The sequence below is a fragment of the Rhabdaerophilum sp. SD176 genome (genome assembly GCF_030143245.1).
In the GTDB taxonomy this organism is placed as follows: Bacteria; Pseudomonadota; Alphaproteobacteria; order Rhizobiales; family Beijerinckiaceae; genus Rhabdaerophilum.
Genome location: NZ_JARJNS010000003.1, coordinates 451,105 through 506,083, shown reverse-complemented (window position 1 = coordinate 506,083; position 54,979 = coordinate 451,105). Strand labels below are relative to the sequence as shown.

General features: G+C 61.1%; 56 protein-coding genes, 2 tRNA genes and 2 pseudogenes (2 of these 60 running past the window's edge). 31 read left to right on the top strand and 29 right to left on the bottom strand.

The genetic code is table 11. The features are described 5' to 3' along the window. The 4 genes from P0652_RS09170 to P0652_RS09155 all read right to left on the bottom strand — a co-directional run. Positions 1–488, bottom strand: the 5' portion of a protein-coding gene (locus P0652_RS09170) for a carbohydrate ABC transporter permease (protein ID WP_284178474.1). The gene continues 349 nt to the left of window position 1, outside the view; the window shows 488 of its 837 coding nt (coding positions 1–488); it begins with the start codon at positions 486–488; its stop codon lies off the left edge, out of view. A 5-nt stretch (positions 489–493) separates the two neighbouring features. After that, positions 494–1,390 carry a carbohydrate ABC transporter permease gene (locus P0652_RS09165; protein ID WP_284178473.1) on the bottom strand — a complete coding sequence of 299 codons (897 nt, stop codon included), beginning with the start codon at positions 1,388–1,390 and terminating at the stop codon, positions 494–496. A 115-nt stretch (positions 1,391–1,505) separates the two neighbouring features. Next, positions 1,506–2,858, bottom strand: a complete 1,353-nt coding sequence (locus tag P0652_RS09160; RefSeq protein ID WP_284178472.1) for an extracellular solute-binding protein — start codon at positions 2,856–2,858, stop codon at positions 1,506–1,508. Positions 2,859–2,909: 51 nt separating this feature from the next. Further along, on the bottom strand, positions 2,910–4,001 hold the full coding sequence (locus tag P0652_RS09155) for an ABC transporter ATP-binding protein (protein WP_284178471.1): 1,092 nt from the start codon (positions 3,999–4,001) through the stop codon (positions 2,910–2,912). Positions 4,002–4,197: 196 nt separating this feature from the next. Between P0652_RS09155 and P0652_RS09150 the strand changes: the two genes are divergently transcribed. Then, positions 4,198–5,208, top strand: a complete 1,011-nt coding sequence (locus P0652_RS09150) for a LacI family DNA-binding transcriptional regulator (protein WP_284178470.1) — start codon at positions 4,198–4,200, stop codon at positions 5,206–5,208. Between the two features lie 32 nt (positions 5,209–5,240). Here the strand turns inward: P0652_RS09150 and P0652_RS09145 are convergent, their stop codons facing one another. Then, on the bottom strand, positions 5,241–5,558 hold the full coding sequence (locus P0652_RS09145) for an NIPSNAP family protein (protein WP_284178469.1): 318 nt from the start codon (positions 5,556–5,558) through the stop codon (positions 5,241–5,243). A gap of 64 nt (positions 5,559–5,622) precedes the next feature. Further along, entirely contained in the window at positions 5,623–5,949 is a 327-nt protein-coding gene (locus P0652_RS09140) for a hypothetical protein (RefSeq protein WP_284178468.1), read from the bottom strand. A 240-nt stretch (positions 5,950–6,189) separates the two neighbouring features. Here P0652_RS09140 and P0652_RS09135 point away from each other — a divergent pair, with 240 nt between their 5' ends. Genes P0652_RS09135 through P0652_RS09120 form a run of 4 tightly spaced genes read left to right on the top strand, consistent with a single transcriptional unit; the run spans position 6,190 to position 9,063 of the window. After that, positions 6,190–7,143, top strand: coding sequence for an NAD(P)/FAD-dependent oxidoreductase (locus tag P0652_RS09135; protein WP_284178467.1), 954 nt, complete (start codon positions 6,190–6,192; stop codon positions 7,141–7,143). After that, complete coding sequence (locus P0652_RS09130) at positions 7,133–8,044, top strand: methyltransferase family protein (protein ID WP_284178466.1); 912 nt, start codon at positions 7,133–7,135, stop codon at positions 8,042–8,044. Before P0652_RS09135 ends, P0652_RS09130 begins: the two co-directional genes overlap by 11 nt. A gap of 14 nt (positions 8,045–8,058) precedes the next feature. After that, positions 8,059–8,454: a DUF4149 domain-containing protein gene (locus P0652_RS09125; protein ID WP_284178465.1), complete on the top strand. Its 396-nt coding sequence runs from the start codon at positions 8,059–8,061 to the stop codon at positions 8,452–8,454. A 51-nt stretch (positions 8,455–8,505) separates the two neighbouring features. Then, complete coding sequence (locus tag P0652_RS09120) at positions 8,506–9,063, top strand: CIA30 family protein (protein ID WP_284178464.1); 558 nt, start codon at positions 8,506–8,508, stop codon at positions 9,061–9,063. A 111-nt stretch (positions 9,064–9,174) separates the two neighbouring features. Here the strand turns inward: P0652_RS09120 and P0652_RS09115 are convergent, their stop codons facing one another. The 3 genes and pseudogenes from P0652_RS09115 to P0652_RS09105 form a co-directional block, all read right to left on the bottom strand. Next, positions 9,175–9,441, bottom strand: coding sequence for a hypothetical protein (locus P0652_RS09115; RefSeq protein WP_284178592.1), 267 nt, complete (start codon positions 9,439–9,441; stop codon positions 9,175–9,177). A 375-nt stretch (positions 9,442–9,816) separates the two neighbouring features. After that, positions 9,817–10,104 carry an addiction module antidote protein gene (locus P0652_RS09110; protein ID WP_284178463.1) on the bottom strand — a complete coding sequence of 96 codons (288 nt, stop codon included), beginning with the start codon at positions 10,102–10,104 and terminating at the stop codon, positions 9,817–9,819. Position 10,105: 1 nt separating this feature from the next. Beyond that, positions 10,106–10,402 (bottom strand): annotated as a pseudogene (locus P0652_RS09105) (type II toxin-antitoxin system RelE/ParE family toxin). 201 nt (positions 10,403–10,603) lie between these two features. On the opposite strand from P0652_RS09105, the gene P0652_RS09100 reads away from it, so the two are divergent. Beyond that, positions 10,604–11,359: a hypothetical protein gene (locus tag P0652_RS09100; protein WP_284178462.1), complete on the top strand. Its 756-nt coding sequence runs from the start codon at positions 10,604–10,606 to the stop codon at positions 11,357–11,359. A 105-nt stretch (positions 11,360–11,464) separates the two neighbouring features. On the opposite strand, the gene P0652_RS09095 is transcribed toward P0652_RS09100, so the two are convergent. Both P0652_RS09095 and P0652_RS09090 read right to left on the bottom strand, forming a co-directional pair. Then, positions 11,465–11,881 carry a type II toxin-antitoxin system VapC family toxin gene (locus P0652_RS09095; protein WP_349774975.1) on the bottom strand — a complete coding sequence of 139 codons (417 nt, stop codon included), beginning with the start codon at positions 11,879–11,881 and terminating at the stop codon, positions 11,465–11,467. Beyond that, positions 11,869–12,114: a type II toxin-antitoxin system VapB family antitoxin gene (locus P0652_RS09090; protein WP_284178461.1), complete on the bottom strand. Its 246-nt coding sequence runs from the start codon at positions 12,112–12,114 to the stop codon at positions 11,869–11,871. The genes P0652_RS09095 and P0652_RS09090 overlap by 13 nt, the downstream gene beginning before the upstream one ends. A gap of 113 nt (positions 12,115–12,227) precedes the next feature. Between P0652_RS09090 and P0652_RS09085 the strand changes: the two genes are divergently transcribed. The 7 genes from P0652_RS09085 (at position 12,228) to P0652_RS09055 (ending at position 17,468) form a co-directional block, all read left to right on the top strand. After that, a complete protein-coding gene (locus P0652_RS09085) occupies positions 12,228–12,530 on the top strand; it encodes a type II toxin-antitoxin system TacA family antitoxin (protein ID WP_284178460.1) in 303 nt (100 codons plus the stop codon). A gap of 3 nt (positions 12,531–12,533) precedes the next feature. After that, the gene (locus tag P0652_RS09080) at positions 12,534–13,043 is read left to right on the top strand and encodes a GNAT family N-acetyltransferase (RefSeq protein WP_284178459.1); all 510 of its coding nucleotides are present in this window, start codon (positions 12,534–12,536) and stop codon (positions 13,041–13,043) included. 256 nt (positions 13,044–13,299) lie between these two features. Then, positions 13,300–14,310, top strand: a complete 1,011-nt coding sequence (locus tag P0652_RS09075) for a DUF3137 domain-containing protein (protein WP_284178458.1) — start codon at positions 13,300–13,302, stop codon at positions 14,308–14,310. 126 nt (positions 14,311–14,436) lie between these two features. After that, complete coding sequence (locus P0652_RS09070) at positions 14,437–15,450, top strand: ABC transporter substrate-binding protein (RefSeq protein ID WP_284178457.1); 1,014 nt, start codon at positions 14,437–14,439, stop codon at positions 15,448–15,450. Between the two features lie 237 nt (positions 15,451–15,687). Next, the gene (locus P0652_RS09065) at positions 15,688–16,329 is read left to right on the top strand and encodes an ABC transporter permease (protein ID WP_284178456.1); all 642 of its coding nucleotides are present in this window, start codon (positions 15,688–15,690) and stop codon (positions 16,327–16,329) included. 474 nt (positions 16,330–16,803) lie between these two features. Continuing rightward, positions 16,804–17,049 (top strand): type II toxin-antitoxin system Phd/YefM family antitoxin, encoded by a 246-nt coding sequence (locus P0652_RS09060; protein WP_284178455.1) that lies wholly within the window; start codon positions 16,804–16,806, stop codon positions 17,047–17,049. A gap of 2 nt (positions 17,050–17,051) precedes the next feature. Then, the gene (locus P0652_RS09055; RefSeq protein WP_284178454.1) at positions 17,052–17,468 is read left to right on the top strand and encodes a type II toxin-antitoxin system VapC family toxin; all 417 of its coding nucleotides are present in this window, start codon (positions 17,052–17,054) and stop codon (positions 17,466–17,468) included. A 438-nt stretch (positions 17,469–17,906) separates the two neighbouring features. Here P0652_RS09055 and P0652_RS09050 read toward each other — a convergent pair. After that, a pseudogene (locus P0652_RS09050) lies at positions 17,907–19,122 on the bottom strand (IS3 family transposase). Here P0652_RS09050 and P0652_RS09045 point away from each other — a divergent pair. Beyond that, positions 19,105–19,815: a hydroxymethylglutaryl-CoA lyase-like TIM-barrel protein gene (locus P0652_RS09045; RefSeq protein ID WP_284178453.1), complete on the top strand. Its 711-nt coding sequence runs from the start codon at positions 19,105–19,107 to the stop codon at positions 19,813–19,815. The pseudogene P0652_RS09050 and the gene P0652_RS09045 overlap by 18 nt on opposite strands. Next, positions 19,812–21,005 carry a CaiB/BaiF CoA transferase family protein gene (locus tag P0652_RS09040; RefSeq protein WP_284178452.1) on the top strand — a complete coding sequence of 398 codons (1,194 nt, stop codon included), beginning with the start codon at positions 19,812–19,814 and terminating at the stop codon, positions 21,003–21,005. The genes P0652_RS09045 and P0652_RS09040 overlap by 4 nt, the downstream gene beginning before the upstream one ends. Positions 21,006–21,140: 135 nt before the next feature. On the opposite strand, the gene P0652_RS09035 is transcribed toward P0652_RS09040, so the two are convergent. From P0652_RS09035 to P0652_RS09015, 5 genes are all read right to left on the bottom strand, one after another. After that, entirely contained in the window at positions 21,141–22,913 is a 1,773-nt protein-coding gene (locus P0652_RS09035) for a glycoside hydrolase family 2 protein (protein WP_284178451.1), read from the bottom strand. Further along, complete coding sequence (locus tag P0652_RS09030; protein WP_284178450.1) at positions 22,910–24,076, bottom strand: prenyltransferase/squalene oxidase repeat-containing protein; 1,167 nt, start codon at positions 24,074–24,076, stop codon at positions 22,910–22,912. Before P0652_RS09030 ends, P0652_RS09035 begins: the two co-directional genes overlap by 4 nt. 4 nt (positions 24,077–24,080) lie before the next feature. Beyond that, positions 24,081–24,914: a carbohydrate ABC transporter permease gene (locus P0652_RS09025; RefSeq protein WP_284178449.1), complete on the bottom strand. Its 834-nt coding sequence runs from the start codon at positions 24,912–24,914 to the stop codon at positions 24,081–24,083. An 8-nt stretch (positions 24,915–24,922) separates the two neighbouring features. Continuing rightward, a complete protein-coding gene (locus P0652_RS09020) occupies positions 24,923–25,813 on the bottom strand; it encodes a carbohydrate ABC transporter permease (RefSeq protein WP_284178448.1) in 891 nt (296 codons plus the stop codon). Between the two features lie 64 nt (positions 25,814–25,877). Continuing rightward, positions 25,878–27,158, bottom strand: coding sequence for an ABC transporter substrate-binding protein (locus P0652_RS09015; protein ID WP_284178447.1), 1,281 nt, complete (start codon positions 27,156–27,158; stop codon positions 25,878–25,880). Positions 27,159–27,276: 118 nt separating this feature from the next. Here P0652_RS09015 and P0652_RS09010 point away from each other — a divergent pair, with 118 nt between their 5' ends. Next, entirely contained in the window at positions 27,277–28,299 is a 1,023-nt protein-coding gene (locus P0652_RS09010; RefSeq protein WP_284178446.1) for a LacI family DNA-binding transcriptional regulator, read from the top strand. Positions 28,300–28,709: 410 nt separating this feature from the next. Here P0652_RS09010 and P0652_RS09005 read toward each other — a convergent pair whose 3' ends face one another. Together P0652_RS09005 and P0652_RS09000 are read right to left on the bottom strand one after the other, a co-directional pair. Then, positions 28,710–29,666, bottom strand: a complete 957-nt coding sequence (locus tag P0652_RS09005) for a Bug family tripartite tricarboxylate transporter substrate binding protein (protein WP_284178585.1) — start codon at positions 29,664–29,666, stop codon at positions 28,710–28,712. A 43-nt stretch (positions 29,667–29,709) separates the two neighbouring features. Continuing rightward, positions 29,710–30,819 (bottom strand): 4-oxalomesaconate tautomerase, encoded by a 1,110-nt coding sequence (locus tag P0652_RS09000; protein ID WP_284178445.1) that lies wholly within the window; start codon positions 30,817–30,819, stop codon positions 29,710–29,712. Between the two features lie 130 nt (positions 30,820–30,949). On the opposite strand from P0652_RS09000, the gene P0652_RS08995 reads away from it, so the two are divergent. From P0652_RS08995 to P0652_RS08980, 4 genes are all read left to right on the top strand, one after another. Then, the gene (locus P0652_RS08995) at positions 30,950–31,852 is read left to right on the top strand and encodes a LysR family transcriptional regulator (protein ID WP_284178444.1); all 903 of its coding nucleotides are present in this window, start codon (positions 30,950–30,952) and stop codon (positions 31,850–31,852) included. A gap of 577 nt (positions 31,853–32,429) precedes the next feature. After that, on the top strand, positions 32,430–34,430 hold the full coding sequence (locus P0652_RS08990) for a putative bifunctional diguanylate cyclase/phosphodiesterase (protein WP_284178443.1): 2,001 nt from the start codon (positions 32,430–32,432) through the stop codon (positions 34,428–34,430). Positions 34,431–34,471: 41 nt separating this feature from the next. Beyond that, complete coding sequence (locus P0652_RS08985; protein WP_284178442.1) at positions 34,472–35,476, top strand: aspartate carbamoyltransferase; 1,005 nt, start codon at positions 34,472–34,474, stop codon at positions 35,474–35,476. Continuing rightward, positions 35,464–36,363, top strand: a complete 900-nt coding sequence (locus tag P0652_RS08980; RefSeq protein ID WP_284178441.1) for an EamA family transporter — start codon at positions 35,464–35,466, stop codon at positions 36,361–36,363. The genes P0652_RS08985 and P0652_RS08980 overlap by 13 nt, the downstream gene beginning before the upstream one ends. 233 nt (positions 36,364–36,596) lie before the next feature. Here the strand turns inward: P0652_RS08980 and P0652_RS08975 are convergent, their stop codons facing one another. Beyond that, positions 36,597–37,121 carry a MarR family winged helix-turn-helix transcriptional regulator gene (locus tag P0652_RS08975; RefSeq protein WP_284178440.1) on the bottom strand — a complete coding sequence of 175 codons (525 nt, stop codon included), beginning with the start codon at positions 37,119–37,121 and terminating at the stop codon, positions 36,597–36,599. Between the two features lie 129 nt (positions 37,122–37,250). On the opposite strand from P0652_RS08975, the gene P0652_RS08970 reads away from it, so the two are divergent. Together P0652_RS08970 and P0652_RS08965 are read left to right on the top strand one after the other, a co-directional pair. Next, complete coding sequence (locus P0652_RS08970; protein ID WP_284178439.1) at positions 37,251–38,333, top strand: Bug family tripartite tricarboxylate transporter substrate binding protein; 1,083 nt, start codon at positions 37,251–37,253, stop codon at positions 38,331–38,333. Between the two features lie 9 nt (positions 38,334–38,342). Beyond that, entirely contained in the window at positions 38,343–39,854 is a 1,512-nt protein-coding gene (locus P0652_RS08965; protein WP_284178438.1) for a sulfatase-like hydrolase/transferase, read from the top strand. A 278-nt stretch (positions 39,855–40,132) separates the two neighbouring features. Here the strand turns inward: P0652_RS08965 and P0652_RS08960 are convergent, their stop codons facing one another. Further along, complete coding sequence (locus P0652_RS08960; protein ID WP_284178437.1) at positions 40,133–41,329, bottom strand: tetratricopeptide repeat protein; 1,197 nt, start codon at positions 41,327–41,329, stop codon at positions 40,133–40,135. Positions 41,330–41,670: 341 nt separating this feature from the next. On the opposite strand from P0652_RS08960, the gene P0652_RS08955 reads away from it, so the two are divergent. Together P0652_RS08955 and P0652_RS08950 are read left to right on the top strand one after the other, a co-directional pair. Then, positions 41,671–42,837 (top strand): AAA family ATPase, encoded by a 1,167-nt coding sequence (locus P0652_RS08955; protein ID WP_284178436.1) that lies wholly within the window; start codon positions 41,671–41,673, stop codon positions 42,835–42,837. A gap of 143 nt (positions 42,838–42,980) precedes the next feature. Continuing rightward, positions 42,981–43,754 carry a hypothetical protein gene (locus P0652_RS08950; protein ID WP_284178435.1) on the top strand — a complete coding sequence of 258 codons (774 nt, stop codon included), beginning with the start codon at positions 42,981–42,983 and terminating at the stop codon, positions 43,752–43,754. Between the two features lie 173 nt (positions 43,755–43,927). Here the strand turns inward: P0652_RS08950 and P0652_RS08945 are convergent, their stop codons facing one another. Next, positions 43,928–44,896, bottom strand: a complete 969-nt coding sequence (locus P0652_RS08945; RefSeq protein WP_284178434.1) for a hypothetical protein — start codon at positions 44,894–44,896, stop codon at positions 43,928–43,930. Between the two features lie 462 nt (positions 44,897–45,358). Beyond that, positions 45,359–45,433: transfer RNA gene (locus tag P0652_RS08940), tRNA-Gln, on the bottom strand. 204 nt (positions 45,434–45,637) lie between these two features. Between P0652_RS08940 and P0652_RS08935 the strand changes: the two genes are divergently transcribed. Then, positions 45,638–45,714, top strand: a tRNA-Pro gene (locus P0652_RS08935). A 75-nt stretch (positions 45,715–45,789) separates the two neighbouring features. On the opposite strand, the gene P0652_RS08930 is transcribed toward P0652_RS08935, so the two are convergent. Further along, positions 45,790–46,971: an AGE family epimerase/isomerase gene (locus tag P0652_RS08930; protein ID WP_284178433.1), complete on the bottom strand. Its 1,182-nt coding sequence runs from the start codon at positions 46,969–46,971 to the stop codon at positions 45,790–45,792. Positions 46,972–47,144: 173 nt separating this feature from the next. Here P0652_RS08930 and folP point away from each other — a divergent pair, with 173 nt between their 5' ends. Genes folP through folK form a run of 3 tightly spaced genes read left to right on the top strand, consistent with a single transcriptional unit; the run spans position 47,145 to position 48,947 of the window. Next, entirely contained in the window at positions 47,145–48,041 is an 897-nt protein-coding gene (gene folP, locus P0652_RS08925; protein ID WP_284178432.1) for a dihydropteroate synthase, read from the top strand. Beyond that, positions 48,038–48,424 (top strand): dihydroneopterin aldolase, encoded by a 387-nt coding sequence (gene folB / locus P0652_RS08920; protein ID WP_284178431.1) that lies wholly within the window; start codon positions 48,038–48,040, stop codon positions 48,422–48,424. Before folP ends, folB begins: the two co-directional genes overlap by 4 nt. Before the next feature lies 1 nt (position 48,425). After that, a complete protein-coding gene (gene folK, locus P0652_RS08915; protein WP_284178430.1) occupies positions 48,426–48,947 on the top strand; it encodes a 2-amino-4-hydroxy-6-hydroxymethyldihydropteridine diphosphokinase in 522 nt (173 codons plus the stop codon). 7 nt (positions 48,948–48,954) lie between these two features. On the opposite strand, the gene P0652_RS08910 is transcribed toward folK, so the two are convergent. Next, positions 48,955–49,533 (bottom strand): biotin transporter BioY, encoded by a 579-nt coding sequence (locus P0652_RS08910; protein ID WP_284178429.1) that lies wholly within the window; start codon positions 49,531–49,533, stop codon positions 48,955–48,957. A gap of 201 nt (positions 49,534–49,734) precedes the next feature. Between P0652_RS08910 and P0652_RS08905 the strand changes: the two genes are divergently transcribed. Next, positions 49,735–50,649 (top strand): MBL fold metallo-hydrolase, encoded by a 915-nt coding sequence (locus P0652_RS08905; RefSeq protein WP_502947500.1) that lies wholly within the window; start codon positions 49,735–49,737, stop codon positions 50,647–50,649. 21 nt (positions 50,650–50,670) lie between these two features. On the opposite strand, the gene P0652_RS08900 is transcribed toward P0652_RS08905, so the two are convergent. Genes P0652_RS08900 through P0652_RS08890 form a run of 3 tightly spaced genes read right to left on the bottom strand, consistent with a single transcriptional unit; the run spans position 50,671 to position 53,802 of the window. Continuing rightward, the gene (locus tag P0652_RS08900) at positions 50,671–51,441 is read right to left on the bottom strand and encodes a DUF1499 domain-containing protein (RefSeq protein WP_284178427.1); all 771 of its coding nucleotides are present in this window, start codon (positions 51,439–51,441) and stop codon (positions 50,671–50,673) included. A 9-nt stretch (positions 51,442–51,450) separates the two neighbouring features. Further along, the gene (locus P0652_RS08895) at positions 51,451–52,575 is read right to left on the bottom strand and encodes a M48 family metallopeptidase (RefSeq protein ID WP_284178426.1); all 1,125 of its coding nucleotides are present in this window, start codon (positions 52,573–52,575) and stop codon (positions 51,451–51,453) included. Between the two features lie 3 nt (positions 52,576–52,578). Continuing rightward, positions 52,579–53,802 (bottom strand): DUF898 family protein, encoded by a 1,224-nt coding sequence (locus P0652_RS08890; RefSeq protein WP_284178425.1) that lies wholly within the window; start codon positions 53,800–53,802, stop codon positions 52,579–52,581. Positions 53,803–53,969: 167 nt separating this feature from the next. Between P0652_RS08890 and P0652_RS08885 the strand changes: the two genes are divergently transcribed. After that, on the top strand, positions 53,970–54,449 hold the full coding sequence (locus tag P0652_RS08885; RefSeq protein ID WP_284178424.1) for a MarR family winged helix-turn-helix transcriptional regulator: 480 nt from the start codon (positions 53,970–53,972) through the stop codon (positions 54,447–54,449). A 116-nt stretch (positions 54,450–54,565) separates the two neighbouring features. Further along, on the top strand, positions 54,566–54,802 hold the full coding sequence (locus tag P0652_RS08880) for a hypothetical protein (RefSeq protein WP_284178423.1): 237 nt from the start codon (positions 54,566–54,568) through the stop codon (positions 54,800–54,802). 123 nt (positions 54,803–54,925) lie between these two features. Here P0652_RS08880 and P0652_RS08875 read toward each other — a convergent pair whose 3' ends face one another. After that, a protein-coding gene (locus P0652_RS08875; protein WP_284178422.1) for a L,D-transpeptidase crosses the window boundary here: on the bottom strand, positions 54,926–54,979 show its 3' end. Its footprint extends 570 nt past the window's final position; only the last 54 of its 624 coding nucleotides appear in the window; its start codon lies off the right edge, out of view — the gene reads right to left on this strand; it ends in the stop codon at positions 54,926–54,928.

Below are 54,979 nucleotides of genomic sequence, written 5' to 3'. Positions count from 1 at the left end.
AAGCTCTGGAGGATCCAGATCACAAAAGGCAGGTTGATCGCGGTGTAGACGAGGATCACGCCCGAGAGCGAATTGGAAAGCCCGAATTCGTAGGTCCAGATCATGAAGACCGGCACGGTCAGCACCGCTGGCGGGACCATCCGCATCAGCAGGGTGCCGCCCGAGACGACATCGCGCCCGAAGAAGCGGAACCGCACGATCGCATAGGCGGCCATGCAGCCGAAAACGAGCGTCAGGAAGGTCGAGACCGTGGCGACGATCAGCGAATTGGTAAGGTAGCGCGCATTCTGGCTGTCGCCGAGCACGGCCCGGTAATTTTCCAGCGTCGGCATGAAAATGAGGCTGAAACTGCCCGAGAAGATCTCCGGCTTGGTTTTCAGCGAGGTGGCGATCATGACGAGGATCGGCCCGAGCGAGAGCATCGCGAGGAGGATGATCACGGCATAGGAGAACGGCGTGGCGCGGCGGGTCGTGGCGGTGCCGGACATGGGGGTCACTCCTTCCCGGCGCGGCGTTCGCGCAGGCTGCGGGCCAGCACGAGCAGCAAGGTCAGCATCAGGACGATCAGCAGGAGCAGGTTCGACAGGGCCGAGGCCCGGCCGAGCTGCTGGCTCACGAAGGCTGTCTTGTAGATGTGAAGGGACAGGATCTCGGTGGAGAGCCCGGGGCCACCCTCGGTGAGGATGTAGATGACCTCCAGCACCTTGAAGGCGTCGATCAGCCGCAGCAAAGCCGCCACCGCGATGACCGGGGCGATGAGCGGCAGCTTGATGTAGAGCGTTGTCTGCCAGCGCGTGGCGCCGTCGATCCGCGCGGCCTCGATAGCGGAGGCGGGCAGCCCCTGCAACGCAGCCAGCGCAAGGATGAAGATGAAGGGCGTCCATTGCCAGACATCGGCGATGATCACCGAGATCAGGGCCATGTCGGGCGAGGAAAGCCAGGGAATGCCGGGCAGGCCGAGCGCCTTGAGAGCCTGGCTCAGCGGGCCGAACTGCTCGTTGTAGAGAAAACGCCAGATCAGCCCGACGACGATCGGGGCGATCATCATCGGCAGGATGAAGATCGTGCGGAACAGGCTGGTGCCACGCAGGTCCCGGTCAAGAACAAGCGCGAGCGCGACGCCGAGCACCACTTCCAGGATCACCACGGCCACGGCAAAGGCCATGGACACGCCGACCGAGATCCAGAAGGAATCATCGGCGAGCAGCCAGCGGTAATTCTCGAGCCCGACGAAGCGTGCCGATTCCGGCGGAGTGCCGATCGACCATTCGTGGAAGGACAGCCAGACCGAACGCAGCATCGGATAGACGAGCCCGACCAACGCCACGGCCGCGGCCGGAGCGAGGAAGAAATAGGGCGAGGCGCGGTTGAGGCCGTGACGGCTCGGCATGGTTCGATCCCGCAAGAGAAACGAGGGAGGCCCGGCAGGGCCCGGTTTCAGCCGGCACAGCCGACACCTCCCTCAGGCTGGGGCGCCCGACGCAGGCGCCCCGGAGGAAGCCGGGCTATTTCGGCGCATTGGGACCGTAATAGCCACCCTTCTCCATGATGGCGCGGACCTTGGGCACGATATCGTCCAGCGCCTGTTTCGGATCCTTCTTGCCGGTCACGATCTCGCCCAAAGCCACGCCGAAGACGGGCGCATTGAGTTCGTTCCATTCGTTGATGATCGGCCGCCAGTCGGGATCGGCATGTTTGAGCGCGGTGGCGAAGGTCACGTAGTGCTTGAACTTCTGCTGGAGTTCGAGATCGTTATAGGTCGAGAAGCGCGAGGGCGAGCCCCCCGCCGCCGCGATCAGCCGGTCCGCCTTTTTCGAGGTCAGCCACTGCATCAACATGAAGGCCGCCTCGCCATTGGCGGCATTCCTCGGAATGGCGATGCCGAAGCCACCGGTCTGCGAGCCGCGCCGGATATCCTCGGGGTGATAGGCCCAGGCCACCTTGCCGGCGACCTTGGATTTCGCCGGATCGTTCATTTCCCCCGCCACAGCGATGGAATCGAGGAACATCGCGGCATTGCCCTGCATGAAGGCGTTCTTCATCTCGTCAAAGCCGAAAGCGGCACCGCCGGCCGGGCCGGTCTCGATGATCTTCTTCAGCAGGCTTGCCGAGCGGATGCCGGCGGCATTGTTGAAGGTCGGCTGCCACTGGTCATCGAAGATGCGGCCGCCCATCGGCGCCATGTGCAGGAGCCAGGCATGGACAACCTGATGCCCTGTCTGCCCGCGCGAGGCGAGCGCGCCCATGCCCTTCATCGTTTCGGGAATGCGCGCGAGCAGCGGTTCGAGCTGGGCATAGGTCTCCGGCACTTTCCAGCCGTTCTGGGCGAAGAGATCGGCCCGGTAGGCCAGAGCCGAGGTTTCGGCACCGAACGGCATGCCGATCAGCTTCGCCGAGGGGCCAGCGAGATAGCCCTTCCGGCCCCCGACCAGCCCGATATTCTCGACATAGCCGGGGATGAGATCACCAAAATCGTAATCCGGCACGGCGAGCGCGGCATCCTTGAACATCGGCCCGACTTCGCGGATCAAGCCCTTGTTGGCGTATTCGGATTTCCAGAACACGACATAGGCCAGGAGGTCGTAATCACCCTTGCCGGGTTTCGACATCTCCAGCAGCTGCTTGTCGCGCATGCGGAGATACTGGAGCGTATCCACCTCGACCTTGATGCCGGTTTCGGCGGTGAATTGCGGCAGGATCTTCGTGACCGCGTCGAAATGCGGATGCGCGGGGAAATTCACCACAAGGCTGGTGCCCTTGAACCGCGCATAGGGATTGGCGCTGCCGGCCGAGGGCCAGAGTGCCGTGGTGAAGGCGGCCGCAGCGCCGGTCTTCAGAAGTCCGCGTCTTGTCTGCATGGGGTTTCCTTCCTTGGATTGTCTGGTGCCCTCTTGGCGGGGCCCGTGAGGTTACCGGATGGCCGCTTCCGTCTCCGGGTCGAAAAGGTGGAGGCTGTCGGGGTCAAACCAGAAGGGCTGCTCGCCCTCGCCGGCAAGGCGCTGCTCGGAATTGACCTCGACAATGACACGTTCGCCGCCGCACCGCGTTACCAGCACGGACTGTGCGCCGACATATTCGGCCAGCTCGATATGGAGGGTCAGCGCTGGCGCACCTTCCGGCCCAAGGCCCTGCCGCAAGGCGGAGGGCCGGATGCCGGCGATGATGTCGCGCCCGGCATAGGAAGCAAGCGCCGCCATGCGGGAATGCGGGACCGGCAGGGTGTAATCCCGCCCGAGGAGCATGGGCTGGCCATGCTGCGAATCCAGCCGGACCGGCAGGAAATTCATCGGCGGCGCGCCGATGAAGCCGGCGACGAAGAGATTGGCCGGTGCGCGGTAGAGATCCTCGGGCCGGCCCTGTTGCTGCACCTTGCCGGCATGCATGACGACGATCCGGTCTGCCAAAGTCATCGCCTCGATCTGGTCATGCGTGACATAGATCATGTTCTTCTCGACGCGCTTGCGCATCAATGCCAGCTCGGCCCGCATCTGGTTGCGCAGCTTGGCATCGAGGTTCGAGAGCGGCTCGTCGAACAGGAAGACGCCGGCATCGCGCACAAGCGCACGGCCCATCGCCACGCGCTGGCGCTGGCCGCCGGAAAGCGCGGCGGGTTTCCGGTCCAGCAGATGGCCGATGGAGAGCATGTCCGCGACTCGCCGGATGCGGGCATCGATCTCGGCCTTCGGGTAGCGCGCGAGCCGGAGCGCGAAAGACATGTTCCGCGCCACATCCATATGCGGGTAGAGCGCATAATCCTGGAAGACCATGGCGATGTCGCGGTCTTTCGGCTCCAGCCGGCTGACCTCGCGCTCGCCGATCCAGATCTCGCCTTGGCTGGCCTCCTCGAGGCCGGCGATCATCCGGAGGGTGGTGGATTTGCCGCAGCCGGAGGGGCCGACAAGCACCGTGAATTCCTTGTCCGCAAGGTCGAGATCGAGCCCGGCAATCACCGCGACATCGCCGAAATGCTTCTGCAGATCCCGGATGCGGATATGCGGCATCGGTTCCTCTCCCCGGCGGGCCTTTGCCCGTCCTGATCGCGGGCCTTGCGCCCGTCTCTTGCCTGCCGGATCGGCGCTGCTTCCATGCAGACCAGCCCGGATGACATATGTTATCGATAACATCGTATGCCGGATTCCCGCTTCTTGACAAGCCCTCTGCTTTGGCCACCCATCGGACCAGGTTCGGAGCATGACAATGCGGATGCAGGACATTGCGCGGCGGCTGGGCATTTCGGCCATGACCGTTTCCCGCGCGCTGAAATCCGATGCGTCGGTCGCCCCGGCAACGCGGGCGGCGGTGCTGAAAGCGATCGAGGAACTGGGCTATGTGCCCAACCAGATTGCCGGCTCGCTCTCGTCGAGCCGGTCGGGTTTCGCCGCCATCCTCGTGCCTTCGCTCAACAATCCGCATTTCAGCGAGACGGTACTGGCACTCGGCAATGCCCTCCATGACCGCAACATGCAGTTGCTGATCGGCAATACAGACTATGACCGCCACAGGGAGGCCGAGCTGGTGCGCGCCTTCCTTGCACGCAAGCCCGAGGCGATCATCCTGACCAGTGACGGCCATGACCCCCGTATCCTGCCGATGCTGAGCAAGGCAAAAATCCCCGTGATCGAAATCTGGGACCTTCCGGCCCGGCCCATCCAGCATGTTGTCGGCTTCTCGAACCAGCTGGCGATGCGCGGGCTGATCGCGTCGCTGATCGGCGAGGGGTATTCGCGGATCACCTATCTTGGCGAGGCGGATGATGCCGAAACGCGCGGCGCTTCCCGCCGGCTCGGCTATTGCGAGGCGATGGCGGCAGCCGGCCTCGCGCCGCGCCTCTGCTCGATCGGGCGCCCTCCGGCCACGATGTCCGACGGCGAGCGCGGCCTCGATACCGTTCTCGGCGCCTATCCCGATACCGAGCTGGTGGCCTGCGTGTCCGACCCGCTCGCCTTCGGCGTGATTGCCGCCTGCCAGCGGCGGGGCTGGGCCGTGCCGGGCCGGATGGCCGTATCGGGCTTCGGCGATTTCGAGATCGCGCGGATCGCTGTACCGGCGATCACCACGGTCCAGATCGATGCGGGCCAGATCGGCCGCGAAGCCGGAGCGATCATCGGCGAGGCTTTCAAGACCCGGCGGGATGCCATGCCGACGGCGATCAGCCGGCTGGTTCCCGCCCTGCCCTGCCTGCGCGCGAGCACGGCAAGGCCCGGATGAGCCGGGCAGGCAGGGCCGGGTTTCGGCCCGGGCTATTGCATCGGCGAGAAGAAGGTCGGCCGGACGATGGCATTCTCCATTTTCTCGATATAGGCGCCGGTCTTGGGGATAAAGGCCAGCCAATCCGGATCGGCATAAAGCCGCTCGCGGCGCGCCTCCCGATCGGCATGGTTCTCGTAGCGCCACATCATCATCACCTGATTGAGGGCGCCGATCTCGGTGTAGAACCAGCCGACGGACGGGCCGAGGAAGCGGCAGTGAATCTCGAAGCCTTCCGCGTGATAGAGCTTCAGATAGTCATGCAGCTTGCCGGGCCTGATCGTGTAGGTCCGGATCTCGAAAACAGCCATGATGCGGATTCCTGACAGGGGATTCGCGCGCCTCGGCTGGCGCGCGTCTCTGGATCGGGCAGCCTCAGCGGGTGCGACGGGCCCGGATTCGGACGGGCACCAGATGGCCGGATGGCAGCACCGGCGGCAAGCGGCGACCCGGGCGATCCCCGTCATCGTCGCGCGGCATCAGCATGATCGCACCGCCCATGGCCACCGAAGCAAACGTCACGACCGACCCCATGGTCAGAAGGCCCATGGGGACGAGCCATTCCCCGGACGCGGCCAGCATCGTCCGGATCTGCGCGACATCAAGCGCAAGGATACCGATCACAAAAGCAATGCCGAGCAGGGCGCCGACAAGACCGTTGACGATCAGAAGACGGAACAGCCTGTGCGTGTTCGATGCCATGCTTTGCCTCGGTGCTCGGGTCAGGACGGCTGCAATCGAACAACAGCTTTCCGAGGCACGCAAGTCAAATCGACGAAAACAAACCGCAGGCAAACCAGCAGCCCGGGTGAGCCGCCTCCCGTGGCCTTTCTCGGACAAGGCAGCCACACGCCGAGACCTCACCAGACCGGTTGCCGCATCCCCTTGTCCTTGCCGATGCGCTGTCCATGTCCCACCCGATACATCAGGAAGCCCACCGCATTGGAACATCCAATCGTCATTATCGGATCCGGCATGGCGGGGCTCGCCTGCGCACGCCAGCTTGCCGCCGCCGGGCCTCGACCGCTGGTTCTGGACAAGGGGCGCGGTGTCGGCGGACGCATGGCAACCCGTCGGGTCGAGATTGCCGGCCATGCCTGCGGCTTCGATCATGGCGCGCAGTATTTCACAATCCGTGATCCGGAATTCCGCGCAGCGCTGTCCCCCGTGGCGGACGCGATCGCGCCATGGGACGAAGGCGGGAGCGAGCCCCGTTTCGTCGGGCGGCCGGGCATGTCCGGCCTTCAGAAGGCGATGGCCGAGGGGATCGATCTTCGCCAGGGGATCGAGGTTCTGGCCCTCGGCCGCGAGGGATCGGCCTGGCGGCTCGAGACCGGCGGCGGGCCGATCCTCGCGCGCCATCTCGTGATGACGATGCCGGCCCCGCAGGCGGCGCGCCTGCTCGGCAGGGATCACCCGCTGACCGCGCGCCTCGATTCCGTCCGGATAGCCCCCTGTCTTGCCCTGATGGCAGCCTTTCCGGCAGAAGCACCCCGGCCTTTCCCCCACCGATCCTCGGAAACAGAACCGCTAAGCTGGATCGCGCAGGACAGTTCGAAGCCCGGCCGCCATGCCGGCCTGACCTGCTGGGTTGCCCAGGCCGGCCCGGACTGGAGCGCAGCGAATCTCGAGGAGAGTCCCGACAGCCTCGCCCGCCTCATGCTGCCGCTGCTGGCCAAAGCGATCGGCGCGGACCCCGAAAGGGCGCTCCATGCTTCGGCCCATCGCTGGCGCTATGCCCGCGTGACCGCGCCGCTGGGCGAGCCGTATCTCGGCGACGATGACAGCACGTTATGGCTCGGTGGCGACTGGTGCCTCGGCGCGCGGGTCGAAGCGGCCTGGCAGAGCGGAACCGCGCTTGCGCAGGCGCTGATGAGGCATCTCCATGCCGGTTGAGCGTCGGCGCATCACAGACGGGCTGGTGGCCCCGCGCCTGGCAGACCCCCGGTTCGCCGGGCTACTCCGCCTCATCCGGGGCGCGTTGACGCCGCCGCCCGGCCGCAGGCGGATCCTGCTGGCCCTTTCCTTCGGCCTCATCTGCCACGTCACCTTCGGGATGGCGGTCCTTGCCATGATGGTCGCCATGTTCTTCGGCATGAGCGAAAGCCTCGGCCGCGTGCCACAGCCCTGGGCGTGGCTCGCCAATCTGGCGCTGATCCTCCAGTTCCCGCTCGCCCATTCGCTACTCCTCACGCCTCAAGGTGGCCGGTTGCTCGCGCGGCTGGTGCCGGGGCCGCATGGCCAGACGCTGGCGAGCACCACCTACGCCCTCATCGCTTCAACCCAGTTGCTGATGCTGTTTGCCTTCTGGACACCCTCCGGGATCATCTGGTGGCGCGCAGAGGGATGGGCATTCTGGGCCATCACCCTTGCCTATGGCTTAGCCTGGCTGCTTCTCCTGAAAGCCAGTTTCGATGCCGGGGCGGAGGTGCAATCCGGGGCGTTGGGTTGGATGTCCCTGCTCGCGAAAATCCGTCCTGTCTTCCCCGACATGCCGGTATCGGGGCTGTTCCGCTTCATCCGGCAGCCGATCTATGTCGCTTTCGCGCTCACCCTCTGGACCGTGCCGGTCTGGACACCCGATCAGCTGCTGCTCGCGCTCTGCTACACGGCCTATTGCCTGTTCGCGCCACGGCTGAAAGAGCGCCGGTTTGCCGCGCGCTATGGCACGCGGTTCGACGCGTATCGCGCGCAGGTCCCCTATGCGTTGCCCCGGTGGCCCCTACCGCGCGGCAAGGATCGGCACGTTCCGACCAAGACCGCTGCGGAAGCCTCGCCTGCTGCCCGCGAGCGCTGATCTGGAGATTGTTCATGGTGACCCTCGCCCTCCTGACCACCGCTTTGCTCTTCGGCGGCATGGTTCTCTATGCCTTCGGGTTTGCCGCCTTCCTCTTTACGGCCCTGCCGCCGGATGTGGCCGGCCCGACAATCCGGCGGGCCTTCCCGCATTTCTATCTTTTCGTTATGGCTGGTTCGGCGCTGGCTGCCGCCTTGCTGGCGAGCCATGACGGGACCGGCGCCGCCTTGCTGGCCCTGATCGCGATCACCACCCTGCCGACACGGCAGGTGTTGATGCCTGCCATCAACCGTGCCACCGATCACAAACAGAAGGCACGTTTCCAGATCCTGCACGGGCTTTCCGTTTTCATCACGCTGGCCCATATCGGAATGGCCGGCTATGTGCTCGCCCGGTTCCTGAACGGCTGAACGCCGGGTCGGGGGCCCGGAAGGACCATGTGCCCCCATGAGGATCACGCCATGCTCTTGCGATCTGCCTGCCGCCTCGCCGCTCTGCTCGGCCTTGCGACCCTCGCCTCCCCTGCCGAGGCCCAGCCGATGATCGAGACCTTCACCGGCGCCCCCGAGACGCGCTGGCGTTTTTTCACCGACACCGTGATGGGCGGGGTCTCGAAAGGACAGCTTGATTTTGTCTCCGAAGGCGGGCGTGTCCATGCCCGGATGACGGGCAAGGTCAGCACGGCGAACAGGGGCGGCTTTATCCAGATCCGGATGGATCTCGCCAACCCGCCGCCGGCCGATATCCAGGGCGTGAAGCTGGTCGTGCGCGGCAACCGGCAGCGCTATTTCATCCATCTCCGGACATCGGGCACGCTTTTGCCCTGGCAATATTATCAGGCGGGTTTCGAGGCTGGCGCCAGCTGGAAAGAGGTTCGCCTGCCCCTTGGCAGTTTCAAGCCCTCCGGCGCCATGCTGGCCGCAACCGCTCGGGCCACAAGCCTCACCTCGATCGGCATCGTTGCCTATGGCCGCGATCACGAGGCCGAGATCGAAATCCGCGAGGTTTCCTTTTATTGAGAAGGGATTGTCGTTCCGGCAATGGTCGCGCCGGGGCTTCCGAGCCATCCCCTCGGTGCCGAACCCATAGGCTGCCAATGATCTTCTCCCGCCAAACTGGACCTTTTTTGGTTAGAGTTTTCCTTGCCATTTTTCCTTGGGCTGGCAGCAGCGGAAGTCGATGAAGGCAAGCAAGTTTTCGCTTGCGCAGACCTCCGGTTCGGACACGCCGAAGGCAATCATGCTCAAGTGAAGGGCTGACGACCTGGCCGCGGCGGAAATCGGCCGCGAGGCCGGGATCAGCCAAGCGACCTCCTTCACCTCGAAGAAGAAAGACGACGGCCTGCTGCCGACAGAGCCGCTCGTCCTCGCCGGATCACGGCCCGTCGTCGCCCGCAAGCTCCGCTACTATGCCGATCGGGAGTTTGCGGGTCTTGTTCGAATGGAAAACTGACTGAATGGAAGCAGCGACGAGATTCGCAACGGAGGCTTCACGAGCATGACCGAAGTGACTGTCGTTCTGTCGAAAGAGGCGATTCCCCGAAATTTCGATCAGGGAGCCGATTATTAGGTCGCTGCCGATCTGCTTGAACCCGCAGCTATCGCCGGTTTGCGTGAAACCGGGATCGCGATCACCGTCCTGTCTTCATCACCAGCCGACTATGACGGAATTCTCGAGGTGATCCGGATGGCCATGCTGCACAATGCCGGCTGGTCGAGGATCTCCGTGGTACGGTAGGCTCTCAGGCTCGCTAAAGTGCAATCCGACAACAATCAGGCGTGAGGCTTCACGGTCAGCTCGACGCCCAGGGCCTTCATCACGGCAATCGTGGTTTTCAGGGTCGGATTGCCGTTCTCGCTGAAGGACCGGTAGAGCTGTTCTCTCGAAAGCCCGGTCTGGTTCGCGATCTGCGTCATCCCCTTGGCGCGCGCCACAACACCCAGAGCGTGGGCGATATAGCCAACATCCCCAGTCTTGAACGCCTTTTCCATGAAGACGGCAATCGCCTTATCCGACGAGAGATCCTCGGCAGGGTCAAAAGTCGTCAGTTTTTCGCCCATCTCACTCGCTCCATTCGTCCAGAAGACGCTTGGCCGTCCGGATATCCCGCGCTTGTGTGCTTTTGTCGCCGCCACAAAGCAGAATGATGATTGTGTTGCCCCGCCGCTAAAAATAAACCCGGCATCCCGGGCCATAATGAATCCGAAGCTCGCTGATCCCGTCGCCAACCGGCTCGACATCACCGGCTTGCCCGAAGGCCAGCCGGTCAGGGCGTGAGGCAATTGCCGCCCTGGCCCGGATATCCCGCAGCCCGAGACGCCATTTGCGGAAGGACTCTGTCTGCTTCAGTTCAATCATTTGTCGTCTTTAAACTACAATCTTGGTGGGGTCAAACTGGGATCGGAAAGCTGGGTCCGGCCCTCAGGCTCGCTACAGCGCAACCTGACCAGCGCGCTTCGCCTTCGTGGCCGGGATGGCCGCCTTGCCTTGCCGCTCAGGGATTGCTAGGTGCATCCCCTATTGCACTCTCTTCTGTTTCCGCTCCGGATCCATTGACGAATGACGTTTCGCGCCGTCGGACTGTTTGCAGCCGTTCTTTGTCTCGCCGGGTGTTCGGATAGCGACGATTCCAGGGCCTGCAGCCCTGTCGATCCTGTTCAGATCAACCTCGGCGGAAACCGCTACGCGATACCGGCCAGCTACCAGCCACACTTCAAGCACGTAGATGGTCGTGACAAGACCTTCTATGTGTTCTTGCAAAACTATTATCAGGAGGGAAAGCGCCTGAAGTACCGGTATTGCAAGCGGGACGGCCATCAGGACGTCGACGGAATTCGGATCCACCTGGAGCGCGAGACCAGCAGGAAAAACGATGGCTATGACACCCGCGATGCCATCATCAAACGCCTTTCGCCACAGCTTCCGGAGTTGGAAAGCGTCACGATGATCACAATCGACAACATCCCCTCATCCAATGAATGGATGAATGAGGGACGTTTTGTCGAGGGAATGACGCTTTCGGAGAGCGGACGATATCACTATCGAAGCAGCCCTGTGCGCACCGGCAGGACCTGCGATCAGGATCTGATTTCGGTTTATCCTACCAATTTTGGCGGGAAAATCCGGGCAACATGCATGTCGGCGGTCGTCCAACCCCATACGATTTGGTGGAGGCTCTATATCGGCGCCGACGGTCTCGGGAAACCACACGGAAGTCTCACGGTGGACATCAAGGACAGAGCCCCCGAAGAATGGGATCCCATTCTCCAGGACGTCAAAAGCTTCATCGACTCGATACGCGAGGAAGGACGTTAAGTGAAGGCGCGATCTGTCCGGATGCTCCAGCCGGGCCTTTCAATCATCCGGGTCCCCTGCATCGGGACGGATAACAAGCTGTTTGGTGCGCCACCTTCGGGCAGGTCAGTAGGGTACCGTCGGCAAATCCGTCTTTGCAAAATCCCGCCCTTTGAAGAGGATCGGCACCTGATACGCCCTGGCGCAGGCATAGGAGAGGCAATCTGCAAGGTTAAGCTGGGCCGGATGCCCCCTGCCCTTGCCGTAACGCTCGAAGGCCTCGACCGACAGCCGGCTGACCTCATCGGTGATCGTCATGACCTCGATTCGCGCTTCGTGCAGAACAGCGTCAAAGTCAGCTTGCACAGCATGAGGCATTCGCCCCTGACGCGTTGCGAGCACCATGGAAGCTTCAAGTCGGACCAGTGGCGATGTGAATTTCGCCTTGGCACCCTCGATCGCCCGGGCAAATCGCTCCGCTTCTTCCTCCTGGCAAAGGATGGCCACGAACACGGAGGTATCGATAAACATCAGCGGGTCCACATCGCGTCGCGCTCGGCTTCACTGACAGGGCGCGCGTCTGGCCCCGCCTGAGCGTTTGCCCGCTCGGCGATTTTTGCGAGGCGGGTCGCCAGGGGAATAGCCTCACGCTCGCGCGCCAATTCATGCTCCAGGGCCTCGATGACTGCTGCCGTGATGCTTGTCTTGCGCCGCGCCGCGAGTTCGCGCGCAAGCTCCCGCGCGCGGGGATCACGGATGTTGAGAGGAGCAGCCATCGGAAACTGCCTTTGCAATTTTGTCATTGCGCAAAGCATATCATGTAAAGGTATGAGAGGCTAGATTGATTTTTCCGGCCAATGGCCGTACATAGAGACGGAGGAGAACAGTCATGGCTCAATCTGCAACATCGTCGTCCCGGGGCCGGGTGCGCAGCGCGCGCCTCGAGACACGCATCACGCTCGACCAGAAAAATCTCATTGAACGCGCCGCTGCCCTCCAAAGCCGGTCCGTCACGGATTTTGTCCTCTCGAGCGTCCAGGAAGCAGCACGCCGGACCATCGAGGAACATCAGCGTCTCGATCTCTCTGTCAGGGACAGCGCAGCCTTTGTCGAGGCGCTTCTCAATCCGCAGCCCGTCAACGATCGCCTGCGCGACACGGTCAACCGCTATCGCCAGAAGACCGGCAACTGAGACGTGACGACCTCTGGAGACGATTTTCGCATCGAACCACTTGGTGCAGGACATAACCGGTCTTCATTCAATTGCGGTGCCGAGCCGCTGGACCGCTATTTGCGGATGCAGGCAGGGCAGGACGCGCGGAAGAACCTTGCCGCTCCGTTCGTGCTCGTCCTCTTCGATGGCACTGTCGCGGGCTATTACACCCTCTCAGCGACGGCGATCAGCCTCACAGAGCTCCCCGAGCCAACGGCAAAGAAGCTGCCGCGATATCCCCTCCTGCCCGCAACCCTGCTGGGCCGGCTCGCGGTGGACCGGCGCCATCGGGGCAAGGGATATGGAAGGTTCCTGCTGGCGGATGCGCTGTTCCGCTCCTGCCGCAGCGAAATCGCCTCTTTTGCCGTGATCGTCGATGCCAAGGACGAAAACGCGCGCCGCTTCTATCAGCGCGAGAGCTTCCTGCCTTTCCCCGACCAGCCTATGAAGCTGTTCCTGCCCATGGCGGATATTGCGCAACTGTTCCGGTGAACCGCCCCCGGATTGCCGGACGTCATGAGAAGCTCCTCAGTGTCGGCTTTCGGCGTTTGCGCATCTGGCCTTGATAGAGCGAGACGCCGGCGCGGGATGGCCTATCGCCAGACGTCGATGGCGCTAACCTCCATTCGGTGGTGACCGGCGGAGATCCGGGGCGGGCCCGGCATGCAATGGAAACGCGGCCATGGCTGGATGAAATCCCCGGGGCAGGGCACAATCCCCATCCCGGTGAAGGAGGATCGTATTCCTGATGGCCATACCGGATGATCATGCCTCGCGGCGGGCCTTTGCCACGCTGGTCGAGCGGGAAATCCTGCCGCGCCTCGCCATCCTTGAACAGGAACGGCAAGGCGAGCTGGCGCGACGGCGGTTCCGGCGTGGCCTTGTCGGCACGATTGCGGCCGGGTTGGCCTTGCTTGCCTTGCTGGCGATCGACGACACGATGCTGGCCGCAATCCTCTGTGCGTTTGTCGCGTTCGGCGCCTTGACGGCGTTCGTGCTGGTCAGCAGCATCAGCGAGGAAGCGTTCCAGGATCGGGTCAGGGCAGAGATCTGCCCGCCCATCGCCGCCTTCCTCGGTTTGCGATTCGACCTCGCCGCCGAGGAACGACCGGATCTCGCGCCCTTCACGCGGTCGGCGCTGCTGCCGGACCATGACCAGGAAGCGTTCCGGAACGGGCTGTCCGGTCTTTATCGCGGCCTCTCGGTTTCCGCCTGCGATCTCTGGCTGACCCGTCGCGAGCAGGAGGAGAACAGCGATGGCAAGACGCGCTGGACAAAGCGGCTGGTTTTCCAGGGCGTCATCGCCACGCTGTCGCTGGACCGGCCCGCGCCGGGGCGCATTGTTATCCGGGGCGATGGGGGATCCGTGATCAATGCCATGTCCGGATTTTTCGACAAGCACTTCAAGGGATTGATGCCCGTGACGATTGACCACCCCGCCTTCGAATCCGCGTTCGAGGTCCGGGCTGATCATCCCGAAGCCGCCCGGGCCTATATCAGCGGTGCGTTCCTTGATGCCCTGCTGGCCTTCGCCCGTCCCGAAGACGGAAAACCGCCTGCTCTTGCGGCCGCCTTTGTCGAGGATCGATTCCTGCTGGCAGTTTCCGGCACCTCGATCGTGGCTCAACTGCCGCTGGGCGCCTCGATGCTCGATTGCGCCCCCCGACTGGAGGACATGCGCCAGCGCATGCACCTGCCGATCCGACTGGTCGATACGTTTCTGGGACCGGAGGGTCGTTTCGGAGATGGCATCGCCTGACCCGGGCCCCGCCGACACGATCACTCGGGCAAGCAGGTTCTCGTATTCACCGGCCGCTCACCTCTTGGTGAGAGCCACGATGACGAATGGCCAATCGAGGAAGACAGCACTAGGATTGAGCTGGACATGACGAAGGAGGGGACGGTGAGAGTTCTGACACGCTTGGGCATCGGGCTCACATCGCTGTGGCTGGCCCTTTCGGCGGCTTCGGCCTGCGAGCTGGACAGGCCCATCAGGCTCGCCGGCCTCGATTACGATTCCGCCGCCTTCCACACCACCATGGCGCGCACGATTCTCGAGAAGGGCTTCGGTTGCAAGACCGAGCGCGTGCCGGGCGCCACCATTCCGCTCGTGAATGGCCTGGCCCGCGGCGATGTCGACATCACCATGGAAATCTGGCTCGCCAATCCGGTCCAGCCCTGGATCGATGCCGAACGTGACAGGAAGGTCGTCCGCCTCGGCACCACCTTCCCGGATGCAACGGAGGGCTGGTACGTGCCCCGGGCGCTGGTCGAAGGGCCCAATGCGAAAGCGCCGACTCTCCGGAACGTGTCCGATCTCGTCGCGCACAAGGCGCTTTTCCCTGATCCGGACAACCCGTCGAAAGGCCTGTTCTACAATTGCGTGCCGGGATGGCAGTGCGAATTGGTCAACACCAAGAAGCTCACCGCCTACGGCCTCGAGGCGCATTTTACGAATGTGCGTCCCGGCGCGAGCGAGGCCTTGGTGGCCGCCATCGATTCCGGCCTGAAGCGGGGCCGCCCGGTGCTGTTCTACCATTGGTCCCCGAGCTGGCTGGTCGGTGCCCATGACCTCGTGAAGCTCGAGGAGCCCGGCTTCGACCGCGAGATCTGGGCGAAGATGCTGGCCGAGGCCCGGCCGGACCGGGCTACGGCCTATCCGGTCTCGGAGGTCGTGATCGGCGCCAATGCACGCTTTGTCGATGCCGCGCCAAAGATTGCGACCTTCCTGCGCGCCTATCGTTCGAGTTCGGCCGAAACCTCCGCCGCGCTGGCGGCCGGCAGGGCCGCCGGCATTTCCGTGGAGCAGGCCGCCTTGCGTTACATGAAGGAAAAACCCGAAACATGGCGTCGGTGGGTGCCGGCGGAAATCGCCAGCCGCGTCGCGAACGCGCTGTAGGGGGCCTGAAAGCTGGACGGTGGAGATCTGGGCGCGGTCCTGCGCCAGCTCGTCAATCGAGGCGTCGAGCGCCTCCTGCAGGTCAATCCGGACGGCGTGGAGGCCTTCGGGCGGGCTCTGGCTGCGCCCGTGCGCGGGCTCGAATGGAGCTTGATGCTTCCGCCAGCCTGGATAACCGGTCTTGCGATTGGCGCCCTTGGCTGGAGGTTGGGGCGTTCCGGCCGGTTCGGCCTCGCGATGGCGTCCCTGCCCGCCGGTCTCTGGCTGCTCGGCCTCTGGTCGGAGGCCATGCGTTCGCTGGCCCTTGTCAGCGTTGCCGTATCCGCCGCCGTGATGATTGGCCTGCCCCTGGGCATTGCGGGCGCACGCTATCCACGCTTCGGACAGGTCGCGCGCATTCTCTATGACCTGATGCAGACTGTGCCGAGCTTTGTCTATCTCATCCCGGCCGCCATGCTGCTCGGCCTTGGCACCGCACCGGCGCTGTTCGCCACGATCATCGTTGCGGTACCGCCGGTCGCCCGGATGACAGATCTCGGCCTCCGCTCCGTGCGGATCGAGGATCGCGATGCAGCGCGATCCCTCGGACTGTCGAATTTCCTCATGCTCTGGCTGGTCGAGCTGCCACTGGCACGCCCCGCGATCATGGCGGGCATCAACCAGTCCGTCATGGGTGCCCTCGGCATGGTCGTGATCGCCTCCATGATCGGGGCACGGGGTATCGGCGAGACCGTGCTGATTGGCCTCCAGCGCGCAGATGCAGGACAGGGCGCGGTTGGCGGCCTCGGGATCGTCCTGCTCGCGATTCTCGTCGATCGGTTGAGCCAGGCTGCCGGCCGGCCGCGCTGGGTCACGGCAGCCGGAACGCGCGAACGCTGAACCCGCAGCGCTTCATGTTCCCGCTCTTTCCATGCGGCCGGAACAGCCTTCACGCTGGATCGGCCCGAGGGGCAAGGTCAGGTCGGCAGGGCGACACGTTGATCGAAATATTCGATGGGGCGCAAAACCGCATCGGGAACATAGAGGTCTATGGAGAAATCTCGACCGTCTATGCAGGTTGGTCTTTATTTGCTTGGGCGCTGGTAAACACGCGTTGATGGAAAAAATCTTTCGAAAGGCCCGCTTTAGCAACGGCTGGCCTTACTGCGTCAAACGGGACACTCATGGAACGTTTGCTCTGGTCCATCCTGAGGGCCTGGCGTGATTTGGCGAAAGGCCAACGCTGTGCCCTCATGTTTGCGGGCAAAAGCTCCGGTACGATGTCAATCGGGAGATTGCCGGCCCTCATGAGACAGGTTGCCGCCGATCATCGAAAGTAGTATAGACCATACTAGTCCATTTATGGGGTTCGTGATGTGGTCAGTCGCTGAAGCCAAGGCTCAACTCTCCGAGGTCCTGCGCAAGGCACGCGGTGGATCGCCCCAGGTGATCGGCACGCAGGATCCTTGCGTTGTCGTTTCCCTCGAGACCTATCAGAACCGGCTCGCCGAAGCCGATCACGACGGCAAATGGCTGATCGATATGTCTTCACGGCTCGGTCTTGATATCCCCCTGCCCTCGCGGCGGGAGGATCGTGCTGATCCGGGGTTTGGCGAGTGAGCATGGACGGACCTTACCTGCTCGACACCAACGTCGTATCGGAACTCGCCCGGAAGAGCCCGGATCCGGGTGTCATCGCATTCATCGCAGAACAGCCCAGGCTTCAGGTCAGCACGATCCTGTTCCACGAGCTGACCTATGGCCTCGAGACAGCCAACCCGGAGCAGAAGCCGCGTCTGACGATCTTTGTCGCTGGTCTTCGGGAACGCTTCGGAAAATCCGCAATCCCGGTTGACCTTGAGATCGCGGAAACCGCAGGGCGCCTCCGAGCCTTCGAGAAAGCCAACGGGCGCATCCTCACCGTCGCCGATTCCATGATGGCGGCCACCGCCGTCGTTCGGGATCTTGCGCTCGTCAGCCGCAACCTGAAGGACTTCGAGACCCTAGGCCTGAAACTCTCCAATCCGTTCAGAGGCTGACCACCCCAACGATCTGGCCCTCGGGCGCGCTGCAGCGCAACCTGACCGCAGCGCAGCACGCCCGTCACCCGACGCTTGCGATCTTGCAGAGAGCCGCCGGATGCTTGCGGGGAGGAAGGCTCAAGCGGCTCTTTCGCCGCATCGTCATGCTCTTGCTGTACGCTGTCTCGACATCATAAAATCTAAGCCTGAGCTTCTTTATGGAGCCCCGCATGACGCCCTTGTCCGTTTTTCTCACCGCGGGCCTTCTGGTTCTTGGCGCAGGCGCTGCTTCGGCCCGGTCATCCCTGTCTGTGGATCAGGCGATTGGCGCCCAAATGATCGGCCAGTCGTCCGATTGGGCATCCGCCATCGGCAGTGCCGTGGGCATGGGCACAAAAATGCTGGGCAGCGGGGCCATCGGGTGATCGGCCCCCACTGAGTGGTCCAGTTGGAATGTTAGTGCATTGACGGCCTCAACGCCAGCGCGGGCGGCGAAGCTGGATGGGTTTGCGCAGCCGCCCGCGCAGCCATGGCTGGCACGAAGACCTCCGGCGCAGGGGGCTTGTAGCCCAACGAACCGTGTGGGCGCACGGTGTTGTAGTGGCGCCGCCAGTTCTCAATGACGATCTTGGCCTCGGCGAGCGAGTAGAAGATCTCACCATCGAGCAATTCATCCCTGAGCCGAGCATTGAAGCTCTCGATAAATTCCAAAGGAATTGCGCGAAGCGTGGTTTTCCCATGGCGATCCTGGCGTAATGTAGGCCGTCTTGGCCCCGACTGCCGTGATCCACTTCTGAACGGCTTTGGCGACGAACTCGGGCCCATTGTCTGAACGAATGTGGCCAGGGACGCCCCGCAGGATGAAGAGATCGGACAGGACATCGATCACGTCGATCGATTTCAATCGCCGGTCAACGCGGATCGCCAGGCATTCGTGGGTGAACTCGTCGATGATGTTGAGCATCCGGTATTTCTTCCCCTCATGGGTGCGATCCTCGACGAAGTCGTAGCTCCAGACATGGTTTGGGTATTCCGCACGCAGTCGGATGCAGGAACCATCGGCCAACCAAAGCCGGCCTTTCTTCGGCTGCTTCGCTGGAACCTTGAACCCTTCGCGCCGCCAAAGGCGTTCAACCCGCTTGTCGTTGATGACCCAGCCGGCTGTCGAACGCAGAAGTTCGGCGATCTTCCGATAGCCGTAGCGACCATATCGCCGGACCAACACAGTCATGTCGTCGATCAGCGCCTTTTCGTCATCAGGCCCCTTGGGGCGCCGGCGCTGTGTCGAGCGATGCTGCCCGAGCACCCGGCAGACCCGCCGCCAAGAGAGCGTCTTTTTGCAGCTTCAGTTCGGATCGAACATGATCAATGCAGGCGCGACGCCGCGCAGGGCTCAGAAGTTTCCCGAGGCTGCTTCCTTCAGGATCATCTTGTCGAGCGTGAGATCGGAGACGGCGCGTCGCAACCGGGCATTTTCCGCCTCGAGATCCTTCATCCGCTTGACCTGATCACTCTTCAGCCCGCCGAACTCCTGCCGCCAGCGGCAATACGTGACCTCCGTCACGCCAATATCGCGAACGGCATCGGCGACGGATTTGCCCTGCGAAACCAGGACATCGACCTGTCGCAGCTTCGCGACGATCTCTTCGGGCTTGTGACGCTTTCTCGGCATGAACAGGATCCTCCTCGTGGCCACAAGACATACTTCAAGGTGGACCAATTCATTGGGGGTGGATCATTCACTCGCAAGAACCTCAATCGGGACCGGCCCGGCCAGATCGCGGCTATGCGCGAGCATATTGCGGCCCACAAAGCCGCTGGCGTTCCGGTGACGCGCCTCACCGTGATGGCCGCCTTTGGTTGCAATTATCAGGGTGATGTGCCGCCCTCCGCCGTGGTCGAAGCGGTCGCTGATGGGTTTACGATCGCGAACGAAGCGGGGCTCGCATTCGAGAAAGTCTCCATTGCTGATTCCATGGGCTGGGCGACGCCGCAGCGCATCAGCCGCGTGATCGGCGCGTTGCGCGAGACATGGCCCGAACTGCCGATTTCGCTCCACCTCCACGACACGCGCGGGCTTGGCATCGCCTCGGCTTATGAGGGTTTGCGGCTCGGGGTTCGCTATTTCGATGCAGCCGTTGCTGGCCTCGGCGGTTGTCCCTTCGCCGGCCATCCGGGCGCGCCGGGAAACATCGCCACTGAAGAGCTCGTGCTGATGTGCGAGGAAATGGGTATCGCAACGGGCATTGATCTCGATGCACTCATGGAGGCAGGTCGTCTCGCCGAGCGTATCGTCGGGCGGCAATTGCCGAGCGCGGCCCTGCGCTCCGGCACGATCGACACCTTCCGGAAGCGCGCGGCATGAGCAAGGCAGCGAAACCCCTGGCTGGTCTGCGCGTGCTCGATTTCGGGCACACGATCATGGGCCCCTGTGCCGGGCATGTGATGGCCGATCTTGGCGCTGACGTCATCAAGATCGAGTCGGTGGAGGGCGATCCCACGCGACGGTTGCCCGGTTTTGCCTCCGGCTTCTTCGCGACCTTCAATCGCAACAAGCGCTCGGTCGCTGTTGATCTCAAGAGCGAGGCGGGGCGTGCGATTGTGCATCGGCTCGTCAAGGATGCAGATGTCGTGCTTGAGAATTTTGGGCCGGGCACGATCGAACGCCTTGATTGCGGCTGGGAGACGCTCTCAGCTGTCAATCCGCGCCTGATCTTCCTCACGATGAAGGGATTTCTCGCCGGCCCTTACGAGCATCGCGGCGCGCTCGATGAGGTCGTGCAGATGCAATCGGGCCTCGCCTATATGACAGGCCCGCCGGGCCGGCCCCTGCGTGCGGGCGCGCCAATTGTCGATATTCTCGGCGGCGTGTTTGGCGTGGTTGCTGCGCTTGCCGCCTTGCGTGAGCGCGATGTCACCGGGCGCGGGCAACGCGTGAGTTCGTCGCTTTTCGAGAGTGCGGTGTTCCTCTTGGCCTCGATGATGGCGGGGTCGGCCGTGACCGGCCAGCCGATGCCGCCGATGCCCGCGCGCAAGAGCGCGTGGGGCGTTTATGACGTGTTCAATGCGCGCGGCGGTCAGGTCTTCATCGGCATCACCAATGATCCGCAATGGCACCGCTTCTGTGACGCCTTCGGCTTCAAGGACTGGCGTGATGCGCCGCATATGCAGGGCAATGCCAGGCGCTGCGATGCGCGCGAATGGCTGCTGCCGGAGCTGCAGCAACGCCTCGACCCGTTCGACATGGGCGATATTCTCGAGCGCTGCGAAGCCGCGAACATCCCCTTCGCGCGCGTCGGGCGGCCGGATGAACTCGCGGCTGATCCGCATCTCGCGGCGGGCGGTCTTCTCAATGTCGCTTTGGGTGCACTTGGCGGTGGCGTTGAGGTGGGATTGCCGGCGCTCCCGCTGGAATTCGGCGATGATCGAGTGCGTCCCGGCCTCGAGACGCAGCCGCCGCGCCTTGGCGAACATACGCGTGCGATCCTTGCGGCCTCCGGCTATTCGGCGCAGGAGATCGAGGCTTTTGCGACGGCTGGCGTGATCGCGAGGTAGCTTAGCCCCTGCAGAATGCGGCGCAGCCCGTCTCCTACAAGGGCTTTGTGGGATCGAGCGCATGGACGGTCGAGTTCTCCTTTTAGATCCCGATAATTCGGTTCTCCGAAAACCTGCTCTGTCGCTGCCTTGTCCCTACTTGTCGCGGTAACAGTCAGTCAGGACCTCGAAGGCCAGTTTCTTCGTTGTCTTGTCCGAACCAATGAGCCCTTTGCGGTTATAGCCGCGCTGGAACCCGGTCTGTCTGCGTTCGGTGCGGAAATCATAGAGCAACCAGGCCGCAAGCCCGGCGATATAGGGCGTCGCCAAGATGCGTCGAAACTGCTCACGATAAAATTCCGCCTGCCAATCCTCTGTGAAGAGCACCCGACCCGCTCCGCGATTACCCGTCACGGCATCCGCGCCCGTCTCGCTGACAATGACAGGCTTGCCGGGGTTGGAATTGGCCAGAAGCCGGTCCAGCCCGGAGAAGTCAGCCTCATACCAGCCGAAATATTCGTTCAGGCCGATGATATCGAGGTGATCCGCAAGCCGGTCCTCGATGGTGAAGTGCTCGCGATTGATAAGGCAAGCCGCTGACGTCAACCGGGATGGATCAAGCCGTTTCGCCGTTGCTGCGAGATCCCCCATGAAGGCAAGGCGGGCATCGGTATCGGCGTTCTCATTGCCGACTCCCCAGATGATGACGCTGGCCCGATTCATATCCCGGAGGATAAGTTCGCAAAGCTGGTTGCGCGCGTCGGCGAGCGTTGCCGGATTGGAAAAATCGATCGCCCAATAGACCGGGATCTCCGCCCAGAGCAGCAATCCTTCTTCATCGGCAATGCGCGCTGCCAGCTCATGGTGCGGGTAATGCGCCAGGCGCAGAAAATTGCAGCCCAGTTCCTTGGCGTGTCGGAAGCGTCGGCGGATATCTGCCTCGGTGGAGACCTTGCCGTGTTCCAGATCGTCCTCGTGCACACAGATGCCCTTGAGCCAGATCGGCTCGCCGTTCAGCAGGATTTCGGTGCCGCGTGTCTCGATTGTTCGAAAGCCGATCCGCTCGATGACGATGTCGCCTGCGAAGGCAACGCGCACCTCGTAGAGTTTCGGCTCGGCCGGCGACCAGCGCGTGACTGAGACAGGGACGGTGACCTCTCCCTTGCCGCTTTCCACCCGCATGCTGGCACGCAGGTCGAGTTCTGCGATTTCCAATTCAGCCATACCGGAAACAGGCTCCGATGCGGACAAACGGAAATGCACGGCAGCACCGTCGGGAGTAAGCGACGCGCTCGCGTTGCGGATAAACACCTGCGGCAGGCGCAACAAAGCAACTTCGCGATAAAGCCCGCCATAATTGAACCAGTCGATATGGTGCATCGGCACACGGTCATGCCGTCGGCGGTTCTCGACATAGACCTGCAGTCGATTGCGACCGGGCTTGAGATGGGCGCTCGCCTCGACGCAGAACGGCGTGGATCCGCCTTGATGCCCCCCCAAATAGGCACCGTTCAGAAAGACGAGGGCTGCATAATTCGCCGCCCCAAAGCTCAGGAAAACGCGCTCGGCCGCCTCGCCCGGTTCCCAATTCAGCCACCGCGTGTACCAGGCTGCGCCCTCGAAATGGAACCATTCCGGCTTCAGCACATTCCAGCACGAGGGCACATGGACGCATTCGCCGGCTTCGATCTCATAGTCGCGTGGCGTCGCCCATTGCGATGGCGGAGTCTCGTCAAGCTCGTACCAGCGTTGCCGCAATCCCTCATCGAAAAGGTCGAGCGTCATGTGCCATTCGCCATCAAGCGAGTGCGCCTTGCGGCCCGAGAGGGCGACCAGCGTTTCGGCTGTTGCCAGGCGGCGCGAGAAGGGGCGAGCGTAGTCCTCGTCGTGCAGATGCGCGAAGGGATCATCGGCCTCATGCGCGGTCATGCCTTCGGGCTCCACCGGGAGACACGATAACCGATACCGATCATTCGCCGGAAGTTCCAGGTCCAACGCCCGGGCCAAAGCACATCGGCGATCATGGCAATCGCAATCCAACGGAACCAGGTGGCGAAGGTGTTGGAAGCGCCTTGCGGTTCTTCGTAGCCCTTCACCCACCCATCTTGCCGGCGCGTGCCCTCGCGGACATCGCAAAAGCCTCCATCTGCGTTCTGGAAGGCCAGAAGTTCCGGCAGCAGGGCGGCAAGCCAGGCCTCGATATCATGGCGGCGATAGGCGAGCAGTCGCCAGCCATGGACGAGCAGGTCGACCGCATCCACGTCGATGCAGGCGCTATCGATCCGCGGCGGCAGTGAGAGGCAATAGTCCACCGCACGATCCTGCCCTTCGAGCACACGCCCCTCGTGATACCAGAGATGGAAATTGTGCATGGAGCCGGCAAAGGCATGCAGCAGCTGGATATCGTCCGAAAGCTGGCCGACGCCCCAGAACCCGGTCGTCGGTTCGCGCAGGCGGTCATGCCAGTCGAAGAGTTGATCGAGTGCCCGATCCACAGCCGGTCGATAGTTCTCGCCGTCCGCCTGCCCGTCACCATGCTGGCGCAGCAGGAGCAGGAAGCTCGCGAGATTGACGATGTTGTTCCCTTCCTGCCAGGGGTCGCGCAGATCACGCAGGCTCAGCCAATGGCCGAGCGTTTTCTCGTCGAGATAGTCCTTCACAAAATCGAGGATCGGCCGACGCTCCGGCGCAAGTGCCTCGATCGCCCCGAGTGCGTAATTCGTGACGTGGAAATCGATGTAGCGCCAGGTTTCGTTGATATCCGACTTTTTAAAGACATCGGCTTCTCGCATGCCAACCATACGGAAGCGCCCATCGGGATGACGGCTCAGCTCCAGCCATTGGACGAGCTTCGTCCGTTCGTCCGCGGACCAATCGGCAAGGCCGCCAAGCAGGTCGAGGCACATGATGCCGTTATAGGTTCCCGGCAGGAGCACGCCGGGCCAGCGGGATGCCTCATGCATCGCGCTGATGCGCATGCAGCCTTTCGGCATGCCCGAGGCTTGCATCGACTTCAGCCAGCCGATCGTGGCCTCTCGCGCGGTTTCGATGCCGATAGCGAGTTTCTCATGGTTGTCAAATGACCTGAGCATCGGTCTACCCCTTCACGGCTCCGGCCGCCATGCCTTCCATCACGCGCTTCTGCGCCAGGAGGAACAGCGCAGCCACCGGCAATGTGGTCAGCACGGCCAGTGCCATGATGCCCTGAAAGTTGGAGCCGAGTTCGCTATTCATGGACAGCAGCGCCACCGGCAGCGTGTAGGTATCGGGCGAACGCGAGATGACCATGATCGGGAACCACTGCGACCAGTTGAGCAGGAATGTGATGAGCGAAACGGTTGCGGTGATCGGCATGGCCATAGGCAGCACGACCTTGGTCAGGATTTGCCACTCGCTCGCGCCATCGATCACCGCCGCCTCGATGACCTCATTCGGGATTTTGCGGAAGAACTGCTCGAAAAGGAAGAATTGCAGCGGTCCGAGCGCGAGAAACAGGATGATGCCGGCATACGAGCCGAGCAGCCCCAGCTTGAACATCACCAGGTAAACCGGGATCACCAGCAGCATGTAGGGATACATGATCGTGATGAGAAAGCCGTAGCGTATCAGGCCGAAGCCCGGCGCTTTTGGCCGCCGCGTCAGCGCGTAGGCGCCGAGTGCCGTCACGATGACGCTCAGCAAAGTCGATAATGTGGTGATGGTAAGCGAGTTGAAGACATAGGTTGAGAGATTCACACCTCCAATCCTGCCGATCTCCGAAAAGATCTGGAAGCTGAAGGTCTCGGGCCAGGGCCGCAGCGGCGCAGACATGATCGCACGCGTCGGCCGGAAAGCAGACACGAGCATCCACCAGTAGGGGTAGAGGAAAAGCAGGCTTGTGCCGATCGCGACGGTGTAGGCGGCTGCCTGCAACAATCGGTTGGCGCGCATGCCGTCTGTCATCGCCCTGGCTCCCGATCTCCGATTCTGTAGGCTGTCAGCGACAAGCCGATCACGATGGCGAAGAGGATCGTGGCCATGGCGGTCGCCTCGCCATAGCGGGCCTGATCAAAGAGCTGATAGGCGTAATAGCTGACAAAATTCGTCTGGTCGTTCGGGCCGCCCTTTGTCATCACCACCACGACGGTGAACGTCTTCAGAAACTGGATCAGCGCGTATACGGTGTTGATTACGAGCGCCGGCCTCAATTGCGGCAGGATCACATACCGCCAGCGCTGCCATGTCGTGGCGCCATCGATCTGGGCGGCCTCTTCCAAGGCGCGATCCCGGATGGAGAGATTGGCGAGGAAGATGATCATGTAGAAGCCCGCATGGTGCCAGAGCTCGGCGATCAAGATCGAAAGCAACGCCGTATCCACGCTCGAAAGCCCGCCGAAAGCCGGCAAGCCCAACAGCTCGAGGGCAGCGTTCAGCGCGCCGAAAGACCGGTCATAGAGCCAGCGCCAGACCACATAGCCCGCAACATCCGGCGTGATAACAGGCAGGAAGATGGCGAGCCGGAAAAAGAGGTTGCCACGCTTCAGGAGCGTTGAATCGAGCAGGATCGCAAAGCCAAGCGCAAAAGCCAGGTTCGCGATCACCGACAGCACGGTGTAGAGCAACGTGCGCCACAGCGAGGCGAGAAAAATCGAGTCAGAGAGAACGGCCAGATAATTGGCAAAACCAACATAAGTAGGGTTGGGCCGCAGCGCCGTGGCAGACGCGGTAAACGAGACCTGGATCGAGAGCAGGATTGGCCAGATGCCGAGCAGGATTGTCAGCGCCGCGAACGGGGCGACAAGAAGATAGAACACCCTGTCACGGGACAGATTTCCGAGAAGTTCCGTCATTGACCCGCATCCCGATTGAACGACCGCCTACCGATCAGGGCCGGCGGTCGCAATGGCATGTTGCTCAGCCCTTCAGCTTGGTAGCAAGGTCGCGCATTTCCTTCGCTGTCTCGGCGATAAAGGCCTTCCAGTCCGCCGGCGGATTGGCGATGCCGGACAGCAGCTTGCGGTGGAAAGCTGCTTCGAGCTCCGGATAGAAGGCGTGGATCGATTCCGGAAAGTCATAGGCCACAAGCCGGTGTTCCGCCTTGGCGAAATACTGCGAGCGGGGCGAGAGCTTCGAAACATCGAGATCCTTGCGGACGCCAGCGCCGATATTCTCAAGCGAAGCCTGCTGTGCGGCCTTGGAGAGCATGAAGGCGGCAAATTCCTGAGCCAGTGCTTTGTTGGGCGAGTTTTCCGGCACGGCGACGCCACGCATGCCACCGATCACGACAGCATTCGGACGATCCGCCGCGAATTTCGGCCACGGACCGGAAACGAAATCTCCGTTGAGCACCTGTGCGCCGTCCCACTTGCGCACGTTCCAGTCGCCGACGCGGAACATGCCGCCGCGCCCCCCCTCGATCACCTGATACATTTCGGCGAAGGAGTGATTGATTGTATCGGGCGAGACGAATTTGTAGCTCGAATAGGTCTTCAGGAACTCTTCAAGCACCTGCGCATGGGCAGGCTGGTCGATGGTGATCTTGCCCTCGGGATCGATCAGCGTATGGCGGAGACCCGAGCCAAACATGAACAGGTCGAGCATGTGGATGAGGTCGCGCGGCTTGGCAGCCTGCAGCGCCAGGCCGAAGGTGTCGGCCTTTCCGTTGCCATCGGGGTCGTTGTCGCGGAAGGCAGCGGCAAGCGTCTTTACCTCTTCCCAGGTGTCCGGGAACTTGCCGCCATTCTTCTCGAGCCAGCTCTTGCGCAGCCCGAAGGCCATCTGCACCCGCTGGATCGGGATGATGATCTGACGACCCTTGAAGGTCGCAACCCTCATATCGTCCGCCGAGAGGAAGGCCTTGTCCGAAATCTTTCCGGTCAATTCCTTCAGATCCATCACCTTGTTCGTCTGGTTCTGTATGCGGATGACGCGCTCGTAGTTGTTGAAAATCAGGTCCGGCGCCGTGTCGGTATTCAACGCACTGATCACGCGGCCAAACCATTGGTCCGTGGGGAAACTCTGCGAACGCACGGTGACGCCGGGTTTCTGCTTGGCAAATTCCGCCGAGAGCGCCTCAAACCACTTGATCCCGTTATCCCCGAGATCATGCCAAACGGTGAGTTGCTGGGCCTTTGCTGGCAGGGTGGACACGGCTGCCGCGAAGGTCGCGCATGCGATTATGCGTAAAATGCCCATTTTTTCCTCCCAAGGGCTGACAATTTGCCGGTAAGCCGGTTCTTGACTTTCAGGGAAAACAAGGGAAAACGTTTTCCTTGTGGCAACCCTATCATTGGCGAGAAAAACTTCAAGCGACATGGTGCGGCGAACGGTCCAGTCGAGTTCCATCAAGGATGTCGCTGCGCTTGCCGGGGTTTCGATCGCCACGGTTTCACGTGTCGTGAATGGTGTGGCGAACAAGGCATCGGCCGACACCATCGAGCGTGTGCGCAAGGCCATCGCGACTCTCGACTATCGAACCACCAGTGCGGGGCGCGATCTGAGGCAACGCACCAGCCGGCTTGTCGCCGTTCTTGCTTCCAATCTGGCCAATCCGGTGATGGCGGCGATTGCCGCTTCAGCCGAAGTTGCGATCCGGGGCGCCGGCCTCGTCATGGTTCTGTGCGACACGCACGACCAGCCGGAGCTTCAGGATGAGTTCCTGCGCGAGATGCTTGCACAACAGGCGCGCGCGATCGTGCTCCTTGGCGCCGTTGATAGCCCGGCGTTGCGACGTCTTCAGGACCCGGCAACGCCGGTCGTGTTCGTCAATCGTCAGGATCCGACGGGACGCGAGAGCACGTTCATCGGCATTGACAATCGTCGGGCAGGGGAAGATGTCGCCGCCTGGGCCATGGCGCGCGGCCTGCGAAAGGCAGCGCTGATCCATGCGCCGATCACCTCCTCGGCGACGCGCGATCGTGTCTCTGGAATCCTCACGGGCTTCGCCGCGGCAGGGGCGCCCTTGCCAAAGTCTTGGGTGCTGTCACCGGATGCCGTGGACCACCTCAATATCGGCTTTGAATCTGCAAGGCGGCTCATCGGCGACCGGCATGTCCCGGATCTCGTGATTGGAACGAGTGACCTTATTGCGTTTGGCGCGGCAAGGGCCTGGCGGGAAGCAGGACCGGAGGTCCCCACGCCGCGCATGATCGGCTTCGATGACTCCCCAATCAACGAATGGCTTGCGCCCGAACTCAGTTCCGTCCGCATCCCCTACGACGCCTATGGTGCTGCAATCGTCGAGGCGCTCCTGTTTCCAAAACCGACCAATCAGATCGTGCTAGATCACAGGATTGTCGAACGACCTGCGCGGCTGGGCATCCACTCTGCGAGCTAGGATCAAGTACCTGCCGTTTCTCGCCGTGCAAGCTAAGCCAAGCTCCAGCTGCAACTGCAGATTTCCCGGCACCATCATTGCCAAAACAGGTCGACGCTGGACCGTCGCACAGAATTGGCATGTTTCCGTTTCTGGAGGGAGTTTTCCGGAGAAATGATGTTGAATCGCACCCGAATGGTTTGATATCTACGTGGCGCACCACATCGCTTGTTAAGTTGCGAACCGCTGTCAGGCTGGCCATGGGCCGGGCGTTAAATGTGCCCGGAAAGCAATAGACCGGAATGGGGCCGGAAGCGCAATGGCGGGTTTCGGCGCCAGCATAGCGAAAGCGGACATCATCGAAGCCCGGCATTAGGTCACAACCGAGGCCCGCCCCTGAAGGAGCGATGCCTCGTCAGGCCCGGCAGTTATCAATCATGTTTCAGCCCGGCAGTGGCGATGAGTTCGCCCCAACGCTTGTGCTCATTGGCCATCATCGTCCCGAATTCTTCGGGTGAATTGCCAATTGGCGTTGCGCCATCTTTTGCGAGGCGATCCATGAGGAGCGGAGATTTCAGAGCTTCCAATGTTGCTGCCCGAAGCCGTTCGATAATCGGTTTTGGCGTACCCGTAGGAACAACGAACCCATACCAGGCGCCGGCTTCGTAATCCGGCCAGCCCAGTTCGGCCACCGCAGGAATCTCGGGCGCTATCGGCGAGCGCTTCTTCGAGGTCTCGGCAAGGGCCCGAAGCAAGCCACCTTGGATCTGCCCCAGCACCGAGGGGAAGGTGGTGACCATGAAATCCGTCTTGGCCGAGATGAGGTCGCTGATGGCCGGCCCGGCACCGCGGTAGGGAATGTGGATTGCGTTCAATCCCGAAGCTCTTTCCAGCAGCATTGTCGCAAGATGGCTCGCGGAACCGTTGCCGGCCGAACCGTAATTGAGCTTCCCGGTATTGGCCCTGCCAAACGCAATCAGTTCCTGAAGGGTCTTGAATTTCGAATCTTTGGGCACAACGACGACCAGCGGCGCAGAGGCCAGCAGCGTAACCGGGTCGAACGCCTTGAGCGTATCCACTTTCATCGACTTGAAGAGATGGGGATTGACAACCATCGGGCCCTGATTGGCCATAAGAACCGTGTAGCCGTCCTTCTCGGCGAAGGCCGCCTGTTGTGTCGCGATATTGCCCCCCGCAGCGCCGTTGTTCTCGACAATCATCGTCTGGCCGATTGCCTCTCCGATTCCCTGTGCAACGGCACGGGCGATCGTGTCTGTGCCACCGCCAGCAGCGTAGGGCACGATCAGCTTGATGGGCTTGGACGGATACTGCTGCTGAGCACGGGCTGAGGCGAGGCCAAGAGTGGAAGCGGCAAGGCCAAGGGTCATTTGGCGGCGATTGATGATCACGGTTTTCTCCCTAATCTTGTTGTCAGGCGGATTTGGCGAAGGGTGTGGCAACGTCCTGCAGAGCCGTTTCTGGCAACCGGACAAAGACGGAGCCGTCGAAGATTTTTCGGGCTGTGCGGATAAGCGAAGCCTCGATTGGGCCATCCGCGCACCGTTGGTTGAGGGTCAGCTCTATGGATCCTGCCGGGTGTTCGATGCGGATTGGAGTTCCAACTCCAGCATGAGGAACAAGGGCATTGGCGATGGTGCCGGCGGTCGCGCAGGCCGTGGCAATGCCTACCGCACCTGTGACAGCAAGTGCCTTATGCGTGGCATGCGGCATGAAATAACGTACGGCCAGGGTTCCGCCTTTGACTGGTGCTGAAATCAGAACCGGCTTCGGAACCACGAGCGAGCGCACATCGCCCAGACCCATTCGAAGGCCAGCCTGGATGCGGAGAGCCTCAAGGCGCGCCATGAAATCGCGATCCGCATCAAGGTCAGCCGGGCTCTCCTGTCCGGTCTTTCCGAGATCTTCGGCACGAACGATCATCAGCGGCATGGCAGCATCGATCAAGGTGCAAGAGACCCCGCCGATCACGTCAATGGCCGCGCCCGATGGCAACAGTTTGCCTGTCTTTGCGCCTGCAGAATCCAGAAATGTAAGTCGGATGGGTGCAGCAGCATCGGGCACCCCGTCGATACGGCAATCACCCTCATAGGTGACACGGCCTCCAGGGGTCTGGATCAGGGCTTCGATCCGCTTGCCGGTATTTACATTGAAAATACGAACGTATGTTTCGCCAGAGGAGGCCTGCACAAGTCCCTTCTCAATGGCGAAAGGGCCCACACCGCTAAGCATATTGCCACAATTTGGCGAGGTATCGACCCGGCGTCCCGCTACCGTCACCTGCGCGAAGAGATAATCGACATCGGCATTGGGGCGGTTCGAGCGCGAGACTATCGCCACCTTGCTCGTGAGCGGACTGCCGCCGCCGATGCCATCGATTTGCAAATCATGGCCCGCGCCCATCGCGGAAATGAGAGCCGCGTCCCGTGTGTCGCGATCGGCAGGCAGATCACCGGCGAGAAAGAATGGGCCACGCGATGTACCACCACGCATCAGCATGCAGGGGATCTGCCGGGTCTCCATCTGTCACTCCTGCGTGGGAGACAAATTTTATTGCAGGATAAGCATCAATTTCGATGATTTATCCAGAATTCAGAACGTAGCGCAGCCGTTAGCGCTTGTTAAATGCAAAAATTGACGATATTATTCCAATATGCGGATCAATTGCGAATTGCTCGACCTCAGGGCCTTTCTGGCGGTGCTGGACAGCGGAAGCTTCCACCGGGCTGCCGAACAGCTGAATCTGTCACAACCGGCGCTTAGCCGGCGCATCAAGCAGCTTGAGACAGTGATCGGTGCGCCCCTCCTTGAGCGAACCACAAGGCGCATTGCCCCTACAGCGGCCGGACGCGATCTGCAGCCTCTCCTCATCCGCCTGCTCGACGAGCTGGAGACTTCCGTCCTTTCGATGAACTCCACCGGAAAACTACAGCATGGGCAGGTAACGATCGCCTGCGTGCCGACAGCAGCCTTCTATTTTCTGCCGCAGGTCATCAAGAAGTTCCACGCGCTGCATCAGCATATCCGGATTCGGATACTGGATCTTTCGGCCAGCGAGGGCCTCCGGAGCGTTGCAACCGGCGAAAGCGAGTTCGGAATCAGCATGCTGGGCTCAGCCGACCCCGATCTGACGTTCACACCGTTGATGGAGGATCCGTTTGTGCTGGCCTGCCGCCGCGATCATCCCCTCGCGGGAAGGCATGATGTTCAGTGGCGTGATCTTGCGGATCATCTGCTGATCGGTGTCAGCCGTCACTCGGGCAACCGGACGATCCTCGACAATGCGCTTGCCAATCTCGATGTGCGTCTCAACTGGTTCTATGAAGTGCATCATCTCTCGACATCCCTCGGCCTTGTTGAGGAAGGGGTTGGAATATCAGTTCTGCCTCGGCTCGCGACTCCCAGGGATGGGCATCCGACCATTGTGACGAAGCCGATCAACAATCCGACAGTTGTCAGAACCATTGGCATCGTAGAGCGGCGCAATGGACGCTTGTCTCCTGCTGCAACGAGGTTCCGCGATATCTTGCGTGAAAGCTGGCCAAGGGGTGCATGACAGAGCGGTTTCGTTAAGCTTGCACCACATCAACGAGCCAGGTTGCCGCGATCTCGGCTGGCCAGCATGTTCAGGCTGCTGCTTGATTGGTGTTTTCTCTGTGTTTCGCTCAAGTTGGCTGCGCCGGGGCGCAACCGCCTGTGGAGTGCCCGCTTTTCTGGCTTGGCCCGAAACGATGTGAGCGGCCGTTTGGGGAGGCGGATGCTGTCGCCTCACCTTGGCTTGACGAATGCCCCCTAAGCCAGAGCGGTCTCCTGAAACCGGCCAGTCTCTTTCCGGCCCCGTTCCCGGCGGAGCGTCGCAATCGAATAGTGCCTTTTCCCCAAAAGACACTCTGGCCATATGAATGACGGGGATGGGGCCGATGGCGGACAGACCGGTTATGGGGCGTTAAGGCCGAATAGGTGTCGATAAACCGCAGCATTTTTTGCGGCCTTGACCAGCACCATTTTGGGTTCTTCTCGCAGCCCCCTGTCCAGCAACACAGCGGCCAGGCTGAAACTTATCATTTTCTTAAATTGATCATGCATTTGATATCGTAATTTTTTCAATTCTCGTAACGATGAGGGCCCCTTAAATGGTTCACGTCAAGCGCGAGTGCTTGCAGAGGGTAGGTAAGCAAGTGGGGCAAGTTCGCATTCAAGAGGATGACGCTGCGTCAATCCATCGAGAATTGATTGATGCGCTGTACGGTACTCCCGGGCCTATAATCATCGGAGCAACTACCGTCGCGGTCGTCATGGGCGGGGCTGGCATAATTTCTGGTCACGATAAAAATTTTTATGTGTTCGCGGCAATAATGACGGCAATCGGTGCCATTCGGCTTTATTCTCACTACCTATATAGATTATCTAAAACATACAATTTTCAAACTATAAGAATTCATAATTTTGAATACATGGCAATGTTTGGCGCATGGACCACTGCGGCGACCATCGGCTCATTTGGTGCCTATGCGATCGCGTATTATGAATCTCAACCGGTATCCGTGCTGGCCATAGCGCAAACGATCGGCTATCTGGCGGGCCTTTCGGGGCGGAACACCTCCCGACCCGTTATAACACGTGTTCAAACGTTGGCTGTCTCGCTGCCCTTCGTTTTTGTGCTGATTGCGACCGGCAAGCCTACGTACATCCTTATTGGGTTGACAGTGTTGTTGACTGTCATTCTGACGTTCTCAAGCGCCACTGTCATATATAAAGTCTTTGTCTCGCGTCAAAAGACACTTTTAGAACTTGTGAAGATGGTCAATCTCGATCCCTTGACTAATCTATTCAATCGTCGTGGCTTTGTTATCGAGCTAAAACGTCTTTCGGATTCGGATAACAAATACACACTGCTATCACTCGATATCGATAATTTCAAAAACATCAACGATACATATGGGCATGATGTTGGCGATGCCCTGATATGCTCGTTGAGTGCAGATATTGCGGAACTGATTGGCCGATCTGGCGTAGCGGCGCGCATGGGCGGGGACGAATTCATGATCGCGACCGCGGGTCACGCCCAGTCTGCCAGCCAGTTGGCAACAAGACTCCTCCACCTCGCACAAGTTCAACGGCTCGTGGCCAATCGCACCTTGACTGTAACGGTCAGCATCGGAATTGTTGAAGCCGAGGGAGGTCTCCCGTCTGAAGAAGCCATGAAGCGCGTCGATATCGCGCTCTACAAGGCAAAATCGGATGGGCGGAACCGCTGTGTCAGTTACTCACCCGCTCTGAGCAAGGCCTATAATGACCAGGTGGCGCTGGAAGCGGAAATGCGCGAAGGCATCCGGCAAGGCCAGTTTTGGTTGGCCTATCAGCCGATCTACAACCCGAGATCTGGGACGGTGACCCATGTCGAAGCCTTGATGCGTTGGGCGCACCCAACCCGCGGATCGGTAAGTCCCGCAGAATTTATTCCGGTTGCCGAGAGAACCGGATTGATCAAGGTGCTCGGCGCCTGGGCGCTAGAGGAGGCGGCGCGCACGGCTGCTTCCTTCGAGCGCTCGGTGAAAATTAGCGTCAACGTATCTCCGTTCCAGTTCGACCAAGATCACGATATCGCCGCTATCATCAGTGCGGCGCTGGCGAAATCAGGACTGCCCGCCAATCGCTTTATTATCGAGGTGACAGAGTCAACAATCGTCGGTGAACAAACATTTATTGTTGATACACTCAAGAAGCTTCGAGGCATGGGCGTCAGAATTGCGCTCGATGATTTTGGCACTGGTTTTTCATCATTGAGTTATTTGGCATGGCTTCCGATCAATATCTTGAAGATCGATAAGTCATTTTGCCGCGAAATTGAAACATCACAAAGGGCAAGGGCTTTGATGAGTGCAATTACGCAGCTGGCCCATGACCTCGATCTCATGATTATCGTCGAAGGTATTGAAACCGATGAGCAATTGGCGGTTATTCAGCAATACAGCGTTCATGGCATTCAAGGGTACGTATATGCGAAGCCAATGAGTGATATTGCACTCCGCGATGTCATTGACGTAAGGATCAATAAAAAGCAGAAGGCGCAAAAACAAGCTGTGGTCGATCAGACCGAATCCTCAGCCAAGAAATCGTCGGGTATCGCGTAATTTGGTCGGCGAAAAAGCATGCCGTAGATTTTGGGTTTGAAATGTCTAGGCCTAATTATCCTAGCGGAAAAGACCTGCTGAGTGCGGAGGCCGTCTCACAGGCTGACCTCGGTGATGTTTTAGAAAGAGCCGACAGGCACTGGATAGAATTAAATCTGGCCGATGAAAGTGCCGAAAGTCAATTTGTCAATGTTGTCCGGCGCCGACCCAAAATGGTTGCAACGCTGTTTGACCAGCGGAGTACACGGACAAGGCTCGGATTCCAGGTTGCTGCGGGCAGACTGGGGCACCAATCAATTGACGTATTTGATCCGGATCGTAGTCGGATGGGCCATGCAACTGGGGAAACCATCGAGGATCACATCAAGACAGTGGAGGCCTACAGCGACCTTATCATCGTCCGCTCTCACCTGGAGGATCTCCCGTATAAAGTCGCGCGGCTAAGCTATCTCCCCATCATCAATGCTGGTAACGGGTCTGACGAACATCCAACACAGGCGATGATAGATATTTACGCCATCTACAAAATGCGGGGTGATCTTTCCAAGCTTTCGATCGCCCTTTCCTGCGATACAAAGGCTCGTTTTGCCGTCTCGTTTGTCAAGATGCTGCGTCTTTGGCCGCCTCAACGATTCACGCTTTGCTGCCTGCCGGGAATTGCAATCAATCCTGCCGTCCGGGAGGCCATGGAACGCCTGCACAGTCTAGGCACGCTTGTCTCGGTTGTGCATAATGTTGTGGAAACGTTGGATCACGATGTTTTGAGCATCCAGATGCAGGACATGAGCAAATTTTCTAACGCATCTCTTGGGTATGACGCGGTAGATAAAGAGCAAGAGACGGAGCCGTTCACCATCACAGCCAAGAAAATTCTAGAACATAACTCAAACACTTTGATTTTGAATCCGCTGCCGAGGTTTTCGGAACTGGATACCTCATGCGATTCTCTTCCAAACGCAGGCTATTTCCAGCAAGTAAAGCTATCGACACCCATTCGTATGGCTATACTTGAAAGAATGTTATCAGGAACTCCATGGACCGGATAAATAACAATTTCGCTAAGTTTTTGATGTGGATGTTCCTATATCTTTCTGCGTATATTGCAGTAGCATTGTCGATACGGCACCTGTCGGAATTCTTTAACATCATCGAAATTGTGGCAATTCGATCGGCAGGATCTCTCTTGGTGGCCGGGGTTGTTCTGGCCAAGAGTGGGATTTCACTGAATTCGAAGTTTAGCTTTCATGAAGTGACAAGGAGCGCATTGCATATTGTCGGATCATTGGCTTTCGTTTGGAGTCTGGTAAACATGCCAGTAGCGCTCGTATCAACAATTGAATTTGTTGGTCCGATATTTGCGGCGTTGGTAGGAATTTTTGTTTTTAAGAACAAAATGGAGACATACCCCCGTATAGGATTGGCTTTAATGTTTTTTGGTATCGTAATCACGCTCGCGCTTAACAATACAAGTGATTACGGATATATTTTGTTAGTTGCTTTGAGCGCTGTATGCATATTGACAGTCACAAACTTGATGTTGGCCGATCTCGCAAAAACGGAGTCTTCTTCAGCAATAATTTTTAAGATGCACCTTGTTCAATTACCAATATATGTCATTCTTTTGTTTTTTATTTATCCGGATTGGTTTCAATCGGTGCGGAATGTCTCACAGAATGCGACTTTTTCAACCTGGATTGGCATTGCGATAGCATGCTTTGCGCTGATTGCTGCGGGCTACGTGACGCAGGCTTCATTGGCCAGCGCTTCGCGGTATGGCAGTCCATTGCAGCTCTGTGCAGCTGACGTTCTTCGGCTCCCGATGATGGCTGGCGTCGGGTATGTTGCCTTCTCTGAAACCATAGGTTTAACGCTTCTTCTCCCTGGGATCCTCATCATGATCGGGTCCATCATGACGAGCTTGCCGTCGCGATAGGTGGAGGGCGGGTGTGCCACCCCGGCCTCATATTAGTGCGGCTCAGCGTGAGCGTCGTTTTTCCACCACGTCCCGCTTGTCGGTATAATTGACGATCCTTTATCGGCACGCGGGTGGGGTTAACATGCCGCTTGAATCGCCCACAGTTTTCTCGACCCAATGAATGTCCAATGTCGGTGTGTCTCCTCGATACCGTGAATGTCCGGAATGGCGGCGCAAACCAGCCATATTCCTTATGCTGAGTGCCCTGGCCTCGAGCCCTGCTCCTCGGGCCACGCATCAAGGCACGCGTTGAGGGCATGAACAATCCGATACACAGCCTCGCGATCCGGCTCCGATAAGGCTGATAGAAGACGCGCCTGACGTGCCTGCATGACGGGCAAAGCCTGCTGATAGACCTCGCTGCCCTGGGCCGTGGCTTGAGCAGCAACCATCCGCCGGTCTTCATCATCCCGTTCGACTTTGACGAGCCCCTTTTCAACAAGTCCCTGCACAGCACGCGTGATGAGGGCACGATCCATTCCCGTGCGATCAACGATTTCATGCAGCGTGATGCCGCGTTTTGCGCAGATAAAGACAAGGCATCGCCATTCCGGGAGCCGCAGGCCGGTTGTCACGTCAACGATGCGCATCGCCTGCCGATTTAGCCGGTTGGTCAATCGGATCAGCCCGAAGGTCAGAAACCTTTCGAGGACATAATCTTCCGGTGGGCCTGAAGATCCGAGCCATTCGGGTGTCGTCTTCGCGGAACCATCCATCCGGTTGCTCCTCACGTCTGTGCGATTTCGCGATTGCATCTGTTTAATTGACAGGTCAATCGAAATTTGGCAGCTTTTGCATTTCATTGAGCGATCAACAAAATAAGATCTGCCAAGTCGGGAGGCAACATGACGGCGATTCTGCGAGTTCAGGTTTCACGCCAGTCCCTGCAAGGTCATTGCCCGCCTCTAAAACGGCTGGCATGTCTTTGCCGCGCATCGCGTCCCCATGTCCGCACACGGCCGACAGCCGTCGCGTTTGCGTCGTTGATATTTGCGATGTTGCTCGCGTCACTTCTGCCCGCAATGGCGCAAACCTGGCCGAATGCCCGGCCCATCCGCATCGTTGTGCCGTTTCCTGCCGGGGGTGCCGTCGATGTCACGGCAAGGCTCGTTGGTGATTCGCTCTCGCGCGAACTCAATCAATCCGTCATTGTCGAGAATATCGGTGGCGCCGGTGGCAATGTCGGGGCAGCAACGGTCGCAAAGAGTGATGGTGACGGATATACTATCCTGATCTCGGGTGATCCGATTGCGAGTGCGCCGCATGTCTCGAAAGCAAGTTTTGATCCGCTCAAGGATTTTTCGCCCATCATTCAGCTGACCCGGCAACCGATTGTGTTTGCTGCGCATCCCTCTCTCGGCGTCAAGACATTCGGCGAACTTGTCTCCAAGGTGCGTGAGCAACCGGGCATGCCGTTCGCGACAGCCGGCGCCGGCACAAGCCATCATCTTCTGGGAGAATGGCTTTCGAAGCGTGCAGGCATGAAACTTGTTCACGTGCCATATCGCGGTGGCGGCGCGGCCATCAATGACCTTGCGGCCGGCCACATCAAGCTGGGCTCGCTCGGAGCAACCCCTATTCTTCCCTACGTGAAGGCGGGGACACTCACGGCGATCGCGCAGTCTGGGGCTGTCCGCTCTCAGGCTCTTCCCGAGCTTCCGACCCTGGTAGAACTTGGCTTTTCAGACATCGTTCTCGAACAATGGATGGCGGCCTTCGCGCCAGCCAGCACGCCGCCGGACATCGTTGCACGTCTGAATCGCGCGGTGGATCGAGCGCTAGCGGATCCGGGATTGCGCCAAAAACTTGCGGACCAGGCGTTGGACCCTGTTGGCGGGACTCCGGAGGCGCTTGCTCGGCAATTGGCTGTCGATTTTGAGAAATACGGCCGACTTGTCCGGGAAGCGGGCCTTCAAGCAAAGAACTGAACTGAAACCGTGAAACCTAACATTCTCTTCATCACATCTGACCAGCAGCGTGGGGATTGCTACGGGTTTCGAGGCCGAAGAGTTTCCACTCCGCATCTTGATCTGCTCGCAGCGGAAGGCACAAGTCTTGAAACAGTCATCACCCCCTGCGTCGTCTGTCAGCCGGCACGGGCTTCGATCCTCACCGGACTCCTGCCACGCACGCATGGCGTGCATGACAACGGAATTGATCTGGATCCGTCGATTGGTGAACGCGGATTTGCCGGCTCGCTTTCCAGGGCCGGCTATTCAACCGCCAAGATAGGAAAGGCGCATTTCGCGACCTATCACACATTTGCGGATACAGGCACGGTTGAAAGTGTGTCCGGCTCGCGTCACGTGCCACCGGACTGGCGCGGCCCGTACATGGGGTTCGACCATGTCGAATTGATGATTGTCGGACACAATTGGTGGCTGCCGGAGAGGCCCCCTGGGGGGCTCCATTACGAGAATTGGTACTATGGCGACGGCCGCGGCGATCTGAAGAACAAGCTTCTTTGGGAATCATCGCAAGATCACAAGGGCGCGCCGCAGACCTGGTCGTCAAAGTTGCCCGTCGCGTGGCACAACTCCACCTGGACAGCAGACCGTGCCATCGACTTCATCCGTCAAGATCACAACAAGCCGTTCTGCCTGTGGGTTTCCTTCCCGGATCCGCACCACCCTTTTGATGCCCCGGAACCCTGGGCCTCCCTGCATCGACCCGAGCATGTCGATCTGCCGCCGTACCGTCGCCGGAACCTGGAAGGGCGCCCGTGGTGGCACAAGGCTGCCTTGGAATCCGAGATTCCGGCCGAACATCGCGAAATTCGCCAAAAATATTCAAGAATTGCAGAGCTTTCTGACGAACACTTGCGAGAAATAACGGCAAATACATACGGCCAGATTTCTCTGATCGATCATTCCGTCGGGAGGATCCTTACAGCGTTGGAAGCGGCCGGTCTGGAGAAAAATACCTATATCGTCTTTACGTCCGACCATGGCGATTGGCTGGGTGATCACGGGCTCGTCCTCAAGGGCCCCATGCCATTCGAAGGTCTCCTCAATGTTCGCGCAATCGTGAAGGGCCCGGATATCCCGTTCGGGCAAGTGATCCATGAGCCCGTGTCGACGCTGGACCTGGGAGCGACCTTCATGGATTGGGCAGGGGCAGAAAGCCTGATGCCAATCCACGGGCGGTCGATCCGCAATGTCATCGCAGGAAGCGAAGAACGCTCGCATGCATTGAGCGAATGGGAATTGTTGCCGGGGCGCGTCGGTGTCGGTCTCAGCCTGCGGACGGTTCGGACCAAGCATGCCAAGCTGACCATCGAGCTCAAGACGATGACAGGTGAGATGTATGATCTCCAAGCCGACCCGCATGAAGTGAACAATATCTACGACCAGGCGGAGTATTCCGAGCTGCAGTCGGTGTTGACCCGTCTTCTCCTATCAAGGCCGAACGATATACGCCCCAATTCCGTTCCTGTTGGGCTAGCCTGACCCTCGCCAGGCTCCGGCCGGTGCAGTTGGCCACGAAGCCATTCAGCGCTCGGAATGTGACCGACCGGCTTCACGCAACGCTCGAATTGAATTGGCTTGGGAGAATGGCGGCTTCTGGTGTTCACCTGATGCCTGGTGAGCGGCCAATTGGCGGGCGAAGCCGCCGAAGACGGCCACGGAGATGCCAACCCTAGAGCCTGCGTCGATTGCGCAGCAGGAATTCATGGTCAGTGTCGCTAAGCTCGCGAGGTCGGATTGCCCCAGCAGGCAACCCGGCCTTAGGCACATTTTGCGGCAAGGCATTTCCGGAAGGCCGCCTTCAGCTTGGGCGTGATCTTTTCTGGAATGTTTTTCCCATCCCAGTAGCCGCCCTTGACCAACCGATTCAGGAGCCAGAGATAGGAACGCGGGTTGGCATTATAGCCGGCCACCAACGCATTGACCGCCTCATCAATGCGGTTTTTTCGCTGGAAATAGATCACCGTTGTGCTGTGCACATTCATGTAGCCCGGGGCCTTTTTGATAACACGTTCGAGCTCAGCCAGCCCCTCCTCTTCTTTTCCGGCATAGAGCAGATATTCGCCAAGCTCATGCTGCAACTGGATGAGGTAGGGCGCCATGTCATAGGCAGCACGAATGGCGCCAACCGCTTCATCCATGCGGCCGGGCTGCCGTCGGAAATGCTGCGCCAGCTGGCGATGGCGGAACGGCGTGGCCTCTGTGGCGATCGCAGCACGGAGATCCGTCTCCACCGCATCGAGCGATGCGCTGTTCCATCGCGCATTCGCACGGCCCTCGAACGCGGCCGCCCGGAAGCTTGCCGGTTTGCCATTTTGCCCGATGAGATTGCCTGTTTCCACCTCGGCCGGTGGCATGGCCAAAATCGTTTCGTAATCCTCCACGGCCCGGTCGGGGCGGCCCATGCGGATCAAGATTTCACCGCGATGCAGCAGGGCCAGGCTGTACTTCGGATCGACGCGCAATGCGTGATCATAAGCTTCAAGGGCTGCAACGGGGTTTCCCAACTCGGCCCTAATCGCTCCCATCATGTCCCAGGCACGTGCGCTCGTCGGATCAGCTTTGATGGCTTCTTGCGCAAAATGCACCATGCCATCGCCATCCTTGAGCTCCATCGCCGCCCAGGCACGGCTGACGAAAATGTCGGCCGAGGAACTGTCCAGCGCCAGCGCCGCATCATAGTTTTCGATCGCCTCGGCAATCCGGTTGGTGCGATGATAGCCACGGCCAAGGATGTAGAGCAGACCGGCCCGGGTCTTGGCGTCAATTCCATCGGCAGCCAGCAGGCGCGAGCAGACCGGGATCACGTTTATTGGTTCCGCTGCCAGACTGGCATTGTCGCAGCGGACTTCCGAAGCCTGCGCCCTCCCGGCGGATGCAAAAAAAGCGATCAACAGGCCCAGCAAAATTGAGCCATTCAATGGTTTGGCTTGCCTCAAGCTCTCCTCCTGCGGCACTTTGTGGAGGGAGGCAGTATCTTGCAGATCATAAATATTCCGACTTTTATTGCTTTCCGTCGGGAGTTAAGCTGATGTGTTGGTTAAGGATTGGATTGAAATAACGCTTCTTTTTCCGCTGAGCATCAAGTTTTTGGTATCAATCGATCACGGTGGTGTGCCGAACGCCCTAGGAACGAGGCCGTAAGCATGATTTTGACTCCAGACCTTTTGGTGCAATCCATATCGGATGTTTCTTGTCGGCTGGACGAATGCCCTGCAATGATTTTTTCGGCTCTGTTGTCAGAACCGGCATCGAGACGGGCTAGACGATACCCCTAACGGCCGGCATTTTGGATGCGATGATCCTGACGCTCGCCATCGCAAACTATCGGTCCCTGCGCGATCTCGTGATCCCGCTTAGCCACTTGACCCTGATCACTGGCGCCAATGGCACCGGCAAGTCGAGCGTGTACAGGTCCTTGCGGCTTCTCGCGCAAACAGCACAGGGCGGCATCATTCCAACGCTTGCCCTCGAGGGCGGCCTGCCCTCCACGCTTTGGGCCGGTCCTGAAAAGTTCGGCCGGAAGGTTCTCTCGGGAGACTACGCTGTTGAAGGGACGGTACGTTCGAAGTCAGTGCAGTTGCGGCTGGGATTCGCGACAGCGGATTTCGGATATCTGATTGACCTCGGACTACCTCCGCCAATCCCGAGATCTGCATTCCACCTCGATCCAGAGATCAAGCGCGAGGTTCTTTTTGCCGGGGAGCAGGCCAGGCCGAGTTCCATGCTGGTCGACCGGCATGGGCCCGCGATTCGGGTCCGGAACGAGGCCGGCAAATGGCAAGATCTCCCGATCCGACTGGCGCCCTTCGAAAGCCTCATGACGCATTGTGCGGATCCGAGGAGCACGCCTGAATTGCTCGGTTTGCGTGAGCGTATTCGGGCCTGGCGCTTCTACGATCACTTCCGAACGGATGCCGGCTCGCCCGCGCGTCAGGTGCAAATCGGGACGAGAACGCCGGTTCTCTCCCACGATGGCGCGGATCTTGCCGCTGCAATCCAGACGATTTTCGAGATTGGCGATCGGGATCGGTTCGCCGCAGCGATCGACGACGCGTTTCCAGGCTCGACGATCGAAATCTCAAGCGAGCGCGGGCACTTTGCCTTGGAGATGCATCAGCATGGATTGCTCCGCCCGCTCGGGCCAGCGGAACTGTCTGACGGGACCTTGAGATATCTGCTCCTTGCCACCGCTTTGATGTCGCCGCGGCCTCCCGAACTTCTGATCTTGAACGAGCCGGAGACGAGCCTTCATCCAGAACTCTTGCCGGCGCTTGCACGCCTGATCATCGATGCCGCCCTTCGCTCGCAGGTCCTTGTCGTCTCGCACGCCAAAGCCCTGATCTCCGGGCTTCAGGCGGAGGCGAGCTGCTCGGCGATCGAACTCAAGAAGAGGTTCGGCGAAACCCATATCCGGGGTTGTGCGCCGCTTGACGGGCCGGCATGGACATGGCCGGAGCGATAGGATCGAAAGTCTTGGCGCCACTTGGCATCCACGGCATGATGGACTTGATGTAGGTATGCTTCTGGCATCCGCCTGTCGTTGGAGGCTGCGAACCGGCACGTTGCTTCCACAATTCGGACAAGGAACCGCGGGTCGAAAGAGCGATGACCGAAAGATGGCTTGAAACGTTTGGCCCGGATTCGGATGCGCTTTTTGAAGTGCTTCTGCCGATCGTTTCAGCCGACATGCTCCAAGAGATTGCCGCCGCGGATTATGGCCGGGACATCGAGCAACACCTTGCTCCTCTGCTCCAGTTTCGAGATCACCGGATTGTTCCCATCCTGAATTGGCATCCACTGGAAGTTCTTGAGCTGATCCAATGGTCGGAACCAGAACAACCGGAATGGAAGCCCGGCTTGGCAGGTATAAGGGGGCACTATCTTCGAGTCTTCGTATGTGCACTACTGCTCCGGGCGTATGAAAGGCCTGAGAACCAAAAACTCTCGCTCAGCTTCAACGAAACCGCCATTCGGCTCGTCGACAGTCTAAGGGCAATCGATGGACCAATTGTACAGGAAGGCGTTCGCTTTTTGGCCTGGTGCGTCTGCACGCTTGCTCGCCTAGACCAGCACGCGGCTGAGGGTCCATTTCTGGCGTTGGCATTGTTGTCCCTGGTCGCGCCTTCCGATCGTTACGCCGATGACGACGTCATTTCTCTATGCCAATGGATCGACAAACAAGTCTCCGCCCTTTTGCAAAACCAGCAACATTGGACCTCACATCAAGGGAAGTGGCTACTCTCCACCGAGCCTTACGATCAAAGCCATGGCCGTTGGACCGAACTGGGACGACATCTCTATCAGTGGGCAGAAGCTGGGTCGCCAAGCGACCGAACGGTTTGGGTAGCGCTTGTTGGCAGGGTATTGGCGGAAAATTGAGTCCGACCAAAAAAGCAGGCTAGCGTTACGAGATCAGATTCGTTGTCGGCACTGCTTCTATGGCCTCGAGTTTCCTGTAGGCCAACGAATGACTGGTTTTGAGCAAAGCATCGTACAGCTACAGCGACCGCTCCGGCGGCGCAATCCAACCTTAGCTCCTTGGCAATCTCAAGCTAAACATTGGTTTTTCCCTGCATCTGTCCGCGTTGACAGTGCGCTGCCATGGCCGCACAGACGGCAGCGCAACCCCGACCAGCTTCGCCGCCCGCGCTGGCGTCGAGGCCGTCAATGCACTGACGTTGAAATTGGACTACTTGGTGGGGGCCGATCAAGAGAAAGCTCGAAATCCGGGGTGACTTGCCGTAGTTGCAGGAAATGCGTGTCAGAAGCTGGCGATAGCGGACAAAGTTATGTTCATTGAGGGCTGAGGTGTGTTGCGACCCGGCCATGCGCTGGAAAAGATGAGCAACTCCTCGCACTTGCGCTGCGGTTTTTGCTCCCCAGGTGCCTGTCCCGATCAGATCCTCAACCAGCTGATCAATGGAAATCCCGGTTTCGTCAGAAAAATCAGGATCAGTCGTGACCGTGTCGGCCGGCACAGGGATGACAACATTCCTGGGAAGTTCCGTTACGGTTGCGATAGGTGGTGCCGTCAGGGGTGGAGACAAAGTCATCGGAGAAACCGCGGCACCTTCCTCCGTGAGGTCAATCAGAATGTTGTCGCTCGCAATCAGGTCACCCATCTGATGGGCCGGACGGGTCCAGGCATGCTCACAACCATCAAAACAGACCTTTGGCTCGCCTTTCGTGACGGGCTCCTCGGGCGCATTCAGCGCCTTCGTATAAAGATTGTCAGCCTCGCATTCGATCTCGGCACGCCGCTTGGCGAGGCCGGCACAGATCGATCGCACCGCTTCATCACCAAAACTTCCCTCCTCCATGCATGCGCGATCAAGCAAAGCCAGATCGGGCACATTGGCGACACCAGACCCTGGACGATAGGCTTCACGAGCATAGCCATGTTTGAGGCGATGGAGGACCTTGGCGGTTTCAAATTCCGTCAGTTTCGGCCGATCAAGCTTGCGGATCGCGGCCGCTGGATCCTCGACCACATCCCCTTCCTCCGCGGCAATCCGGTTCAACGCCGCATAAATCCGGGCCTGACTTTGCCTCTCTCTGAGGAGTTGATCGGCTTTGTGGTCACCCCGGGCGCGCGCGGCGAGACCGCACGTCTGTCATCTTCTACCCGCTGCCGGGTTGCAAGATGGAGGCTCGCAAGATGGGCCTGTAGCTGCTGGCGGGCGGAACCAATAGGATAAAGCTGCATGACGTCCTCCGAGGCAGCCGTTATCGCGATCGCCAGCGAGATTGCCCGGGACGGTTCACGCTCGTTGAGACTGAACGCAACAACTGTCGTGCCGTCCAGACAACTCAGACGCCGCCGCCACCAGTACATGGCTCCGCGACGATAAAAATGAGAACATAATGGCAACTTTATGGCTCCTTGTGTACAGGAGCGCGTACAGTCGGGTGTACAGGAGCTCGAAAATCACGAAGATTCTCGAGCATTTTCCCAACAATATCAGTGACTTGACGGGAAAATCTGGCTGGGGCGCCAGGATTCGAACCTGGGCATGGCGGAATCAAAATCCACTGCCTTACCGCTTGGCTACGCCCCAAGACCTGAGGGCATCCGTTTAGCCGCTTCGCATCCGGTCAGCAACAGCGGATTTTCCGGGTCCGGGTGCCATTCTTGCCGCATGGGCCGCCGGCGAGGGGAAAAACACGGCCGGTCAAAAATTCCTGCCGTGCCTTCCTTTTTCCCGCCATGCACCCTTGCCCTGCCGACGAGAGAGTTCTATACGGGCGCCTCCGCTGGTCTTCGGAGTGTAGCGCAGCCTGGTAGCGCACCTCGTTCGGGACGAGGGGGTCGCAGGTTCGAATCCTGCCACTCCGACCAGCCGGTTTCCCGCTTCCCGCACCATCTTTCAGGGTTTCGGCCGCGAAAGCGGTCCTCCGGAACCTGATACTGTCCTCACGCCCCGTAATAGCGCCGGGCGTCCTGCGCGACGAGAAAGACCTGGAAGAGCCCGCTGGCCGGCACGGTGTCGATCGATACCTCGCCTGAAGCATTGAACTTCTCGTACCAGCCGCCCCGGAACGGTCCGGACAGATAGGTCGAGATTAGGGCCTCGATCATCGGATCGGCGGCTTCATCGGCCCGGTCAATCCCGGCTTCGGCCTGCGCCAGCCATGCGCGGATCAAGGCCGATTGCGAGGCAAGGCTTCGGGTGCCGGAGACGACTTCCTGATGGGTATTGATTGCATCGATCAGGAAGCCATGTCTCGGTTCGGCCGCACGCAGCGCCGCACCAAGGAAATGTGTCGCCAGTGGCGAGGCGGGCTGGCCATACAGGCGCTCGTAGCGCCGGATGATCGCGGTCCATTCCGCCATCTGCGCCGGAACGACGACCGAGGCGTCGTTCTCATCGCGAATCGGCCGCCAGGCATGGTCATAGGCTTCCGGCAGCAGGCCCGTCGTCTTGTCCAGCAGGGCGCGTTCGAGGAGACGGCGATGCCGCGTGGCTCGCAGGGCGGCTTCGGGATGGCTGAGATGCTCGACCGCCCCCAGAAGGGCCGCGAGGATTGCGAGGGTTGTCGCCTGGTGGCGTCGGTCACCATCGGGCAGGCCATCCCGCAGATCGCCGGCGGCATCGGTCAGCGCGGTCTCCACGAAGGTCATCACCATGTCGAGCAACGCGCGAAGCTTCGGATCGCCGGTCGCTCGGGCCAGGGCTGTGAGCGCCATGATGGCATAGGCGTGATCGATCGTATCGCGCTGCGGATCGGCCACCGACCCGTTCGGCGCGAGCATGTGTACGAAGCCGGGCTGGCCATCCGGCGCCCAGGCTTTCTCGATCATCCGTTCGAGGCCGCGGCAGGCGAGCCGGATGCCATCACCCCAGCCGAGTTGCCAGGCCTGGGTGCAGACATAGATCTGCTGCCATTGCACGGCCGTGCTGCGCAGGACCAGCGTGTCCGGCGTGCCGTCAAAAAAGAAGGTTTCGTGAAAGCCGCCGCGTTTCGCGTCCCAGCCCTTCTCGAACCAGAAGGGCAGCGCATCGCGCTTCAGCCAGGTCACCAGTTGCTCGCTCGCGGCCGAAGGCAGGCGTCCCGGCCCTGCCTTGCGTTGAGCCATGCCCGTCGCTGCGGTCATGGAGCACCCCTTGTTTCATCCAGAGGCGAATCGTTTACCATGCCGTTCGTCCATTTTTGGTTACGATCCATCCCTTTTCGGCAGGATCGTGCCCGGGTCCGTTGTCACGATTCGAGCGAAGCGCTAAGAGCCACGGCATTCCGTTCCGCGAGACAAGGGCCCCGGCCAGCACCATGATCGATCCGCCCCTGACCACCGCCGCTCCGGTCCGGCTCGCGGCGCCCTGGCCGGCTTTGCCGGAAACGGGCCCGCTGCTCATGGGCATTGTCAATGTGACGCCGGATTCCTTCTCGGATGGCGGGCAGTTCGAAACGCATGCCGCGGCGATTGCGCAGGCACGCCGGCTGGCGGCCGAGGGGGCCGACATTCTCGATATCGGCGGCGAATCAACCCGCCCTGGCGCGGCGGGCGTCGGGCTGGAGGAAGAGATTTCCCGTGTCGTGCCGGTGATCCGCGCCTTGGCAGCCGATACGGGCCTGCCGGTCATCTCGATCGACAGCTACAAGGCCGGGACAACGCGGGAGGCGCTGGCGGCCGGCGCACGCATCGCCAATGATGTCTGGGGCCTGCAGCGGGAGCCGGCACTGGCGGATGTGGCGCAGGCAGCCGGCGCCGGGCTCTGCCTGATGCATAACCGCGACATGAAGGACCCGGCCATCGACATTGTCGAGGACATGAAGACGTTCTTCGCGCGGTCGCTGGCCATTGCTTCCCGCGCGGGCATTCCGGGAGAAAGGATCGTGCTCGATCCCGGCATCGGCTTCGGCAAGACTCTCGAGCAAAATCTTGCGGCCATCCGGGGCATCCCCGCGATCAAGGCGGAATTCGGTCATGCCGTCCTGCTCGGCGTCTCGCGGAAATCCTTCCTCGGCCTGCTGACCGACCGCCCGGTGACGGAACGCCTGCCGGGCACGCTGGCGGCAGGCTTCTATGGCCTGCTGGCCGGCGCCGATATTCTCCGCGTCCATGACGTGGCGCCACACCGGGATGCCTTGCGCGTTCTCGCGGCCCTCGCGCAGGACAGCCGGCCGCCCTTCCCTCTTTCCGCCACGCCAAGGAGCCGGGCATGACCACAGGTCTCATCAGGGGCGACGTCATCCGCCTCAGCCGCATCGGCATTTTCGCCTATCACGGCGTGTACGAGGAAGAGGGGCGACTCGGCCAGCGCTTCTACCTGACGCTCGAACTCGGGCTTGATCTTGGCCCGGCCGGGCGCAGCGACGACCTCAACCAGACCGTCTCCTATGCTGATATCGCAACGCGTGTTCAGGAAATCGCCGTCAGCCAGCGCTTCCAGATCATCGAGGCGCTGGCCGAGGCGATTGCCGGCGACCTGCTGGCGAATTTTCCGCGGCTGCGCGAAGTGGCGGTGACGGTCGAGAAACCGCATGCTGCGGTCATGGCGATCCTCGAGACGCTTTCGGTGACGATCCACCGCGTCCGGGGTGCCTGACATGGTGGTGACTGAACTGGCGGAGGACGCGTCCCGCGTGATGGCCTATCTCGCGCTGGGCAGCAATCTCGGCGACAAGGTCGGGCATCTGCGCCAGGCTGCAACAGCGATCGCGCAGCTTCCACAGACGCGGATCCTCGCGCAGTCCTCGATCTACCGCACACCGCCCTGGGGCAAGACCGATCAGGACTGGTTTGCCAATGCAGCCCTGAGCGTGGAAACGAACCTGTCACCAGCGGCGCTGCTGGCGGCGGTACTTGAAATCGAGCGCCAGCTCGGGCGCGTCCGCCGTGAACGCTGGGGCCCGCGGATCATCGATATCGACGTGCTGGCGCATGGCGATGCCGTGCTGGCCACCGACACCCTGACGCTCCCCCATCCGGCGATGACCGAGCGGGCGTTTGTGCTGGTGCCGCTGAACGAAATAGCCCCGGACCTGGTGATCCGGGGCAAGCCTGTCAATCAATGGCTGGCAGGTCTGGATGCCGCCAGCATCACGCCGATGGTGCCCCTCGCAGCCTGAGAGGACCTCAGCCCTTGCGCCAGCTGCGGACGGCCCACCAGCTCGCCGGCAGCAGGGCAGCCCCGAGGCCGACCTTCAGCAGCGTGGCATAGCCGAAGGGCGCGACGCCCTTGGCGAAGGCGAGTTCCGGGCCGATCAGCGTGGCGAGCCAGGCGTAACCAGGCGCGAAGTTGATCACATGGCCCAGCGAGAGCACCGCCAGCGCGCCGACCACCGAATGCGTGTAGCCCCGCTCGGCAAGATAGCCGGTGGCCATGGCAGCGAGCAGGAAGCCGACGAGATAGCCGCCGGTCGGACCCATCATGTAGGCGAGACCGGCGCCCGAGGCGAAGACCGGCAGGCCGAGCGCACCTTCCGCGAGATAGGCGAGGATGGTGAGGCCGCCCAACTTCCAGCCATAGGCCGCGCCGATCATCATCACGACCAGCGATTGCATGGTCATCGGCACCGGATGGAACGGGATCTGGATTTTCGCCGAAAGGGCGAGCAGCATCGTGCCGACCAGCACGAGCATGCCATCGCGCAGAATATTGCGCTCGCGGGAACCGAGGGCCTGCTGGATCAGGGTTGCGGTAGCAACACGCATAAAGCATCTCCTTATCAACCTGAATGACGCCGCCGCTCCGGGGCGGCGAAGCTGGTGGCCACCCTGCCCGCAACGGAAACAGGCTTCCGGGCGGAACAGGCTGCCGTCGGCTTCACGATTCCCAACGCGGCTTCCCTCGTATAAGCAACTCCGAGCCAAAGGTAAAATGCACCGAGGCGCATGTTTTCCTGCCAAGGAGTCGTGGCTTTGGACCCCGCTTTCGATCGATCCCCCCCTGCCCAATCGGGCATCCTGCTGCCCGTCGCCGAAGGCATCCGCCGGATCATCGCCAATAATCCCGGGCCTTTCACCTTCACGGGCACCTGCACCTATGTGGTGGGGACTGGCGAGGTCAGCGTCATCGATCCTGGCCCGGAGGATGGCGCGCATATCGAGGCGCTGCTGCTCGCGCTCCGCAATGAACGCATTGCCCGCATTCTCGTCACGCATACCCATCGCGACCATTCCCCGGGCGCGCGGCTGCTGGCAGAGCGGACGGGCGCCGCCATCCTCGGCTGTGCGCCGCACAGGGCCTCCCGCACGGCGCTCGACAGCGAGGCGCCGCGGCTCGATGCCAGCGCCGATCTCGACCATGCCCCTGACCGGGTGCTGGCCGAGGGCGATCGCGTTGAAGGCGATGACCATGCCTTCACCGTCATCGAGACGCCGGGGCACACCGCCAACCATCTCGCCTTCGCGCTGGAAGGCACCGGCATGATGTTTTCCGGCGACCATGTGATGGGGTGGTCAACCTCGATTGTCGCCCCGCCGGACGGGGCCATGTCGGCCTATCTCGCCAGCCTCGACAAGCTGCTCGCCCGCGAGGATGACCGCGCCTACTGGCCCGGCCATGGTGGCCCGGTGGCGGATCCGCGGCGGTTCACGCGGGCGTTGCTCAGCCATCGGCGGCAGCGGGAAATGCAGATTCTCGATGTGCTGGGCCGCGGGCCCGCGCGGATACCGCAGCTTGTCGCCGCAAATTACCAGGGCCTCGATCCGCGCCTTGTCGGGGCAGCCGGGCTTTCCACCTTCGCGCATCTCGAGGATCTCGCGGTCCGTGGGCTGGTGATGGCGGATGGGCCGGTGACGCTGGACGCGCTCTACAGCCGGACCTAGGCGGGAAGGCACGGGGCGTTCTCACCCCTCGGGATTGTTGATCTCCTCGACGAGGCGGAGAATGCGCTTGGCATTGGCGCCGAAATCGTGCCGGCCGACGCGCGAAGCCGAACGGATGTCGATCCGCGTCTGGCTGCCGGTCCAGCGCAGGCGGATGGTGATGTCATCCCGGAAGCGCATCAGGAAAGTTTCCGCCACGGCATCGAGCCGGCCGATGCCCCGGCGCTCATCCGGCGGTGTCTCCTCGATGACGCGCCATTTCAGCGTCTTCACCGCCCGCTGGACGAGCTGGAAGGCCTCGGCTGGCTCGTTGTCCAGCACCAGTGTGCGGACCTGCGGATAGGCCCGACGCTGGCGTTCGCGCAGGGCGCGGTCGACCGACGGCGGGATATGACCCTCGCGGGCGGTGAAAGCCGCCTGCGAGCGCGAGAAGAGCGGCGGGTCCTCGATATTCGTGCTGATGTCGTTCAGCACGGGCAGGCGAACAGCCTGAAAGGCGAGATAGCCCGGCCAGGCGAGAACCAGCATGGCCACCAGCAGGGCGCGGGCCAAGGGAGCAAGCCCCACGCGCCCCTTCTGCCAGATCTCGAGGGCCGCCACCATGGCGACTGCCAGCGCCGCGGCCGCGAGAATTGCCGATCCGAGGAAAACCAGCATGCCGATCTCGACCGGCAGGGCCCGGGCGCGGAGAATCAGGATCGCGCCGAGGATGACCGGCACAGACGCCCAAGCGAGGCGCTCGGCCCAGCGGGCGAGGCGCGATTCAGGCCGGGGCGGAAGCGCAAAGAGCATCGCCTGTTCTCACGGTTTGCGGGCGGCGCCGCAGATCGACTTCAGGGCCTGCCATTCGCCCGTGTCGAGAATGGGGCCGCGCGGCTGGCCGGCACTTCCGGCTGCAAGCCGCTCCACTTCGGCGATCCGGTCCTCGGTGACCGGGTGGGCCGCCAGCAGATCGGTAACCGAGCGGCTGGCCTGCCCGAACGGGCTGATCCGGCGGAAGAACAGGTTGATCGCGCGCGGATCCGCGCCGGCCTTTCGCATCAGCTCGACGCTGACGCGGTCGGCCTCGGATTCATTCTCGCGGGAATAGGCCTGCCCGGCGAGCACCTTGCCCATGATGGCAAGGGTCGAGCCGCCGGTCACATCGCCGATGACGAGGCCGATGACCAGCGAGAGCGCGCCGCCATGGATGATCGCGCGGAGCGAATCACGGTTGCGGACATGGCCGATCTCATGGGCAAGAACGCCGGCCACCTCGTCCGGCCCTTCGGCCATGTCGAGAATGGGGCGGAACAGGTAGATCCGCCCGCCGGGCATGGCGAAGGCATTGACGAGCGGGATATCGACCACATCCACGACAAGTGGCCCGCGCAAGGTTGTTCCGGCAGTCAGCCGGGAGACCATGGCATCCAGAGCCGCGCGGCCGGCCGGATTGTCGCGGCCGCAAAAGCGGATGCTCCGCCCCGAGCGCTCGGCGAGGAATTCCACCACCTGCGGCTCGACGCTGCGGCCGATCGCCTCCTCCCAGCGCCAGGGCACGAGCGGCACGGCCAGCCGCGCGAAGAGCGGCAAACCGACCAGCAGGAGGAAGACCACCGAAGCAATGGCGGCCACGCTCCAGACAAGGATGCGGCGGTTGCTGGCCTCACCGGCCCGGCCGCTGGGCAGGGCAGCGAGGGCGGAACCCATCATGAGCTCGAAAGCCGCCAGCGGCAGGGTGAGCCGCTCGCCCGTATCGCGATCGGCCGTGACGCGGTGGAGATGCGCCTCCGCGCCGTGACGCTCGAGGCGGATCTCGCCGAGCGGCCAGATGATGGCCGGACCGTCATCCTCGGGCCGGATATCAAGGCCGGCAGCCAGCCGCCGGACGGTGACCGATCGGGGAACCGGGCGCTGGCCGTCGAAATAGCGACCGGGGCTGTCCATGGCTCAGCCCGCCACGTCGAAGCCGGTATCGAACGCCTCGCCGATGCCGGTGGCGTTGAGGCCGGCCTGCTGTACCACCGCGTCCAGCGCATCGAGGCGGTTGACGGTGACCGAGCGGACGCGCAGGGCCCAGAGCGGCCGGCGGAAGACCAGCTCGGTCACGAGGGCGAGCGCGACGAGGAACCCCGCCGCAGCGATGAGAAGGACAGGCGCGAGCCCGAGCAGCACCAGCGGGTTGGCCACAGCGGCAAGGACGGGCAGGCCGCCGGTGACGGCCATAAGCCCGCCGAAGGCCAGCATCAGCCCGAACAGGGCGAGGTAGTAGCGGATCCAGATCCAGGTGACGGCGCCGGTCGTGAGGGTCGAGGCGAAGGTGATCACGCCGAAGCGTGTTCCGGCGGTGAAAGTGCGGAATTCATGCACGCGATACCGGATCCAGAGGAAGGGCAGCACGGTGAAGGCCAGAATCAGGGCAAGCAACACACCGAAAATGGCACCGATGTCGCCCTCATCGGCTGTTCTCGCCAACCCGCCGAACAAAACGATGACAACGAGCGCCATCACCCAGAGCGCCATCCAGGCCCCCAGCAACGGGCGTGCTTCCGATTCGAAGCTGCCCTGTGCCGAGCCGAACCAGGTATTCTCGATCTTGTAGCGCTCCAGCGCCCTGCGAAAGAACGGGAAGGCGATGCCAAGCGTGACCATGGTCAGCACCAGCCACCCGATCGTGCGGAGCAGATAGGCCGTTCCGCTGCCGGACTGGTGGAACTGGACGCCGCGATAGCGCGTGCGCGTGAGCCGATAGCGGCGGGCGCGATAGCTCAGGATCTGGACAACAGCCGGCATGATCAGCACGCCGAGGATGCCGGCGAGCGTCGGCCCGAGAACCTGCCCGCCGAATAGGCTGACCAATGTACCGGCGAGATAGATCGGGACGACAATGGCCAGCGCGATCAGGAAGCCGACGAACAGCTCGCGCCCGGTGCCGGTATATTCAAAACCGTCGCCGGCCAGCCGTGTGTTGCGCCAGTAGTAGCGGCGCAGGGCGGTCTTGTACCAGAAACGGTAGATGCCGAGCGTGATGACGGTCAGCAGCGTTCCTGCGACGACCTGCCCGGCGAGCGGCGCGGTGACAGCGTCGAGCGAATCAGACTGTTCCCCCGGAGAAGATTGTGCCGGCCCCCAGGGAGACGGCTCGGCGGTCCGCTGGATCGTGGGAACATGCATAAGCGGATTCCGTCATTCATCCGGGCAACCGGAAGCGATTGTGTCAGAACCGGCGAGGTAACCGATTTGCAACAAGCGGCGTGTTTATGGCATGGGGCACAGGGAATGAAAAGATCCCAGCGGTTTGCGCCCCGGTGCCGGGGCGGACGCCGCGCATGGAATGAACGATGACCGATCGCCAGCCTGTCACCCCCGCCCGGATCTGGTTCCGGTTTCTCCGTCTGCACCAGCGCGGCCATGGCGCTATCGCCCAGCGCCTGCGCCTGCTGGGTCTCTCGGTTGCCCAGTTCGACCTGCTCTCCACCCTGACCGAAGCCGAGGGCATCACGCAGCGTGATCTTGCCGAGCGCCTCTACGTCACCAAGGGCAATGTGTCGGGCCTTGTCGACCGGCTGGTCGAGGCGGGCATGGTCGATCGGCGCGCCATCCCGGGGGACCGCCGCTCCTACGCGCTACATCTGACCGAATCCGGCCGGAAGGTCGCGCAGGCCGGCATGGAGGCACAGCAGCTCTTCGTCAACGAGACGGTGGGGAAACTGTCGCCGCGCGATCTTGAATTGCTCGACCAGGTGATCACCCGCTGGCGCGACACGATCCGGGCGCTCGAGCAACCCGGACCGGATGGCCAGGGCAGCACGCAGCGCTGATCGTCCCGGAAACCGTTTGCCGCGATTTCTCCGCTTTTTGGTCAAACGGCCCCCAGAATGAGCCGCCATATCCCCCGTCAGAGCAGCCAATCAAGGCTGACGATGCAACCAAGGGGATGACAATGATTCCGGCCTCGATCGATCGAGCCTCCATTCTTGCCGAAGCCGTCCGGAATGCGGAAGAAATTCATGTGACGCGCGAACGGCTTGCCTCGCGCGACCATGTGTCCCGGAACTACCGGGCCATCGCATTGCCGGCCCTGGCCGCGGCAACCCGCCGGATCGCCGAACAGCGCAAGCGCCTCGCCACCCTGCGTCAGGCCGAGATGCTGCCGGATCATACGGCGCTCTAAGGCACCGCCCTCCCCGACCTCCAGAGGCCTTCCCGGCCCCCCCAGCGAAGCGCTTTACCGCACCGAAAACAAAAAAGGCGGCCCGCAAGGCCGCCTTTGTGATGTCTGCAGGAATGCCCCGGCTCAGCGGACGACGACCTTCGCGCCGACCTTGATGCGGTTGTAGAGGTCGATCGC

Excerpts from the sequence above, each read along its gene's own strand:
- P0652_RS09010 (WP_284178446.1), top strand. The coding sequence starts at position 27,277 with ATGGTGCGGCGAACGGTCCAGTCGAGTTCCATCAAGGATGTCGCTGCG.
- P0652_RS09160 (WP_284178472.1), bottom strand. The coding sequence starts at position 2,858 with ATGCAGACAAGACGCGGACTTCTGAAGACCGGCGCTGCGGCCGCCTTC.
- P0652_RS09145 (WP_284178469.1), bottom strand. The coding sequence starts at position 5,558 with ATGGCTGTTTTCGAGATCCGGACCTACACGATCAGGCCCGGCAAGCTG.
- P0652_RS09085 (WP_284178460.1), top strand. The coding sequence starts at position 12,228 with ATGGCTCAATCTGCAACATCGTCGTCCCGGGGCCGGGTGCGCAGCGCG.
- P0652_RS09015 (WP_284178447.1), bottom strand. The coding sequence starts at position 27,158 with ATGGGCATTTTACGCATAATCGCATGCGCGACCTTCGCGGCAGCCGTG.
- P0652_RS09025 (WP_284178449.1), bottom strand. The coding sequence starts at position 24,914 with ATGCGCGCCAACCGATTGTTGCAGGCAGCCGCCTACACCGTCGCGATC.
- P0652_RS08955 (WP_284178436.1), top strand. The coding sequence starts at position 41,671 with ATGATCCTGACGCTCGCCATCGCAAACTATCGGTCCCTGCGCGATCTC.
- P0652_RS09035 (WP_284178451.1), bottom strand. The coding sequence starts at position 22,913 with ATGACCGCGCATGAGGCCGATGATCCCTTCGCGCATCTGCACGACGAG.
- P0652_RS09130 (WP_284178466.1), top strand. The coding sequence starts at position 7,133 with ATGCCGGTTGAGCGTCGGCGCATCACAGACGGGCTGGTGGCCCCGCGC.
- P0652_RS09030 (WP_284178450.1), bottom strand. The coding sequence starts at position 24,076 with ATGCTCAGGTCATTTGACAACCATGAGAAACTCGCTATCGGCATCGAA.
- P0652_RS09165 (WP_284178473.1), bottom strand. The coding sequence starts at position 1,390 with ATGCCGAGCCGTCACGGCCTCAACCGCGCCTCGCCCTATTTCTTCCTC.
- P0652_RS09090 (WP_284178461.1), bottom strand. The coding sequence starts at position 12,114 with ATGGCTGCTCCTCTCAACATCCGTGATCCCCGCGCGCGGGAGCTTGCG.
- P0652_RS08885 (WP_284178424.1), top strand. The coding sequence starts at position 53,970 with ATGACCGATCGCCAGCCTGTCACCCCCGCCCGGATCTGGTTCCGGTTT.
- P0652_RS09005 (WP_284178585.1), bottom strand. The coding sequence starts at position 29,666 with ATGACCCTTGGCCTTGCCGCTTCCACTCTTGGCCTCGCCTCAGCCCGT.
- P0652_RS08990 (WP_284178443.1), top strand. The coding sequence starts at position 32,430 with ATGGTTCACGTCAAGCGCGAGTGCTTGCAGAGGGTAGGTAAGCAAGTG.
- P0652_RS09150 (WP_284178470.1), top strand. The coding sequence starts at position 4,198 with ATGCGGATGCAGGACATTGCGCGGCGGCTGGGCATTTCGGCCATGACC.
- P0652_RS09100 (WP_284178462.1), top strand. The coding sequence starts at position 10,604 with ATGACGTTTCGCGCCGTCGGACTGTTTGCAGCCGTTCTTTGTCTCGCC.
- P0652_RS08895 (WP_284178426.1), bottom strand. The coding sequence starts at position 52,575 with ATGGACAGCCCCGGTCGCTATTTCGACGGCCAGCGCCCGGTTCCCCGA.
- P0652_RS08975 (WP_284178440.1), bottom strand. The coding sequence starts at position 37,121 with ATGGATGGTTCCGCGAAGACGACACCCGAATGGCTCGGATCTTCAGGC.
- P0652_RS09120 (WP_284178464.1), top strand. The coding sequence starts at position 8,506 with ATGCTCTTGCGATCTGCCTGCCGCCTCGCCGCTCTGCTCGGCCTTGCG.
- P0652_RS09020 (WP_284178448.1), bottom strand. The coding sequence starts at position 25,813 with ATGACGGAACTTCTCGGAAATCTGTCCCGTGACAGGGTGTTCTATCTT.
- P0652_RS09055 (WP_284178454.1), top strand. The coding sequence starts at position 17,052 with ATGGACGGACCTTACCTGCTCGACACCAACGTCGTATCGGAACTCGCC.
- P0652_RS09065 (WP_284178456.1), top strand. The coding sequence starts at position 15,688 with ATGGCGTCCCTGCCCGCCGGTCTCTGGCTGCTCGGCCTCTGGTCGGAG.
- P0652_RS08910 (WP_284178429.1), bottom strand. The coding sequence starts at position 49,533 with ATGCGTGTTGCTACCGCAACCCTGATCCAGCAGGCCCTCGGTTCCCGC.
- folP (WP_284178432.1), top strand. The coding sequence starts at position 47,145 with ATGATCGATCCGCCCCTGACCACCGCCGCTCCGGTCCGGCTCGCGGCG.
- P0652_RS08980 (WP_284178441.1), top strand. The coding sequence starts at position 35,464 with ATGGACCGGATAAATAACAATTTCGCTAAGTTTTTGATGTGGATGTTC.
- P0652_RS08930 (WP_284178433.1), bottom strand. The coding sequence starts at position 46,971 with ATGACCGCAGCGACGGGCATGGCTCAACGCAAGGCAGGGCCGGGACGC.
- P0652_RS08890 (WP_284178425.1), bottom strand. The coding sequence starts at position 53,802 with ATGCATGTTCCCACGATCCAGCGGACCGCCGAGCCGTCTCCCTGGGGG.
- folK (WP_284178430.1), top strand. The coding sequence starts at position 48,426 with ATGGTGGTGACTGAACTGGCGGAGGACGCGTCCCGCGTGATGGCCTAT.
- P0652_RS09155 (WP_284178471.1), bottom strand. The coding sequence starts at position 4,001 with ATGCCGCATATCCGCATCCGGGATCTGCAGAAGCATTTCGGCGATGTC.
- P0652_RS08970 (WP_284178439.1), top strand. The coding sequence starts at position 37,251 with ATGACGGCGATTCTGCGAGTTCAGGTTTCACGCCAGTCCCTGCAAGGT.
- folB (WP_284178431.1), top strand. The coding sequence starts at position 48,038 with ATGACCACAGGTCTCATCAGGGGCGACGTCATCCGCCTCAGCCGCATC.
- P0652_RS09040 (WP_284178452.1), top strand. The coding sequence starts at position 19,812 with ATGAGCAAGGCAGCGAAACCCCTGGCTGGTCTGCGCGTGCTCGATTTC.
- P0652_RS09070 (WP_284178457.1), top strand. The coding sequence starts at position 14,437 with ATGACGAAGGAGGGGACGGTGAGAGTTCTGACACGCTTGGGCATCGGG.
- P0652_RS09140 (WP_284178468.1), bottom strand. The coding sequence starts at position 5,949 with ATGGCATCGAACACGCACAGGCTGTTCCGTCTTCTGATCGTCAACGGT.
- P0652_RS08880 (WP_284178423.1), top strand. The coding sequence starts at position 54,566 with ATGACAATGATTCCGGCCTCGATCGATCGAGCCTCCATTCTTGCCGAA.
- P0652_RS09110 (WP_284178463.1), bottom strand. The coding sequence starts at position 10,104 with ATGGGCGAAAAACTGACGACTTTTGACCCTGCCGAGGATCTCTCGTCG.
- P0652_RS08950 (WP_284178435.1), top strand. The coding sequence starts at position 42,981 with ATGACCGAAAGATGGCTTGAAACGTTTGGCCCGGATTCGGATGCGCTT.
- P0652_RS08900 (WP_284178427.1), bottom strand. The coding sequence starts at position 51,441 with ATGCTCTTTGCGCTTCCGCCCCGGCCTGAATCGCGCCTCGCCCGCTGG.
- P0652_RS09060 (WP_284178455.1), top strand. The coding sequence starts at position 16,804 with ATGTGGTCAGTCGCTGAAGCCAAGGCTCAACTCTCCGAGGTCCTGCGC.
- P0652_RS08985 (WP_284178442.1), top strand. The coding sequence starts at position 34,472 with ATGTCTAGGCCTAATTATCCTAGCGGAAAAGACCTGCTGAGTGCGGAG.
- P0652_RS09000 (WP_284178445.1), bottom strand. The coding sequence starts at position 30,819 with ATGGAGACCCGGCAGATCCCCTGCATGCTGATGCGTGGTGGTACATCG.
- P0652_RS09075 (WP_284178458.1), top strand. The coding sequence starts at position 13,300 with ATGGCCATACCGGATGATCATGCCTCGCGGCGGGCCTTTGCCACGCTG.
- P0652_RS08995 (WP_284178444.1), top strand. The coding sequence starts at position 30,950 with ATGCGGATCAATTGCGAATTGCTCGACCTCAGGGCCTTTCTGGCGGTG.
- P0652_RS09125 (WP_284178465.1), top strand. The coding sequence starts at position 8,059 with ATGGTGACCCTCGCCCTCCTGACCACCGCTTTGCTCTTCGGCGGCATG.